This window comes from Sporosarcina sp. FSL K6-1508 (assembly GCF_038007465.1).
Taxonomy (GTDB): Bacteria; Bacillota; Bacilli; order Bacillales_A; family Planococcaceae; genus Sporosarcina; species Sporosarcina psychrophila_B.
This window is the reverse complement of record NZ_JBBOXF010000002.1, coordinates 1-57,671: the sequence shown is the minus strand read 5'-3', so window position 1 is coordinate 57,671 and position 57,671 is coordinate 1. Positions and strand designations below refer to the sequence as shown.

The 57,671-nt window shown below is 36.4% G+C and carries 47 protein-coding genes and 6 pseudogenes (1 of these 53 running past the window's edge); 43 read left to right on the top strand and 10 right to left on the bottom strand.

The features are described 5' to 3' along the window. The 4 genes in view from MKZ11_RS24280 to MKZ11_RS24265 are tightly spaced (at most 52 nt apart) and all read left to right on the top strand, a layout consistent with a single transcriptional unit that may run on beyond the window. Window positions 1–132: the end of a hypothetical protein gene (locus tag MKZ11_RS24280; RefSeq protein WP_340797157.1), read on the top strand. 387 nt of this gene lie to the left of the window's left edge; only the last 132 of its 519 coding nucleotides appear in the window; its start codon lies off the left edge, out of view; its stop codon occupies window positions 130–132. Further along, complete coding sequence (locus MKZ11_RS24275; protein WP_340797156.1) at window positions 116–835, top strand: hypothetical protein; 720 nt, start codon at window positions 116–118, stop codon at window positions 833–835. The genes MKZ11_RS24280 and MKZ11_RS24275 overlap by 17 nt, the downstream gene beginning before the upstream one ends. A 52-nt stretch (window positions 836–887) precedes the next feature. Continuing rightward, on the top strand, window positions 888–1,865 hold the full coding sequence (locus MKZ11_RS24270; protein ID WP_340797155.1) for a hypothetical protein: 978 nt from the start codon (window positions 888–890) through the stop codon (window positions 1,863–1,865). After that, complete coding sequence (locus MKZ11_RS24265; RefSeq protein WP_340797154.1) at window positions 1,862–2,740, top strand: ThiF family adenylyltransferase; 879 nt, start codon at window positions 1,862–1,864, stop codon at window positions 2,738–2,740. Before MKZ11_RS24270 ends, MKZ11_RS24265 begins: the two co-directional genes overlap by 4 nt. Before the next feature lie 16 nt (window positions 2,741–2,756). Here the strand turns inward: MKZ11_RS24265 and MKZ11_RS24260 are convergent, their stop codons facing one another. The 8 genes from MKZ11_RS24260 to MKZ11_RS24225 form a co-directional block, all read right to left on the bottom strand. Further along, window positions 2,757–3,614, bottom strand: coding sequence for a hypothetical protein (locus MKZ11_RS24260; protein ID WP_340797153.1), 858 nt, complete (start codon window positions 3,612–3,614; stop codon window positions 2,757–2,759). A gap of 15 nt (window positions 3,615–3,629) precedes the next feature. Then, window positions 3,630–4,364 (bottom strand): hypothetical protein, encoded by a 735-nt coding sequence (locus tag MKZ11_RS24255; protein ID WP_340797152.1) that lies wholly within the window; start codon window positions 4,362–4,364, stop codon window positions 3,630–3,632. After that, window positions 4,354–4,986 carry a hypothetical protein gene (locus MKZ11_RS24250; protein WP_340797151.1) on the bottom strand — a complete coding sequence of 211 codons (633 nt, stop codon included), beginning with the start codon at window positions 4,984–4,986 and terminating at the stop codon, window positions 4,354–4,356. The genes MKZ11_RS24255 and MKZ11_RS24250 overlap by 11 nt, the downstream gene beginning before the upstream one ends. A 102-nt stretch (window positions 4,987–5,088) precedes the next feature. Beyond that, complete coding sequence (locus MKZ11_RS24245) at window positions 5,089–5,985, bottom strand: recombinase XerC (RefSeq protein ID WP_340797150.1); 897 nt, start codon at window positions 5,983–5,985, stop codon at window positions 5,089–5,091. A gap of 479 nt (window positions 5,986–6,464) precedes the next feature. Next, complete coding sequence (locus tag MKZ11_RS24240) at window positions 6,465–8,009, bottom strand: hypothetical protein (RefSeq protein ID WP_340797149.1); 1,545 nt, start codon at window positions 8,007–8,009, stop codon at window positions 6,465–6,467. Window positions 8,010–8,961: 952 nt separating this feature from the next. Next, entirely contained in the window at window positions 8,962–9,912 is a 951-nt protein-coding gene (locus MKZ11_RS24235) for a hypothetical protein (RefSeq protein WP_340797148.1), read from the bottom strand. Window positions 9,913–10,795: 883 nt separating this feature from the next. Then, window positions 10,796–12,256 carry a cell division protein FtsZ gene (locus tag MKZ11_RS24230; RefSeq protein ID WP_340797147.1) on the bottom strand — a complete coding sequence of 487 codons (1,461 nt, stop codon included), beginning with the start codon at window positions 12,254–12,256 and terminating at the stop codon, window positions 10,796–10,798. Between the two features lie 3 nt (window positions 12,257–12,259). Beyond that, window positions 12,260–12,667 (bottom strand): hypothetical protein, encoded by a 408-nt coding sequence (locus MKZ11_RS24225; protein WP_340797146.1) that lies wholly within the window; start codon window positions 12,665–12,667, stop codon window positions 12,260–12,262. 1,107 nt (window positions 12,668–13,774) lie between these two features. Here MKZ11_RS24225 and MKZ11_RS24220 point away from each other — a divergent pair. The 24 genes and pseudogenes from MKZ11_RS24220 to MKZ11_RS24110 form a co-directional block, all read left to right on the top strand. After that, window positions 13,775–15,184, top strand: coding sequence for a replication-relaxation family protein (locus MKZ11_RS24220; protein WP_340797144.1), 1,410 nt, complete (start codon window positions 13,775–13,777; stop codon window positions 15,182–15,184). After that, window positions 15,177–17,906 (top strand): type IV secretory system conjugative DNA transfer family protein, encoded by a 2,730-nt coding sequence (locus tag MKZ11_RS24215; RefSeq protein WP_340797143.1) that lies wholly within the window; start codon window positions 15,177–15,179, stop codon window positions 17,904–17,906. Before MKZ11_RS24220 ends, MKZ11_RS24215 begins: the two co-directional genes overlap by 8 nt. A 26-nt stretch (window positions 17,907–17,932) precedes the next feature. Beyond that, complete coding sequence (locus tag MKZ11_RS24210) at window positions 17,933–18,160, top strand: hypothetical protein (protein ID WP_340797142.1); 228 nt, start codon at window positions 17,933–17,935, stop codon at window positions 18,158–18,160. A 44-nt stretch (window positions 18,161–18,204) separates the two neighbouring features. Further along, entirely contained in the window at window positions 18,205–19,476 is a 1,272-nt protein-coding gene (locus tag MKZ11_RS24205) for a hypothetical protein (RefSeq protein WP_340797141.1), read from the top strand. Between the two features lie 54 nt (window positions 19,477–19,530). After that, window positions 19,531–19,887 carry a hypothetical protein gene (locus MKZ11_RS24200; protein ID WP_340797140.1) on the top strand — a complete coding sequence of 119 codons (357 nt, stop codon included), beginning with the start codon at window positions 19,531–19,533 and terminating at the stop codon, window positions 19,885–19,887. A gap of 287 nt (window positions 19,888–20,174) precedes the next feature. After that, window positions 20,175–21,620, top strand: coding sequence for a type IV secretory system conjugative DNA transfer family protein (locus tag MKZ11_RS24195; protein ID WP_340797139.1), 1,446 nt, complete (start codon window positions 20,175–20,177; stop codon window positions 21,618–21,620). An 18-nt stretch (window positions 21,621–21,638) separates the two neighbouring features. Beyond that, window positions 21,639–22,229, top strand: coding sequence for a hypothetical protein (locus tag MKZ11_RS24190; RefSeq protein ID WP_340797138.1), 591 nt, complete (start codon window positions 21,639–21,641; stop codon window positions 22,227–22,229). Window positions 22,230–22,257: 28 nt separating this feature from the next. Then, complete coding sequence (locus tag MKZ11_RS24185; protein WP_340797137.1) at window positions 22,258–23,142, top strand: hypothetical protein; 885 nt, start codon at window positions 22,258–22,260, stop codon at window positions 23,140–23,142. Further along, window positions 23,142–24,110, top strand: coding sequence for a hypothetical protein (locus MKZ11_RS24180; RefSeq protein ID WP_340797136.1), 969 nt, complete (start codon window positions 23,142–23,144; stop codon window positions 24,108–24,110). The genes MKZ11_RS24185 and MKZ11_RS24180 overlap by 1 nt, the downstream gene beginning before the upstream one ends. Before the next feature lie 268 nt (window positions 24,111–24,378). Next, window positions 24,379–25,827: a hypothetical protein gene (locus MKZ11_RS24175; RefSeq protein WP_340797135.1), complete on the top strand. Its 1,449-nt coding sequence runs from the start codon at window positions 24,379–24,381 to the stop codon at window positions 25,825–25,827. Window positions 25,828–25,858: 31 nt separating this feature from the next. Then, a complete protein-coding gene (locus MKZ11_RS24170; protein WP_340797134.1) occupies window positions 25,859–26,803 on the top strand; it encodes a hypothetical protein in 945 nt (314 codons plus the stop codon). 26 nt (window positions 26,804–26,829) lie between these two features. Next, the gene (locus MKZ11_RS24165) at window positions 26,830–27,603 is read left to right on the top strand and encodes a hypothetical protein (protein ID WP_340797133.1); all 774 of its coding nucleotides are present in this window, start codon (window positions 26,830–26,832) and stop codon (window positions 27,601–27,603) included. Between the two features lie 44 nt (window positions 27,604–27,647). Beyond that, window positions 27,648–28,454 (top strand): hypothetical protein, encoded by an 807-nt coding sequence (locus MKZ11_RS24160; protein WP_340797132.1) that lies wholly within the window; start codon window positions 27,648–27,650, stop codon window positions 28,452–28,454. After that, on the top strand, window positions 28,451–30,304 hold the full coding sequence (locus MKZ11_RS24155; protein ID WP_340797131.1) for an ATPase, T2SS/T4P/T4SS family: 1,854 nt from the start codon (window positions 28,451–28,453) through the stop codon (window positions 30,302–30,304). The genes MKZ11_RS24160 and MKZ11_RS24155 overlap by 4 nt, the downstream gene beginning before the upstream one ends. Continuing rightward, window positions 30,301–32,364 carry a hypothetical protein gene (locus MKZ11_RS24150; RefSeq protein WP_340797130.1) on the top strand — a complete coding sequence of 688 codons (2,064 nt, stop codon included), beginning with the start codon at window positions 30,301–30,303 and terminating at the stop codon, window positions 32,362–32,364. Before MKZ11_RS24155 ends, MKZ11_RS24150 begins: the two co-directional genes overlap by 4 nt. 131 nt (window positions 32,365–32,495) lie before the next feature. Continuing rightward, window positions 32,496–32,957 carry a hypothetical protein gene (locus tag MKZ11_RS24145; protein WP_340797129.1) on the top strand — a complete coding sequence of 154 codons (462 nt, stop codon included), beginning with the start codon at window positions 32,496–32,498 and terminating at the stop codon, window positions 32,955–32,957. A gap of 64 nt (window positions 32,958–33,021) precedes the next feature. Continuing rightward, window positions 33,022–33,393 (top strand): hypothetical protein, encoded by a 372-nt coding sequence (locus MKZ11_RS24140; RefSeq protein WP_340797128.1) that lies wholly within the window; start codon window positions 33,022–33,024, stop codon window positions 33,391–33,393. A gap of 5 nt (window positions 33,394–33,398) precedes the next feature. Then, window positions 33,399–33,947, top strand: coding sequence for a hypothetical protein (locus MKZ11_RS24135; RefSeq protein WP_340797127.1), 549 nt, complete (start codon window positions 33,399–33,401; stop codon window positions 33,945–33,947). After that, the gene (locus MKZ11_RS24130) at window positions 33,934–34,917 is read left to right on the top strand and encodes a hypothetical protein (protein ID WP_340797126.1); all 984 of its coding nucleotides are present in this window, start codon (window positions 33,934–33,936) and stop codon (window positions 34,915–34,917) included. The genes MKZ11_RS24135 and MKZ11_RS24130 overlap by 14 nt, the downstream gene beginning before the upstream one ends. 30 nt (window positions 34,918–34,947) lie before the next feature. Further along, window positions 34,948–35,421: a hypothetical protein gene (locus tag MKZ11_RS24125; RefSeq protein WP_340797125.1), complete on the top strand. Its 474-nt coding sequence runs from the start codon at window positions 34,948–34,950 to the stop codon at window positions 35,419–35,421. Between the two features lie 93 nt (window positions 35,422–35,514). Then, window positions 35,515–36,465: a hypothetical protein gene (locus tag MKZ11_RS24120; RefSeq protein ID WP_340797124.1), complete on the top strand. Its 951-nt coding sequence runs from the start codon at window positions 35,515–35,517 to the stop codon at window positions 36,463–36,465. 278 nt (window positions 36,466–36,743) lie between these two features. Further along, a pseudogene (locus MKZ11_RS25125) lies at window positions 36,744–39,602 on the top strand (hypothetical protein); the annotation flags it as partial. A 912-nt stretch (window positions 39,603–40,514) separates the two neighbouring features. Continuing rightward, a pseudogene (locus MKZ11_RS24115) lies at window positions 40,515–41,183 on the top strand (transposase); the annotation flags it as partial. A gap of 522 nt (window positions 41,184–41,705) precedes the next feature. Next, a pseudogene (locus MKZ11_RS24110) lies at window positions 41,706–41,876 on the top strand (IS30 family transposase); the annotation flags it as partial. Window positions 41,877–41,903: 27 nt separating this feature from the next. Here the strand turns inward: MKZ11_RS24110 and MKZ11_RS24105 are convergent. Then, window positions 41,904–42,458: pseudogene (locus MKZ11_RS24105) on the bottom strand (uroporphyrinogen decarboxylase family protein); the annotation flags it as partial. A gap of 121 nt (window positions 42,459–42,579) precedes the next feature. Between MKZ11_RS24105 and MKZ11_RS24100 the strand changes: the two are divergent. Then, window positions 42,580–42,798, top strand: a complete 219-nt coding sequence (locus MKZ11_RS24100) for a hypothetical protein (protein ID WP_340797122.1) — start codon at window positions 42,580–42,582, stop codon at window positions 42,796–42,798. 192 nt (window positions 42,799–42,990) lie between these two features. Here MKZ11_RS24100 and MKZ11_RS24095 read toward each other — a convergent pair. Then, window positions 42,991–43,359: pseudogene (locus tag MKZ11_RS24095) on the bottom strand (amidohydrolase family protein); the annotation flags it as partial. Window positions 43,360–43,832: 473 nt separating this feature from the next. Here MKZ11_RS24095 and MKZ11_RS24090 point away from each other — a divergent pair. The 14 genes and pseudogenes from MKZ11_RS24090 to MKZ11_RS24025 form a co-directional block, all read left to right on the top strand. Then, window positions 43,833–45,206, top strand: coding sequence for a glucose-6-phosphate dehydrogenase (locus MKZ11_RS24090; protein ID WP_340797121.1), 1,374 nt, complete (start codon window positions 43,833–43,835; stop codon window positions 45,204–45,206). Beyond that, on the top strand, window positions 45,199–46,416 hold the full coding sequence (locus MKZ11_RS24085; RefSeq protein WP_340797120.1) for an MFS transporter: 1,218 nt from the start codon (window positions 45,199–45,201) through the stop codon (window positions 46,414–46,416). Before MKZ11_RS24090 ends, MKZ11_RS24085 begins: the two co-directional genes overlap by 8 nt. Window position 46,417: 1 nt before the next feature. Next, window positions 46,418–47,629 (top strand): ATP-grasp domain-containing protein, encoded by a 1,212-nt coding sequence (locus MKZ11_RS24080; protein ID WP_340797119.1) that lies wholly within the window; start codon window positions 46,418–46,420, stop codon window positions 47,627–47,629. After that, window positions 47,626–48,759, top strand: coding sequence for an ATP-grasp domain-containing protein (locus MKZ11_RS24075; protein WP_340797118.1), 1,134 nt, complete (start codon window positions 47,626–47,628; stop codon window positions 48,757–48,759). The genes MKZ11_RS24080 and MKZ11_RS24075 overlap by 4 nt, the downstream gene beginning before the upstream one ends. Beyond that, window positions 48,752–49,111, top strand: coding sequence for a cupin domain-containing protein (locus tag MKZ11_RS24070; RefSeq protein WP_340797117.1), 360 nt, complete (start codon window positions 48,752–48,754; stop codon window positions 49,109–49,111). Before MKZ11_RS24075 ends, MKZ11_RS24070 begins: the two co-directional genes overlap by 8 nt. A 28-nt stretch (window positions 49,112–49,139) precedes the next feature. Beyond that, entirely contained in the window at window positions 49,140–50,300 is a 1,161-nt protein-coding gene (locus tag MKZ11_RS24065; protein ID WP_340797116.1) for a sedoheptulose 7-phosphate cyclase, read from the top strand. Continuing rightward, a complete protein-coding gene (locus MKZ11_RS24060) occupies window positions 50,297–51,295 on the top strand; it encodes an ROK family protein (protein ID WP_340797115.1) in 999 nt (332 codons plus the stop codon). The genes MKZ11_RS24065 and MKZ11_RS24060 overlap by 4 nt, the downstream gene beginning before the upstream one ends. 24 nt (window positions 51,296–51,319) lie before the next feature. After that, window positions 51,320–52,561, top strand: a complete 1,242-nt coding sequence (locus MKZ11_RS24055) for a class-III pyridoxal-phosphate-dependent aminotransferase (RefSeq protein ID WP_340797114.1) — start codon at window positions 51,320–51,322, stop codon at window positions 52,559–52,561. A 1-nt stretch (window position 52,562) separates the two neighbouring features. Further along, window positions 52,563–53,306, top strand: a complete 744-nt coding sequence (locus tag MKZ11_RS24050; protein ID WP_340797113.1) for a hypothetical protein — start codon at window positions 52,563–52,565, stop codon at window positions 53,304–53,306. 9 nt (window positions 53,307–53,315) lie between these two features. Continuing rightward, window positions 53,316–54,365: a Gfo/Idh/MocA family protein gene (locus tag MKZ11_RS24045; protein WP_340797292.1), complete on the top strand. Its 1,050-nt coding sequence runs from the start codon at window positions 53,316–53,318 to the stop codon at window positions 54,363–54,365. Next, complete coding sequence (locus tag MKZ11_RS24040) at window positions 54,365–55,150, top strand: TIM barrel protein (RefSeq protein ID WP_340797112.1); 786 nt, start codon at window positions 54,365–54,367, stop codon at window positions 55,148–55,150. The genes MKZ11_RS24045 and MKZ11_RS24040 overlap by 1 nt, the downstream gene beginning before the upstream one ends. Continuing rightward, entirely contained in the window at window positions 55,138–55,782 is a 645-nt protein-coding gene (locus tag MKZ11_RS24035) for an HD domain-containing protein (RefSeq protein ID WP_340797111.1), read from the top strand. The genes MKZ11_RS24040 and MKZ11_RS24035 overlap by 13 nt, the downstream gene beginning before the upstream one ends. 490 nt (window positions 55,783–56,272) lie before the next feature. Next, window positions 56,273–57,466: an IS21 family transposase gene (gene istA, locus MKZ11_RS24030; RefSeq protein WP_340797110.1), complete on the top strand. Its 1,194-nt coding sequence runs from the start codon at window positions 56,273–56,275 to the stop codon at window positions 57,464–57,466. Beyond that, a pseudogene (locus tag MKZ11_RS24025) lies at window positions 57,439–57,671 on the top strand (IS21 family transposase); the annotation flags it as partial. The gene istA and the pseudogene MKZ11_RS24025, both read left to right, overlap by 28 nt.

Genomic DNA, 57,671 nt, shown 5'->3' with positions numbered 1-57,671 from the left:
AATGATGGCGTTGTTATATTATTTGATTCCGATTATGGTGAAATCGACTGGACAGAGACTATGTATGATTTATTGTGTAGTCGAAAATCAATGTTAAATAGGGAGGCAAAATTAAATGAAATGGCAATTTGAGATATCGGATACCCCAGTTAATCTAGCATTACCAATTACTGGCTATCAAATTTATTCGAGCGGCGCAAAGAAAGGTCCATATTATTACTCGATGGAAGATTTTCTTGATGCGATAAAGTGTCAACCAGATAACGAATATGATGCTGATGGTTTTCGTTTAAATGAAAAGAGTTCGCCAGTTTTGCCTTTTGGAACGATTCGATATTCAGTTAATGAAACTGAAACAAGGCAGCGCATCACTATGGAAATTCCACAGAAACAGTGGGATATCCGTTATGGCGACAGTGAGGACACATTCTATAATATTGGTTTCCCTCGTATGGTTCTACAATTCGTGCTTTCAACATCTGTTGGGGCCACTGAATCGAAAATCGTAGAGACAAGGATTTATGCCGTGTTGAACGATGCGAATCCTATTACTGACCAAACTTCCTTGTACATCTTCCCCTATCCAAACGTAGGGAAGTCGAATGGGATTGTTTGTTGGGGAAGTAATCAGCGATTAACAATTGCACAACTAGTTGAGTTAGAAAGGATGTTCCGTTGGTTTGTAGGTGCTCCTTTTAATGAAGATCATGGAGTACGGACAACAATTGGAATACCAAGATTTAAAAAGTTAATCGAGGTTATTCAGGATAAGCCTTTCGATGATGAATGGCTTATGCCATTGAATAAAACTTTCGGCGATCTATTTGAACAATAAAAAGTCTATAAGTCCTCACCATTTGGGAGGCAAGACATTGGAGGAAATTACTATGACTAAAAACAACAATTTTGAACAAACGGATATCTTCAAGGTATTTGGATTGATTGATGATCATGCGGAAAAGAAAAAACAAGAAGAAGCTGAACGTGCTGCCAAAGCAAGAGCGGATAAAGAAGAATACGAAGCGAAGGCGGCAGAAATTCGTAAGAAGACTTCAGTCACAACTCCAAGAGAGACCGTTAATAAAAAAGATGTAGAAACCTTTACACCGAACGAAGATACTATTATTAGGTATTATGGTGAAACTTTCGAGATTACTTCTTTTCTCACGTCAGAAGAACTTGCTGAAGGTTTCTTGGTTAAGAAAAATGACGAAACTGAACGCATACCATTAGAACCGGAAATGCTTCGTAAACGAATGGAAAAAGAATTCCCAGAGTTAGTAAAAGCTCACACTGAGATTATATTCTTGAAAGATAAGAACATCATCATTCCCACGATGAAGGCTAAAAAGAAAGGGAATTGTGAGAACGTGTTGTCATCAGACAGCACTTCTCCTTTTCTATCTAAAATACCCTTTTCAATACTTCAAGAATTTATTTCACTTTCAAAGATATACGGTGAATTAAGCTTGGAAGTACATGGGGATATTTATTATTGCATACAAAAGCATGAGTACTTCCTAGATATCCCTAAACAATCGGTACATCGTTTATGGGCAGAAGTAACAGAGGAATCTCTATCAATTGTAGAACGTGTACAGGATGCTATTAAGGTGCTTGAAATCCATTCACACCATTCTATGCGCCCCCTTCCTTCACCGCAAGACGATGAATCCGAAAGGGTCCCTGGCATGCATTACGCAATAGTTGGCTATATACATCATTACCTTCCGGAAGTCTTTTTAAGACAGTTCGTAAGTGAAGATGTTGGCCATATTCGTAAAGATGTAATAAGTTTATTTGAATGCCCATTTCAAACACTCCCCTCATTTGAAATCGAATCAATTGAGGTGAACAGTAAATGAGCATAAACATAATCGAATTAGGTAAAACAAATAATTCTCATAATTATATCTATCCTTATATCGTGCAAATTGGTACAGGCGGCACAGGTGGCTATCTTGTACAGCATATTGCTCAGATGTTAGGTATTACAAAAACTGCAGCATCATATATGATAGTTGATCCAGATATTATAGAAACGAAGAATTTAGGAAACCAATTGTTCTTGGAAGATGAAGTGGGATTAAAAAAAGCAGATGTATTAGCAAGTCGCTATTCAGTTGCTTACGACATTGATATTGCTTCATACAGTGATTCATTTATTGAATCCGTTGAGCAATTGAGACGTCTATTCTCCACTGAATATTTAAAGCTTCCACAGACTGTACAAGGTCAGGTCATTTTTTTACCGATCATAATTGGTGCAGTTGACAATCATTTTACTCGAAAAATTTTACATGAGTTTTTCGAACTTACAAAACCATGTATATACCTGGACGCTGGAAATGAGGCAACAACAGTCCCCGCTGACTGGCTACAACGCCCCAAAACGGAATGGACAGAGGATGAATTGAAAGCCTTTAATGATAGTGGTTGGAGTGGTCAAGTAGTGACTGGTGTTAAGCTGAATAAGTTTAAACAAGCACCGGTTGCAGAAATGTTCCCCGACATATTAGCGGACAATGATACGATTCGTCCAAGTGAGTTGTCGTGTACAGAGCTTTCCGCAAGTGAACCGCAAAGATTGATAGTAAACAAGTTTGCGGCGTTATCCATTGCGAGCATTTTGTCACAAATTGTCGAAGAGCAAACAATATCTACTCATGTCACCTTCTTTCACGCAAAGAAAGGGTATATACGAAGTACACCCATACAAATAGAAGAAGAGCCTACCTAGTAGGCTCTTCTTCTATTTATGATGCATTTTCCGATTGTACGAGTGCTTCTATATTTTCCACATGATATAGACGCGTTTGCAATACCCCCTGTATTTCTTTTGGCAACTTCATAATCAGTTGATTAGCAATTTCCAATTTTTCATCATTGGTTATTACATTAGCAAGTTGAATTTCCAATACATAAAGCGTTTGATCTTCAATCGGCATTATTGATAGATGAACTGAACCAACCATTAAGTCATTTTGAATCGCAGACCACATAAAAAGGTCACGTAATTCATGTTGCTCAGTAATGAATTGAGCTTGCATATAAACCTGGGGAGAAAGAAAGTCTAAATCAAATATATTTCCTAACAAAGCCTCTGTCGGCTCTTCTTGAACGTCACCTATATAACGTTCATCTTCTACAAATGCTTTATAAGCCCCGTAGTTTGCAATGTCAATTCTTATCTGTCTAAAGAGATCAAATGCAGGATCCATTATTTGTAACAAGTCGATACCAAAATGATGGCCTACTTCTGTATATGTCCAGTCGAATTCTTCATTACTAAATGCAGCTTTTATAAATTTTGGCACTTCATTTCTTGCGAACCCGCTTCCCATTTTCCATACTTTCTCTTCCAGTATAGTCTCTTTATCAACTAAGAGATTTTTCATTACATAATGGCCTTGAAAGTATTGACTAAATACTACGTCTTCTAATCCTTCCCTTATTAAGAGTAATGCACTTTCGGTCTTTGCGAACCCCATCAATTTCCGCTCATAATAGAAATATAGATATTGCAATTCAGACTTGAATTTTTCGTCGGTTTTAATTTGCTTTTTTAACTTTTGCCATACTTCTTCATGTATTATGTCTAATCCCTCTGTCATCGTTTATTCCTCTTTTCATTTTACATTATCAAGTTTTTCCTGTGCATCTTGAATCTTGTAAGGCGGTGCTGGCTTGTCGTCTAGTAGGAGCCATTGACCTTCAGCTGAGGGCTTTACAAAGGTCATATAATATATTTTAGTCTTATTTTGCAACTCATAGACTCTATAAAAAGTACCCTCTTTTGTACGAGCGTCTATCTCAATATTCGTGATTTTATAATTAATAATTGGAGATGGTAAATGAATTAAAAATTGTTCTTGAAGAATTTCAAAAGTACGTAACTGTTCTTTTTCCGATTCTGGTAACAAACTTTTAAATTTTTCATCGAAATGAGGTGATATTTCTTTATAAAAGTCCGCTGCTACGATTTGCTTTGTATGGTATTTGAAAAATAGATTACTGATAAATTGGCTAAACTCATTCTCATCTTTATATATTGAACGCTTTTTTGGTAGCTGAATATTTAGTTCACTTCTTATTTCAAGGTTATTTTCTGCCAACGCCTTTTCGGGAGTTATTTTCTCTAATTTATCCAAAACCTCTTTTTCTTCTTCGGATATCTTTATATCTTCTGGAACAGTATTTTCAGGTAATATCAGTTCAGAAGATTCTTCTTTAGTTATAACGTTAATCTTTTCAGTTTCTTCTATTTTCTCCTGAATTTTCGATGGCATACAAGCTGAGGTAGTAACCATTGCGGCTGTAAGTCCAAATAGTAATAAAGCTTTCTTTTTTTGATTAATAGCCATTTGTATTACATTCCTCCCACTCAGCCATTTTCTTTTTAAAACTTAGTTCTTCATTTTCTGGCAATAAGTAATTAAGTTCTACGTTTTCAATTGCTAGTATTTGAGTTTGGATAGAGCGAGTTACAACAGAATGGAAAGGTTTGATATAAAACGATGAACCTTTCGAATACATTTTTGTATCGAAATAATTACTGAAATGATATGGAATATCCTCACGTGTCAATTCTGGCAGATTCGTGTCTATGGCCACACTTGCTTTTGTTTTGCGTGCAAATAAACATATCCATAATAAAAACATGCTTGTTTTTACATACCTTGGGTCAACGGCATGTACTTCTCCATCTATAGTCCAATCCCGAAGCATTTTTTCTAACAATATCGATTGTTTTATACGACCTTCCAATTTTTCTGGATTAAATTTGATGTGATTTACTAAGCCGTTTCTTTGAATATAACTATTAAAAAGTTCATGTTTTCGTTTAGCTAAATTGAACTTGAGTTCTCTACCATTCGGTGTTTTTATAATTTCACTTTGAGCAAAAAATATTGCAACAATTAAATCTTCAAGTGGTTTTATTGAACGCCTTTCGGGTTGTGAGTTATTATTAAACATTTTTGACAATCTTTAACCTCCATTCGCAATATTTATAGGAAAAAAAGCACCTCACAGAAAGCGAAGATAAAAATCTTCACTAATATCTGCGGGGTGCTCCCGTTATATTATTTAATTAACCACTCGATTATCTGTTCTTTTCACATTATAGTCGACTTGACCAAGCCGTTCAAGAGATTCTTTCAATATTCTAGTTGTTGTTCCGATAGATGTTCCAAGTTCATCTTGTAAATCTTCAATCTTTAGATTCTTAACATTGTATAAATAATGGACATATGCAAATCGTACTTCTTCAGAGCGAAAAGGCAAGCCTATATACTCTGATAATGATTTTAAATAGCTTTTGATGGACCCTAATTGAAATATACCATATTCACCTTTAACTTTCGAGGAAAATAGAAAAGAAACGTTGCGAAATATAGCCCTTTCAATACCAGCTAAGAGAACGGCAATTTCATCTGCATCTATAAAATCAAATTCAACTATAATTCCAGACTGTTTTTCAACTTTTAAAGTTAGTTTATCTCCGTCGTCAGTAAAGTTATTAATAGAGATTTGAATAATATCGCGTACACGTAGACCTCTCATATAAAAAATAAATAATTGCTTGGCTATAAGATTTAGTTGTTGATCTTTTAACAACTGGGATTTGATTTGTAAAAGATATTGGTAATTAATATTTATAGGAGATGGTGCCAGATCTAGCTTCTCGGCGTATTTAAACTTAGGCATGAAATCAAGTTGTATTTTTCCTATTTGCCACATATAGTCAAACCATTGACGTATGAAGACCAATTTTCGATTTACTGTGGAGTCCTTGATACCCGTTGAACGTTCATGATCTAGATATTCTCTTATATCAATAGGTCGGATTTCGTGAGGTTCTAGATTCTTATTATATTTTTGGTTTATGAAAACTAACATGCTATGAAGCATTCTAGTTTCATGAATTACTGTATTTGGACTGATTTTATTGGATAAACGAAACTTTTCATATCCCTCAAGCACCTACATTTCACTCCTTCCCTATGCATTAAGCTTACCACAAGATTAATTAGCTTATACAAATTATTGAATGCAGCCTGTTTATTAAAAATTATATTTAATACGAAATTCCAAACTAAATAACAAACCAAATAAGCAACATAAAATATATTAATTCAGGTGACGACATACCGCTCTCTGTCTAGTTTTAATCACTATTTGGGATATTTTGGGTTTACTGATTAATTTTATATAGATTATAAGATATTCTATTAACCTAAAATTTATTTTTTAAATATTTATATTTTATCTATAGTAGATTTAATATGGGTTTTATTTGTAATTTACATGTAATATCAATTCGGGTCCTTGTAAAAAGAATAATCCAAGATGATAAATCTTTTTTAGTAAATAGTAAGAAACGCCAAATAAGCTACAACTTTTTATTTTAAAAAAGTTGTAGCTTAAATTATTTATAAGTTTGTTTAGTGTTAATGATGTAATTAATCTCGTTCCGTTAACCAATTATAAAATGGAACACGCTTAACAGGACGTTGATTTAGGCCCTGCAATTCAGCTTGTTTATTTTTGAGGAGATTATCAAAAGCTTGTTTTTTTACAAACAGCCCCTGCTCGGCACAATCAATCATGAACTGACGCCATGCAGAAGGACTTCTGTATAGCGGTAGTTGTTTCGAATCTGCTTCCAGGAATAAGGCACGTCGTGTTTCGTATTCATTTTCAACTGTATTTTTAAGGATTATCCAATCAGAATGATTGAAAGTGAGTTGCTTATAATCAATATTATGTTGCATTAGACTTCCATCCAATAATACTTTATGATTCATCGAACCCCTGTTTTGATAAAACACTAATAACGCTCCGATAGTATTAAAATCTATGCGATAATCATGGCAAACAATCAATTCAGTATCATTTTTTAGTAACCCATTCATTTGTTTCTGATGATATGCTGCACCAGTTAAAATATTCCTAATTTCTTTTAATAAATAAAAGTCCATAAAGTAGTTTGCAAGTTTACCTATTTCATCGTAATGTAATAGGCTATCAGAATGCTCTTTTAAATAGGCTTGAATAGACTTTCGATAAATTGTTAGTCCTATCTCTCCAGCGACCTTGAATAAGTCATTTTTATAACTTATTAAATGACTTGGTGTTTCTTTATTCAGTTCGTTCCATGCAATTGAATAACTTTCAGCAAATTGTATGAATTCTTGTTCAGAAGCAGCAAGTTTTAACTCGTCTTTCACCGTTGCAGAAGCTATTTTCACCTGGATAACATGATTTTTACTTTTATTAAGACTAGTCCGTATTTTCTTTTCACCTTTTGAAAACCCAAAAAATGAATAAAACTTTTCCTCTAAAAAAGGAGAATCTGCTTTAAGTAGAACTACTCGATCTTTATGTTCGGAACTTGCAAAGCCACTTTGCATACTTATTAAATCTGGTAATTTAATTTCGATAAGCCCATCTCGTACAAGTTGTAGTAGGGCCATTGAAACTTCTTTAAAAGATTCAAAGTAATCAACTCCGACTCCGTCTTTACGAACCTTATTACTATAAAGGTTTTCTATATGAAAACGTTGCCAAGACCCCATTCTCGTAACACTTATAAAGTAATAGAATAGACGTTTGTATCGCAGGGAGTAGTTAAGTACAGTAGGAGATGTATAAGCATTTATGAGTTTGATATAATTAAAACAATTATCTGAACCGTCAGTGTGGATATGGAAACGGGAATAGTATTTATTACCCTTTCGGATAATTAGTTGATGATATCTAGCTTCGCGTATCACACGAGAATATGTAATAGATTGCATTTTAAGATCGTAACGGGCTTGTTCTAAAGGGATTACAATTCTCCCGTCTAAATCTACAAAAGGACTAAGATACATTAAAAAGTCCATTGTGGAACGGGAAATATCGAGTTCACCCTTTCCAAACTGATAGACTAATTTACGATCAGGCTTAGCTAACCGCAAGCTATTGTTATGATTAGTTTCTTTATCTATTGTTGCAGCAACCATTTTCATTCCTCCATACTATGACAGCTTTTATGTTAATTATTCAAAAACTGAACTAGGTATAAATGCATTTTGAGTGCGGTCTTATTTTTTATGATTAGATACCCCATTGTAATTATTTACAATGGGGTATCATTATAAAATTCAAGAGCGAGCAATCAAGCAAATAGAAACCTATAAATTGAATAATTTATTGAACTGTAAATACCGTCAATTATGTATTGCATAAGGGCTTATGGTTTGCTATTATAGATATATCCACACACCACTATTTTAGGCAATAATAAAGACGACCTGTGCATCATATTTTCAAAAAAGATGCCAAGTTTATTTTGAAGCTTATTTAGTTAAAGTGCCTAGCTCTTAATTATCCTCTAATTGTTGGTAGCAAGCAGAGGATCGGTAAACTGTGATTGTGGTAAATCACATCTAGTAATAACAAAAACTATTAAAAACTTAAAACTAGGATTGTCCCATGGAACTTGTCTGGTAAACAAGTTCTTTTTTCTATTTATAAAAAGTAGAATAGAAAAAAGGTTCCAGAATGCTATTGTTTATATCCTTATATCCAAGCGCAGAAAAAATGCTTGAATAAACGACAACCCTCGTATGACAATCCGTGTAAAAAATACAAGGATAGGCATACGACGATCTTCGTTCGTGGGAATGGTCAATATTATGTTAGCAAATAAACGCATGTTTCGCAAACTCTTTTTTTATAGGCAAAATAGATTTGCATATTGATTTGTCTCGTGGTAATATATTTATACAATCATATAAAATCTTATCAAAGGTTGCTGAAGTCTATCTGATGCATATCCTGTGGTGAGTGGTCATAAAAACCCGCAGCTCTTCTAGCTGCGGGTTTTTATATTTCTTTATTTAAACCATTCACTTTATAAATTGAATTATGACGAATCCAATAAGACAAATTAACATACCAACAAATGAGAATTTAGTTAGTGTCAATGATTTTTGTTGAAAGACCATATTCTTTTACCCCCTTCTCAGTGCTTATTAACGAACTATTACTTAAATTACTAAGGGTTGCTGCTGTTTGTTTTAATTTGTCAAGTTCATCACTGATGTCGCGTATATTTAATAAAATCGTGTTTTTTTCATCTTTAGCAGTTTCAATTGCTTCATGTAATTTCTTCTTCTTTTCTTCGAAAGCGTTAAGTTCAATCTTCAATTTTTCTTGTTTTAATTCATAATTGGGATCTTTTGATTTAAACAACCAACCCAGTAGCCCACCTGGAGACGAATCTTCTTTTACCGTGTTAGATACTTGCATGAATGAAAGATAACCCTGCATGTCATCTAAGCGTCCTTGAATACTCCAAATTCGTTCCTCTCGTAATTTCAAGTCAATTGTATAATTATCACGTTTGGAAACTAACAAAGCTTGCTGTTCTTTATATGTTTCAAATGTTGACAATGTGTGTAGTAAGTTTTCCATACTTGTACCAGCATCTTGTTGACTCGCTCCAGCCTTCTTAAACTCGGATTCTTTATAATCACTGGATTCTTCAATAGAAGTTTCTACTCTTGTCCCAATAATTTCGGCGATATCCATGGGCGTGAAATCATTTTCATTTAATAGGAAGATCATTTTAAACTTAAATAATGAAATCCAATCGTATCTATAAAAACGGCCTCTTTTAGACACTGCTAAGTATTTTTTTAAATCGTTTCGTGTAACGTAATTTATAATTGTTTGATTACCTTCAATAGATAAGTGTTCTACAGCCTGAGTAGTTGAGTAACTATCCGAAAAAGAGATCTTTGAATAGTAATCTTCATTTGCAAACAATTTATCTTCTAACCCTTCATTACGAATTCTATTTAGTAAAGGATCCATTTTAAACCTAGCTTTGTATTCATTTATTATACTCTGAAGATTCATATCCTCACATCCCTTCTATAGTCTATACTATAAGGTTTTAGAAGTAGTTCTGACAAGAGTCACGACTTGTTTTATTGAGAAATATTTGAAGTGATTTGAAATGGTAGTTTAAATAAACCGGAATAAATATAAATTATTTAGAATTATGCTGAATAATTCCAGTAATGTTAAACGATTCTTTTTTGAGTTGTGAATTCTTCTATTTAGATTTAATTAAAGTGAATTTAAAGACTATGTCATATTTTAATACAGTTACAGTTGAAATTATTCAGCATAAACCAAAATTATTCTAAATTATTTTGGTTTATTGAGAGATGAAGGGTTAATTATTTCTATAATATATTGGTTCAGAGATTCAAATACTCCAAGGTTTATAGAGACTATTTTGGTTTATGCGAAGTGATTTGAATCTCTTTCACAAATAATTCTTAATTATGCTGAATTATTCATAGTGAACAAGATTCGTTGGAATATCTTACGAAGTTATACGTGAAAATTAATATATAACTACTATAATAAGTTCCATTCGAGAAATATAAAATAGTAGTGTTGAAATATTTCAGCATAAACTAAAATAATTAAGAATTATTTTATCTTAAGGAGTTTTAAAGGTAAATTTATTTTTATAAAACTTCACTTTAGAAACGTAGTCGTTACAATAGTTAATTATATTATTGCTGATTATGCGGAGTGATTTGAATTTTTTTTATATTAGTTCTTAATTATGCTGAATTATTTAGAATATTTTTTAGTGATTCGAACTTTCTACGCTCAAATAAATACATAATTACTATTACGAGGTCTATGGAACTTCATATATTAATTTTTAAATTGAAAGGGCCCAATTAATGAAAGGACCCTTACTAATATAGAAAAATATAATTTAATCGTTGTTTGAAAAATTCATACTTGCCAATAATTCATCTACGGAAGGCGCCGTATTTTCCTCAGCTTCCTTTATATCTTCTGGACCTGAAATATCCCCAAAAATATTATCTAAACCAAGATCGTTAAAGTCTAGTTTAATCTCATTATCATCTTTAGAATCTATTGATTGTATTTCCGTTTTTTCAAACTCGTAATTATTACTTCTTTCCATGAATTCTTTATATTCTTCGACTAATCCTTTCTCAAGGCGTTCTGGAAGACCGTCTACCTTATAAAATGTATACGCGGTTGCATTAAAATCATTTTTTGTATTTACATAGCCACTAAAGACCGTACCACTCATTGGTATCTCTTTATGTAAGTAGGAAATAGCGTCATCCAAAAATGCACCCCCTCCAAAATCATTATTACCATCTAATACCGATAAAATGCCGACATGATGTACTTTTTTTGTAGTTTTCTTTTCCTTAACTTGTTGGACGAGCTTTAAAGGGGTATGTAGATTATTTTGTTTGAAAGACTTCTTGACTAAATCTACAATAGCATCGTCACTTCTCACATCTTTGATTGGCATTTCTATTTTCGAGAGTACTAGACTTCCTGTGTGCTCCGTAATCGCTCTTCGAAAGTCCTGAGCATCGAGTATGACAGAAGCACCGCCTGAAGTAGTTGCGGTATTTAACTCGTGAAATATTTCTGAAATTTGTTTATTACCATAGTCACGATAGTTATTTATACCGTTTCTATTATTCACGGGTATTTTGTTGAATTCATCATAGAAGTGCTGGTTATCTGCGAATGTTACGAATGCAATACCCTTGGCAGGATTATTGGCAAGTTTCCATATTTTTTTCGCGAACTCATTGACCTGGCGTAATACATCTGGTCCATCATTACGGAGAGGTAAAGTAACAACAACGCCAATTTTAACAAATTTAGATTGGGCTCTTTTTAGAGCTTTATTGAGGTATTTTTGTTGATTATTTTTAAGTTCTTCTGGAGACTCTTCTATTCTAATTTTTTCTAATTCTTTAACTAGTAGAGGTTTATTCACAAAATCATAAAATTCTTCAATTGCTTTTACAATCGTTGCTGTTCCTGTACCACCGCCAAGACCGGCAAAAAAGAGGACAAGATCATCAGAAGGCCGGACTTTATCTCGAATGAAAGTCTTTAGTTTTTCCTTTGCATCTTTGTTTTCTTCTAAAATTTCCATAGCCATCTCTGGGTTTTTCCCAAGTCCGCCAAGATTTAATGATACCCTGTTTATTTCAGGAATGTTCTTAAGTCCTTCTAGATCACCATTGTTTGAGTTAAGAGCTAGGCAATTATAAGTAGGTTGGCCCTCTATGTTTTTGTATGCAGCAAATTCATCTGCCATTCTAGAACCGGCTTGTCCAAAGCCTACCATTGTCATATTTATTGCGGGCTTATTAGTAATGAAAGATTTAGCCATATATTATTCTCCCTCTTCCTCTAATATTTGTTGGTTTTGTTCTAATACTTGTAGCAGCTGTAAACCTCTGTGTGTGAGATACAAAAGTTTATATGGTGTCATGTACTTATAGTGAATTAATGACATACTTGCTAGTTTGTCTACGATTCGTTCTGCGGATTTTCGATCAATCAGTGTTTCTTGTTGTTCGTAGTGGAATCCTTTTTTATTTAGAATTTTTACTCGACGATTCGTTTTGATATTTTCTATCAGTTGTAATATAGATACGTTTTCCTTTTCTTGTCGTTTTCTTGCAATGAACTTTAATATCTGTCGGTGAACATCATCTCTTTTAAGTATAGCTTCAAACATTTGGACAACCTCTGGTGAAAATTTAATATGTTGAAATTCTTCGTTTAACTTCTCATCCACGTATTAACCTCCTATTCAAGAAACTACCTCTTCACGAGGTGTCTGTTATTAGATACTATATCAAAGAAAAAGCTTTTAATCAAGCATTAAATTTGTTTCTGAATAATGCCGTAAAGCGTTGATATGTTTGTATTTGTTAGTGGTATCTACTTATAGACACTATGTATTTTATTTAGCTTTATATTCTCTTTTTCATAGTTGGTTTTGTTTTAATATTGACTTGAATACTAAGTTTATCATTACTTTTCACTATTTATATAGCATTTTTGAAATACATTATTCTTATAGACACTATGAAAATACGTTGGTATCATTACTTTTCTATTGATCTTAAAAATATAATAATGTTATAGTCCTTTATTTTAGACACTATGATTTATAAGAAGGTTATTTTTCAATTTTAATATATGGACTTGCTTTTATATTCAGAAATAATAACAGAGTATTGGTTAACCAATTTGTAAATCCAAGACTACTTTCACTTTTTAATTATTGAAGTATTGAAATGCACCGCCCATGCTTTTTCAATATTGACTAGAGTACCTAAATTTTTCTATATAACAAACAGTACTTATCTTGTATTTTGCAGTGCTCTAATATGAGGAAATAAAATTGCAAAAGTCTTAATCAATTAGTGTTCTCCCTTAATTATTTTAGTTTATTCGATAGATATTCCTTAAAAATCATTACTGTTAATCCACACATTACTAAAAAGCATTATAACCACACACTACTTGATTAACTTGTTTTAGTAGTGTGTGGTTATAGTATCTTGCATACCACATTACTATAACTCTTGTTAAACCAGTGTTTTATGGTTTTAAATTAAGCGTGAGTAATTACCCTTTTGATAACTATAAAATTGATTTCCCCGGACTCCCCCAAATACAATAGCTATTTCTTGTTTTCGGCTTATCTAATTCCTGATTTTCTGAGTTTTTACAGGTTTATATTTCGATATTTATAGCAAGGGCATGTCATACCTGTTATACTGAGTTCGAAATTAATTAAATAGCAAACAGGAGTACCCTGGTCGTGAGCGAGAACAGTCCTATACTGTTTTCGTTTTTGACCAGGGTATTTTTTTGTTGGAAAGGATCATCAGATATGAGCAATAAAAGTGTCGTACTTCGGTTAAGAAAAGACAAGATGGGTAATCGGGGTGTTTTTCTATTCGATGAAGACATTCTACTTTTAAAACAGTTGTTGATTCATCAGTCCATGCGTGCAACGACCATTCATGAATTCTACCAAGCACTTGCCCAGTACTCGATGAATGAATCGAGAAATGTTAATGGAATAACCAATCGTCTTGGTAAATTAACGGCTGCAGGCGTCTTAGTACAAAGCAGAGTTAAGTTGAGGGGTTCCTATTTTCTTTATCATTACCGTTTGGGGACAAGAGGGGTGGATGTACTTGTAGAGTTGAAGATATTGGATGCGAGCGATAAAGAGCGAGTCGTAGATAGTTCTAGGAAGTTTGCTATACCTTCCGAACATACTGAAGCTATGTCTCACATCGCAAATCAGATTTATATCTCTCTATACACTAACGACACGATTTCTGAATTCACACAGACAAGGGGGAGTGCTCATAAGGATTTCGGTCATTCTAGGTCACAAATAGATAAGATTGAAGAAAATGTTGTTCCAGATTGGGTATTCACATGTGGCGATACAATAGTATGTGTGGAAGTAGATACAGGCTCACAGCGCCAACACATGATTAAACACAAGTATAAATCGTATATTAAGCACGCTCGGCGGTTTATCGAAGCTGGTAAGAAAGTAGTTGTAGTTTTCTCAGTCGTAGATGGAACAATCTTTAATCGCTTTTCGAAAAATAGAGATAAACGTGTTTCATCCATAAAACAATTGGCTCCGCCTTTCAATGAATGGGTAAGTTATTTGGATGAAAAAACTCAGATAATGGATAGCGAAGAAAAACCTTTAGATTTACAGTTTTACGCTGTAAGCGCCAAGCAAACTGCTAACCTCATTGAGCGTATTTTAATTGGGTCACAACCGTTTTCTTCCGTGGATCGATTCCAGTATGCAGAGGATTGGATGCGAAAGGCTCGATACGTAATGGGAAAAGACTACGTGTTGGAGTCCATAGAGAAAGAACAGGTTTACTTGCCAAGAAGAGATCCTATCATGGATTGCGATTTGGTGGTTTCTGTGAAACCAAAAGGGCGGGAAAGGGAGCGGTTGTTTTTAGTTATTTACGGAGAAGAAGGTTCCGTAATAACCTATCAACTTATCAGAACGAATGGTGCGAGATTGTCCAAACTAAACGAAGTAGAACGTCCGAATTATGGCCGTCTCTTAGTTTGCTATGACGAGATGATAAATATGAAGGAGGATGTTTATGGACAACAATTACCTTGTGAGATGTGGCAAACTGACTCCGATAGTTGGGTGAAAGCTATGAGTGAAGGGCAGAAGGCTGCCGCCCCAGAAATTATGCATGTAATATCCCCATTTAAAAAGGAATGGAGGCGGTTCAATGAATGAACAAGCGGTATGGAAACAGAAAGCACCGCTCTTGTTGAGTACATTCCTAATCCTGATCACAACGTATCTATTCGCCTGGAGTTGGTCAAAGGTTGCATCTATCGTCGTAAGCGAATATCGAGATGATTGGATAACCTACGCACAGTCTCTATTTCGGGGTGGACAGTCAATTCCTCTATTCATAGTCCTGCTGTTTAGTGTGTTTGCAAGCTTCGCTTGGCTACTAAGTACTCGGGTAACTTTCTATCAATCAAAGGTAATGCGAGTTACCGTCTTTTTCTTGGCAGTTATGACATTCTGGGGAAGTCTTGCTGCATATGGCATGGCGCAATCACGAAAGCGGTTCATTCCCTATTTTAAAGAGCGACTATCACAGGTAATTGAAACGAATGGTTTTTTTGAGTCAATCGTGTTTGAACATACCCATGGCTTTTTCTTGATGTTAACTATGCTTCCGGTATTTATTATGTTCTTTATTTCGTTGTTTATCTTAACGAAGTACGCTCGACATGATAAAGAACTGAATGATCCTTTCTTTGAATATACGTGGAATGGACAGTGGCTTCAGAAGTTTTCTAAGCTGGAGCAAAAAGAGAGATGGCCTGATATTCAACTCGGTCAAAATACCTCTACAAAAGAAATGGTTACTATGCCAGGACGTGACCGTACACTGAATACCATGATTGTTGGTTCCATAGGGACAGGGAAAACTGCAGCACTTGGATTACCGATGATTAACCAAGATTTACATCATATGGTGTCATACATTAATGCTTATCCGGGCTTATATGAACGCGAGGACTTTAAGACTGAAGATGTCGGAGGCCGTTATATGAGTGGAATTTCCGTCATTGACCCTTCGAACGATCTATGCCAGAAAACACTTGAACTTGTGAGGGCTCACGGTATCCCGGAAGATGCGATAACGTATATCAATCCACTTGATCCAAAAACACCAAGCATTAACCCAATGCGTGGACCAGTAGATAAAGTGGCGGAGGTTCTTGCACAAGTTATTGCAGGACTGAATGATTCAAAGGATGGCGGCAACTTTTTCTTCGAACAAGCTCAACGTAATCACTTGAAGCATTACATCTATTTATCGAAGTTGCATGATACTGAAAAAGAAGTAACGTTTGATACATTGCTAGACATGTATAACAATCCTCAATTAGTTCGAAGTATGCACCTACAATTAAAAAAGACGTTTCCTGATTACTATGAGGAATTTGAAGACCGTGACGAGCGGAACTACTGGAAGATTGTACAGGGCATTGATGAATGGTTCGATTTGAACTTGTTACCTAAGACAATCCGTTCTGGAAATATGATGATTCCTGAACTAAACGATGATGGTCAGCAAGTGTTCTTTGATGCTAAAGAGGAGCACGTACAAGGGCTTCGCAATATTTTAAATGACATCGGGGCCAACCCGTTGATTCGCCGTGTATTGTTTGGTAAGAGTGACTTTGACTTTGACCGCCATATGGAAATAGGCGGCGTCTTGCTTGTAAATACAGCAAAAGGGGAACTTGTGAACCTTGCAAGGGTGCTAGGCAAGATTGTGCTCATGAATCTACAGAATGCAACCTTCCGCCGCTTACCAAACGTGTCAACATTTCACCATATCTTGATTGATGAAGCGCCGGACTACTTGTATAACGCATTTCGTGAATTTCCTGCACAGTCACGTAAATATAAAGTAACAGTAACAACTCTCCAACAAACGATTGCACAGCTAGCGGATCAGTTTGGTGAGCACTATATGACTACTTTGATTGGTACAATGCGTAATCGTATGGTGTATGGGGACGTGCCGGCTTTTGATGCGAAATATTTCTCCGATATGTTCGGTGAGAAAACCGTATATGAAGAGGGACAAAGTGAAATGTCAGTTTCGCCACTTCAAGAAGACCCTATGTCACGTTCCGGTTCGTCCTATTCGAAGGTACGTGAACAATCAATGTCGGGCGGAGACATCATGTTCCAAGATGCATTCCAATGTGCTGTGAAGATTGTTATTAACAATAAGCCGATGCCAGTTGTTCAAATTGCTGCAAACTTTGTTCCAAAGGAAGATTTTAAAGTTGCGAAGATTGTAGCGGAAGACGAGGCGGTTGAGGTTTGGTTAAGAGAGCGGCGCCAGTACGGGATAAAACCTGCTGAAGTGATCAATCACAATATTATAAGTGTCGAGGAAGCAGAGAAACAGAATGAGGAACTCTTTATCGAGGAGAGGAAACATGCAGCAAAGTTGAATCAGGAAATGATTGAACAAGCAGTCCGGGCTACTGTTGAACCCAAGCCCCGTGATGAAGTTGATTACAAGGACGTTTCGGCTAGAACACCTAGACCTCATCCAGTCGAACTGGAGGATATGTTAATCCTTGCGCCGCCTTTTAAAGAAAAAACGGCAGCTGCATCAACTCAATTGGAAGAAGAAATTGTTAAAGTTACGCAGCCCTTACCTGTAACACCTATATCAGTCCCAGTTAGTGTAGCATCTACATCATTGGGGCTTTCGGACATTATTTCTGAATGGACTGAAGATGATGATGAAGATAAGCCGCCTCGGAATGATAGTACCCAAAGCAATTCAATACATTCAGCGCAAGAACAAATAATGTCGAATCGTTCTGGTTACACGGAAAGTCAGTTGAGTCAGGATAATGAAGACTTCATAAAGAAATTAGGCGTAAGCGTTGAGCATGACTCTGAATGATAATAGGAAAAGGAAGAATACCTCCTATGAAACAAGTAATTGAAAACGTTGGACTTAAAAAATTGTTTGCAATTCAGGTACTTATAATTCTCCTTGTGTATGATTTGTCTATCATATATTTATTTTGGGAATCAGGGTATTTGTTTAATCCGTTTGTAGTGCCAGTCTCAATAACTGGCCCAATAGGGCTGATGAATTTGTTATTAATATTTGGTTTTGTTTATTTAGCGAAAAAAATGCAAGGGCAGACCTGATGTACTTTCAGTAATAAAAGACAAAGAGAGGGAAGTGGTTGTTCATGTTAGATTACTTTAAGAAAAAAAGGTTTGAAAATGATTTACAACATGATTCACAGGATGAACTGATAGGTGCAGACGAAGGTGAATTGTCAGCAGAACCATTTAAATTCGATTTATTCAGTCATAAACACGTAAATCCAAACATTGCTGTGATAGGTGATACCGATAAGACCCATTTCTTACAAAAATTAATTAATGAAGAAGTCGATAGTGCTACATCCCTTGTATTTGTAGATACTTATCGAGCAGCTACCTATGAAGAGTTTTCTTTGTTCTACGAAGGCGGCGCCACCATAGAAAACGCTACATCATTTACAGTGAACCCGTTTGATTCTGTTTCTAATTTTGAAAGTTCTGTTAAAAATGTGTCAATGTTTTTAGCGAGTTTTTCTAGGAGCTTGGATATAAAATGGACTCAGAAGCATACAGCGTACTGTGAAACGATGATCCTACAAACGATTACCACCGTTAAAGAAAGGCAAAATACGATTCCAACTCTGAGTGATTTGTTTAACGTTTATTTGGAATATCAACACCAAGTCAATGTTGAATTAAACAACACTTTATCAACAAATAACGTTTCTATCTGCCAAATTTTAGTGCCAAGTAAACGAACCATTGGCGAGTATGCAAACATAAGTGCCGAATTGAGGAATGAACTAAGGAATGCATTACTAGTTAGCGATATTGGAGAGGTGTTAAAGCTTTTCATAGGTGGTTCCTCTTTACTCAAAAAAACATTCAATGGGCACACAAACCTACCAACATTGGAAACTGCACTTACTATTATAAATGTAGAAACGATTACCAAAACATTCCGTGGAGCTTATGTGGCACTTGCTACAAACTTTTATGAACAGCAACAGCGGAACATGGTAAACCCGTATCAAGAGGGGGTAGTATCCAACAGACCACTACGTAAATTAGCACTATATTATGACATACAAGAATTCATATATGAAGACGATTTATTCTTGTATCACATTGAACAAAGTCTTAGAAAAGGGAGAACTGTCAATCTATCGATAAGGTTATCTCCGCCTATCCAATTTTTAGAGGAATCGTTTGGTAGACAAAAACACATGTTGGAGAATTGCGCCAACATCTACATTCAAAGATTGCCCAACTCATTGAAAGAAACAATTGATTTACACTTTGATTTGCCTGAAAATATAACCTTTGACATCTTCAACCTTTTAGCGCAGGGTGAAGGTTATCTCCTGCAAGGTAACAAGACTACAGCTTTAAATGCCGAGTTAATGCTGTGTTAAATTAGTGCGATTACTAAAAAGGTGTAAATTCATATTGCATTTCACCCAAAAAGGATGGAACAGTTTGAATTCAATTTTGATATTAATCACCATAAAGCGAAGGATGTTGGAGATGAGGATGTATGGGCGGTCTTGACAATTTACTGTCAAATTGGGGGTTGTGAACAAGCAGATTACGCCTACAATAGCCAATTCAACGCTAATCGGAAAGCCGTACAAGGAAGAAGACGGGTCTCGCATGTAATGCTTGCTATTCTGAATACGTGTAGTCTTGTCAATAATGAAGACGTTCTACATGTCGAACTGACCATACATTACCAAATTAAGCTTGCACAATTGGAAAAGTATTTGTACAATGTGCATAACAAGAGAACTACAATTAAACAAATCAAAAGGGAGCACCCCTCTTAGCACTGACGATTAAGTATCGTTGGTCTAGGAGGGGTGTTTTGTTTTGTTTAATTCGTAGCAAACACAAGAATGGAGGAGTTATATATGACATTTATTAATGTTGTCCAATGATTGGTAAGACATAATCTTTTCGGTTATTGGTTCAATATTAAATCAGAGACATTTTTAGAATCATTTTCGTCTCGTTTTGACCACACGGTTTTATTTAGAAGTCAGGACGGTTTCAGTACATCTTCACTTACAAGTAATCACCTTATAAACAATCTTACCAAGAGAGGTAGATTTTGATGTTAACAAAGCTATTTAAGATGTATCAGAAGGCCGACAAGTCAGGCAATATTATATTAGGTTTTGATGTTAAAACAAAGAAGCCAGTGGCCATGTCTCTTGCGGACCGAATGATGAATACCATGATTATTAGTCCAATCGGGACAGGGAACACAACGGCAATCGTATTACCTACGATTAACCAAGATTTACATCATATGGTGTTGTACATTAATTCTTTTCGAGATTTTTTAAAAAGCAAGACGGAAATAGTCGGTGAGCGATATATGAGTGGAATTTCCGTCATTGACCCTTCGAACGACCTATGCCAGAAAACGCTTGAACTTGTGAAGGCTCACGGTATTCCTGAAGAAGTGATTACGTATATCAATCCACTTGATCCAAATACGGCAAGCATTAACCCAATGAATGGTCCCGTACAGGAAGTTGCGGATACAATGGCAGATGTCATTTTGGAAATTAACTCTCAAAAAGAAGTTCTCAGTACTTACGAGCAAGAACTTAGGCGCAATCATGTAAAACTCTATATATATTTGCTGAAACTACATGACCCAAATATAGATGTAACGTTGGAATTGTTGGTGAATATGTATAATAATCCCCAATTGGTAGAGGACATGCTTGAGCAGTTAAGGGGATTGCTGCCGCTCGATATTGAAGTTTCCGAAGAACAAGTTGATAGAGACTATTGGTTTAATGCTCTACATATTTCTGATTGGTTCACAGTGAAATTAAAGAATGATAGGGTTGGCTCCGATAAGGATGCAAACGCTATCCGGTCTATCCTTATGGAGTTATGGGAAAACCCGCTAATTCATGAAGTCTTATTTGGGGCAAGTAACTTCGACTTCGAGCGTCATATGCAGAGTGGCGGCGTCCTTTTGGTGAATACCGCAAAAGGTGACCTAGGCCCACTATCATCAGTCATCGGGAAATTAATTCTGAAGAAGTTACAACATGCGACATTCCGCCGTCAGCCTCACGAGATTTCGTCTTACCACCATATTCTTGTGAATGAAGCCCCTGACTATTTGTATAGAGAATTCCCGGAGCTCACGGCACAGACACGTAAATATAAAATGATAGTCACTACTCTTCATCAAACGATTGAGCAGCTTGTGGAACAGTTTGGAGAAAGCTACCTGACTACTTTAATCGGGACAATGAGGAATTTCATGGTATATGGGCATGTGTCAACCTATGAAGCAAAATATTTTTCTTCTTTTTGGGGCGAAGCTGAAGTATTCGCTAATCCATTTCTAGAACCATTTATCAGTACAGCCAAACTAGTGAATGGAAATCGGCCAATGCCAGCACAACAAATCAAACACAGCTTCATACCAATAGAGGAATTCATCCAATCAAAGTACGTAGTGAATAAAGAATCGGGCGCTTTTTGGTTACAGGAGAGAATGAATTTTGAGAAAAGAAACAATAAATTCTAACAGGAGAGGATGAAGAGCATGGTTGTTAGTTTACACAATGTATCTAAGCTGCAAATGGAAGGGCCTGTTGAACAGGTTGCTGAGAAAATCATAAAACAATTGTTAGGTGTGACTAGCGAGAACGGTTCTAAAGATTATTTCTTTGAACAAGCGCAAAAGAACCATCTGAAATCCTATATCTATTTACTGAAATTGCATCACCCTGAAAAAGAGGTGACATTCGATTTGTTAATGGAAATGTATAGGAATCCCCAGCTGGTACGGAAGATGCATCTCGAATTAAAAGCTATCTCGTCAACAGAAATGAAGGAATTTAAGCACGACAATTACCGGAAAATTATTAAAGTAATCGATGGTTGGTTTGATTCAAACTTGCTGCCTAAGAGAACACGCCAAGGGAATATGGAGGTACCAGAAGTAAATGAAAAGGGCGAGCAATTATTCTATGACGCAAAAGAAAAACACGTCCAAGGGCTCCGCCTACTTCTATTCGATATTGAATTACAACTGTTATCAAACGATATACCGCGCCAGGGGATAGGCATCAAACCTTTTGGGACGATGGACTCTGCTTCAGCTATTGATGGAGGTACTATACGTAGCAAATAATACAAAAAATGAGAGGGAGTGTCACTACATGGTGATAAAATCATGGGAGAGTAATGAAACATTAGAGGAACTATCAGCAAAACGCAGAAATGGTGAAATCGTCGAAGGTGTGGTCCGTAGTATCACATCAATGAAGTTTCCAACTGAAGTAGATGGCGTAATGAAGTCAATCGAACAAACGATGTTAAAAATTGCATTGCCAGGCGGCGTCACAGGATACTGTCCAGCATCAGAATTTCGAGAAAGAGACCACCGTTCGTACAATCAATTCGTAACACATAAAGAATCCTTTATCATAACGGATTTGGATTTGGATAATCAGATTGCGGTTTTGTCTGCAAATAAAGCGGCGGAACAGCTACGTGTTGGTTTTTGGGAACGTCTTGAAGATCTTAAATTGCAAAACAGACTTGATGATGAAGTGTTTGTAGGCACTGTCACGGGCTACAATCGGCAGTCTGGAGTCGTCTACGTCCGTATAAGTGGGCAAGACACGTACATGTTTCGGACTGAGTGGTCTTGGCGAGAACGTGAAGCTATCGATGCACAGCAAGGGGAGAAGGTTGAAGTAAAAATCCTCCTATTTGATAAAGAACAAAAGGTTGTTCGAGTGTCACGTAAACAAGCGCTACCAGATCCTTTCGCTTTTCTAGATACATTAAAAAAAGGTGAAATCATAGCCGGCCGTGTGGATGCAGTTCATCCGATTCACGGACTGTTTGTTGAAGTCGAGAATGGTGTAGTCCTTAAAGCAGGAAAAGTTCGTTCTCTAGAAGAGCCCGACGTTGGGGATAGGGTTACGTGCCGTGTCGGTGAAGTTGATCCTAAAAATCGTAGAGGACGGGTCACGATTCTGGAATATCCGCATGGGAAGCGTACGAAAAAAGACTTGGGCTCTTTTTTATTTGATTAATGCTAAAGCAAAATGAGTTGCTTGCAGCCATTCAACAATTCCCCCGTATGGATAACACAATCTCCATATGGGATCACCCTAACTTTAAGTCGAGCATTGCGCTTCCCGACGACTATAGACCGCTCACACGTACTGAAGACGGGTTGGAATTGATGAACCGGAGGCGTTTAAATGAAGAGCATATAACTGTCTTAAAAGTTGTAGGAGATGCGATATGTGCCAATGAAAATCAGTTGCGGCGCTACTTGTCCCAAAAGTTCTCTCCCTCTATTACCAGTCGTCATCTTAAACTACTGGGTAAGTTCGGGTTGGTGGAAAGACATAAATGCCGCCTTGCCTTTATTGAGGAAGATGGTAAAGAGGTGATCCGACCCCCTGGTCCTCATACACTAGGGATTGGTGGTTTCAAATTGATGAATCACCTATACGGTGAATGCACGTTTACCTCACCGGATATATGGCAGCAAAACTCTATGGCAGTTCAGCGACATGTCGCGATGAATGAAATACGTTGCTTAGCGGTAGAATCTGGAAATGTACGTGGCTGGTCATGGTACCCGTATGTGGGAGGTAACGCAAAATTCAAAAAGCCTTTTGCCACCATGCGGCTTGAAACAGGTATTGGAGAACTACAAATGCTGATTGATCGGGCGCAGATGTCCCAGAACTTTATCGGTTATTTTCGAATGCGGTTGGAAGAGTATCGTTATTTGTATGAACGGGATCAAGTGATCATTATTGATGGTTTCGAAAAGACTTCCTTACAACAGATAGTGGCCTTATCTGTGTCGTCAGTCAGTATGGCAAGTTTCATTCAGGAGCAGTTACGATTACACACGTACCCATTCGATATTTGGTTTATTATTGACGAATGGTTCAGCGAGGAAAAGGGTTTAGAAGGTGCATGTGCGCAGGTGACGAAAGAAGGGATACACCGTAGAAAGGTTGCAGTTCTTCGTAAGAAGTAAATCGTGCCGCCTAACTATTTCAAGGTGTTGACATCGGTCCATAACCGTGCTAAATTATGAACATAACACCTTTTCCCAAGGTTTTTTACTTGGAGAAAAGAAGCCAAGGCGGGGTGCGGAAAACACTTCGTCTTGGTTCCCAACTAAAACTAATTGCATACAATATAATGGGACTACCCCAATCTTTAAAAAAATAACGCTTCGACGTTATTTTTTTAAAGATTGGGGTTTTTTTGTTTTGTACGCATCTTTACTAAGGGGGAGCGACGTGTCTATATTGCTGGCGGTCGGAGATCCGGATTTCACAGAAATCCTAAGGGGTAACTTTGTTTCAGCAGGTTTTGATGTTATTGACAATGATGTTTACCACCGAAAGTATTTGGATGAAGTTATTCAAATAGAAAACCCATCAATTCTTGTTTTACACGATGCGTATTTACCCAGTGATACGACTACCGCCCAAGACAATGAAGAAGAAATGCTTCGGTTAATAGGTCAGTGGCGAGCTACCTATGACAATGATTTACGAATTGTGTACTTATGTGAGCGTGAGCGTCGAGATCCTTTCCTTGGAAGCCTCGTAGCACGTAATGTTTTGGACATTTTTAACGAGCGACAGATTGCTACTTCATTGTTCATTGAACAACTAGCAAATGATGCACGTTTTGCGAATGTTGCAAAGTTTGGTGTCGGTCAACTTGAAGTCGAGTTCGATGAAGAACCTGAAGTAGAAGGTACTACTGAAACACTAGTACCTACCGAAGTAGAGGCACCTTCTACAGCATCATCGCAGAAGGTTGAGCGTGCCAAACAACTCTTATCACAGTTTTCGGATAAGGCGAAGTCAGTGGTCGATTCCAGTAACGAGTGGAATCAACAAAGATTGAAAGAAAAACAGGAACGGACTCCGCGTTCTCCTAAAAATATTGATATTCCGGATGGTCGTTCAGCCGGTAGGGGAGCAAACGACGCGAACTTTACAGATTACCTAGATTTAATGCCTATACCAAAAGAAATCTATGCCAGAACTCAGGTCATGGGTACAGTTGTCGTGGCTGTTGCAGGGGCGAAACCTCACTTAGGGTCGACTCATACTGCAATGTCAATTGCAGCGTTTCTACAAAAGGGGCGGCATAGTGTTGCACTCATAGAAGCGAATTACTCTGAGGATTTTGATCGTATCCATGCTCTTTATGAAGGGGAGCAGCAATACATCCGAAAGCAAGCAATGTTTGATTATCAGGGAATTGATCATTACAAGTTTCGAGAAGATCTTCGCTTAGGCGAAATCATGGCTACCTATGAGTATGTCGTTCTTGATATCGGAGCTATTGATGATAGCCCGCATTATGATGAATTTCTACGTGCGCACGTGCGGGTCCTTCATGTATCTCCCTATGAGTGGAAACAACATTGGACGGACCGGTTTTGCGAGCAGGTTAAAGATGAAGAATACTTTACATTCGTTGTCCCGTTTGCAGGAAAAGCGAATGTGAAAGATATGAAAGAACGTTTACCGAAGCTAAATATTGTTCCATTTCCAGCAAATCCCAACCCGTATTCAGTAAATGAAGAGGAAGAAGAAGCAATTCGGTCCATCATGCATGGATATATCAAGGAAAGTAAACAAGTGTTTTCTAAGAAGGCATTAATTGGAGCAGTGGTCGTAAGTGCCGTTATTACAACCGGAGTAATTAGTGCTTTTGTTTTGTTGTAAGCGATTGAACGAATAAAGGAGGAAAGTGTACGTGAACATACGATTACGAACTAAAAAGCTAATATGGGCAGGTATTATTGGGGCGAGTATCACGCTGGTTCTTGCAGTTATTGGTGGTTACTTCTATTATACAAAAACCCAAGAACGAGAACTTGCGTTAAAAGAGCAGTACAGGGCGGAGCTAGCAGTCCTTAATGAAACAGCCTTACTGAATGAAGAAGGATATGCCTTGAAGCAAGAAGTGGAGCGTGGCGATCCCATAACCGAAGATATGCTTGAAAAAGTAACTTTGGTAGCTGCAGCTAAATCAGAAGATACATTGGACATTATTGAAGTGAAAACCTTAGATTATTATGCAAAAACGGATATGCAGGCCAAGACTGTCCTGGTTGAATCAATGGTATATGAAGAAGAAGCACTCGGCGGCGATATACGGGAAGTAGAATATTCGTTTATCGATCTCCCGACAAAATTGAAAAAGGAAGACTATGTTGATGTGCGAATCCAATTTCCTAACGGTGATGATTATGTTTTGCTGTCTAAGAAAAAAGTGAAAGACACACTCGGATTAACACTATGGGCGAACCTAGATGAAGGTGAACTCTTAACAATGAGTTCGGCAATTGTTGATGCCTTTATCGAAGAAGCAAAAATATATGCACTCCCTTATGTAGATGGTCCAATGCAACCAGCAAGTCAAATGACTTACCCAGTTAAGAAAAACGTCATGGAGTTGATTACAGATTCACCAAACCTAGTGAATATTGCAAAACTGAATTTGGAAAAACAGAATCGTGACCGCTTGGAAGCAAGCTTAGTTGAAATGAACCAAGAACAGAGACAGAAACTTCGCCAACGTGAAGCGGAGTCAGATACACAAAGAAAACAGAATGATCAAGAACGTGAGTTAAATGCGATGAACCAGTACTTAGAACCGGAACAAGCAGATTTGATCGAAGAACAGTTTAAAGAGTAATCAATGTTGAAAAGGAGCGAGTGAAATTGAAAGTAAAATTAATGCAGTTTGTCGGAACGCGTAATAAATCAGACATGTTAATGTATTTAGCTCACGTTCTGACCAAAATAAACAAACGCGTGCTGATTATCGATAGTACGCAAAATCAGTGGTATCGAAATGGATATACACGAATGAGCAAGGGTCAGCATGTATACGACTTCCAAGGTATCGACATTTTAAGCGATGTTACCAATTGGTTAGACATTGAAGAAAGCCTCAAGAAGACGGGTGAAACTCATGTTAATTACGATGTGATCCTTGTCGATATTGATTCAGCAGAAATACTTGAACAAGAATGGCCAGAATTTCATGAACGCTTTTACGTAGGGGATTTTGATCGGGCTCATCAATTACGAGATGTTAATTTAATTGATACTCTAATTCATACAACATTAAACACTGCAATCAAGCGAATTACACTTGCATCAAAATACAAATTGAATGCTGAGTACTTCGATACTATTCTCTCTGCAAGGTTAGGTAAGGATATTCAGTGGCGCTCAATGAATTACATTTTCGAACCAGATGAGATTGGTGAGGAATTACGAAACTACATGCAGCACGAACAAGACATCCCTTATAAGCGCTTGAACAAACAATATAAAGATTTGCTATGTGAAATGATAAGTGCCCTGTATGGACTACACATTAATGATGTCAAAGATGCCATGAAACCAAACTTCTTTCGAAGGTCCTCTAATCCAAAGAAGGCAAAAACATTGAAAATTTTTGAGAGCACGGAAAGTGCGAAAGCCTAAAATGAGCGAACCTGATTTAATGATCGGTTGAAAGGAGAAAGAAGATGGGGAAAACAATAGTTAGTTGGTCACCGGTCGAAGGACAAGGAGCCACGACATCACACACAATCGCATTAGCTTCCATACTGTCATTAAATGTAGGGCATCGCTCATTGCTAACACATACGCAATTGGCTCCCTCTGCAATGGAGGAGATGTACCGACAAAAGAAAACGGACGATTTTGATGACGGTGGTATCGATGGACTAGAGCGTCTTGTCAAAAGTAAATTACTCAAATCGGATGATGTTCCGGCGTATACCAATACCATATACAAATCACACCTTGATTTCCTAGCAGGAAAAAACTCCAACCAACAAAGTGAAGGAAACTCACAGATTTTAAACACAATTTTGCGAGCTGCAAGTGAACAGTATGATTTTATTTGGATTGATGCGGAGACTGGGGTAAACAGTCTGAAAACACGTGATTTACTTGAAAAAGCTGACCTCGTGTTGGTTAATTTGCCGCAGAACAAACACATTATCAAACAGTTTATGGAGGCTTTACCGACTGAGCTCCAAGACAAGCCGTATTTTATTCTTCTAAGTCAGTATGACGAGAAGGCCAGTTATACTTTGCGAAATATTAAAAGACAACATCACGTTAAGGTTCCAATATTCGCGATACCCTATGCAACAGGTTATCGCGATGCGGTAAACCAAGATATGGTTGCAGAATTTTTTGTCAGGACGATGAAAGTGGAAAAAAGGGATGTACTTTACCCATTTGTTCATTCTCTCAGTGTAGTTAATAGCGAAATCATGAAACAACTCGGTTTTGCGAAAGTGGCGGAGGAGGATTGGGAATGACACCCTTGCTTAACACTATCATCATTATCACAATGATTTGTATTGTAATCATCGCTTTTGGATGGCGTATCCTGCAAGGCAACAGACAGAAAGGTACCGTTCCAAAATATAATCATGAACGGTACACCCTCCCAAAGATAACTGAATATGTGAGTGAGGTACTAACTGAACTATCAACAAGAGACCTCTATCGTCTTGGCTATTCTAAAGAAAGATTTGACCGCGAAGCAAGACGCCAAAAAGAATTATTTGAAGCGCTCAAAAAGTGTAACACTGGAGATTTTGGTTCAAAAACGTTTGTTCGAGGATTTATGTTTGACCTCTTACTGAAAACCTATAAATTTGATGAAAAGAATATCAACTTGGCGATACCATTCCAAACACCAGAAAAACTAAGTGATCGTGATGTATTTGACATTATCCTCTATCAGCAATACAAAGAACATCAAGAGCATGGATTAGGTCGATTACTGGATGATTATAACTTAATCAAGCTAAAACCGAAGGGCTATCGCATAGAAATTGAAGACTTACGCAAAATTTTAATTAGCCGTATCCATCAGCTTACATTTGAAGATAAATTACGCATAGTTGTTCAAAGGATTTACAGCCAATATAAAGGCTTCGGAGTTATTGATGACATTCGTGATATGGCGATAGACGGTGTATCAGGTGGTGTATCAGGTGGTATGCCCAAGCATATGGAGAATATCGATGATGATGAACTGCTGCTTGAAACCTTTCAAACTGCTCAACGGGGATTAAACAGTATATGGGTAATGTACGCTGGTAAAACTATTCATTTTTCATTCTTGGAATTTAAAAGTGACGCGGAATTGAGACGCGTTATTACGCTCATCTATAAGTACAAGTTTCCTGGCCAATTATCAGAATCAAAACCTTACATGTTAAATGAAATGCATGATGGCTCACGAGTGACTGTATTTAGGGAAGGTTTGACGGAATCCTCGGCTTTCTTCATTCGTAAGAAATATGACTTAACTAAATTGGAATTGGAAGAGTTGTTTACACATGAAAATGCGATATTGCCTATCACGCTTTTAAAGTATTTAGTAAAGGGAAATCGTTCCGTAGCATTCACAGGTCCGACGGGAAGTGGTAAGACTACAGCAATGCTTGCTATTTTTAAATATATCAATGCGGTATTGAATATCCGTATCCATGAATCGAAATTCGAGTTGAATGCACGCTCTTTACTACCCGAACGAAATATTTTAACCATTCAAGAAACCGATAGTGTGAGCGGGCAAGAAGGACTCGACCTTACCAAGAAAATGGATGGAGATGTGACAATCATCGGGGAAGTAGATACTCCACGGGTGGCTTCTCGAATGATTCAGAATTCACAAGTAGCCAGTAAAATGATGTATTTCTCGCACCATGCGGAGACATTTCCTGACCTTGTTGACGATTTAACGAACTCGATTGACAAAGAAGGCAACCTGCAAAATGCTGAGCGCCAAGTTGTTAAAGCTTTGCAGTTTGATGCGCATCTTGAAAAAGGCTATGACGGAGAACGCTATTTTGGGCGCATCACAGAGTGTATAAAAAAAGAAACACATGTTGATGAAGTTGAGATTCCAGGTGTGAACGGTACTAAAGAGGAAAAGATGGATGGTTTTCTTATGGTTGCGACACAGTTTTTCAGTCAGAAACTACAAACCCGCATGTATATCGACAAAAATCTCATTGAATTTGTGGACGGTGCTTATGTTGCCCGTGAAAGGATCAGCGCAAAGCGCCAACTAGAAATTGAAAAAAACCTATCTCCTGAAGAACGAAAAGAATTTCAATTGTTTATTGAAAAACACTGGGGGCCTGCTGCATGAGTCTAATTCAATGGCTTGCAATCATTTCGATAAGCGGGCTAATTGTTTCTATCAGTATCGCAATTTACTACGTTCTCCGTGGGAAAAAAAACAACGAACTTTCATTCAATTACGATGTTAAGCGTGCCACGTGGAAAAGTGTAGTTGATTCCTATTCGCAAAAAATGTACTTATATGCAATTCGAATACCACTGTTGAGATCATTTGTTAGACATGTCCGAAGTCGGATTGAAACATTATCCATATACGACGAATATGCGCTACGCCGTCAAATCATGTTCACGTTGTACAACGTATTCGCGTTACTGCTGTCCTTGGTAGTTGTTCTTCTGTTAGTTCGACCGAGTTGGCTCATTGTTTTCTGGTTTTTCCTTGGTTGTTTATTCATTTCAAGTCTCCTGGTAGATTTCTTTGTTCACAGAGTTGAAATGCGTCTACTTAAACAGTTAAAGGAGTTTATTAATCGAATTCGAATCTTCTTTCACGAAACAAAAATGGTAGAAGAAGCCGTTTATGCAGCTATCCCCTATGCCGGACCAGAAATGAAAGTACAAGCGAATCGAATCTATCAGATATTGACCAGCGAGGATCCAGAAGAAGAATTTGCGAAGTATGAACAAGTTGTTCCGTCTCGCTTTTTGAAAGGTGTCACGGGATTGCTACTAATGGTTAAAGAACAGGGAGATGTAGTAACAAATGAAGGAAGCTCCTTGACAAATGGTTTATCTAGAATTAATGAAGAATTGAACTCTGAATTTATGTTTCGTTCGGTGTTGTACTACCAAACGAAGGGATTTCCTTTGCTTGCTATTGTCCCGGTTTTCGTTGCACAGCCGCTAAAAGTATGGGCACTCAACCATTTTTCCTTTATGAATACGTTTTACGAATCACAACTAGGATTAATTGTAGAGGTCTCGAGCTATGCCTTAGCAGTGATGATGTATATGTTGTTCCGCAAAATGGGGGAAGTGAAAGAATCAAAGTATCAAGCTAGTATGAAAAACTTGAAATGGGAAAAGTGGATGCTTGAAAAGAGTTCACTCTTGCAAAATATCGTCACTAGAATCACACCTGGTCCTCATACGAAAAAATATCTACTGCTATCCAAGTTGTTGAAGGATGCAAATTCAGGTCTGAAAATGGATTGGCTAACACTTCAGCGAATGGTAATTACAATCTCTGTCTTGGTTTTATTGACTGGAGGTTTATATTTTTCACATGAAAGGGATAAACGGTCCGTCTTGTACAATGTTGTTCCTTACTCTATGTTAGCAGGAAATGTTTCTGCAGAAGAATTTGAGGTTTACCAAGAAGCCACAACCTTTGATAGAGAAATAATTCATAAACTTAAAAAACTAGACAAAGTTACACCCGAAATAATGGAAGTGTACATTGCGAAATCTCTCGGAGTCGATGATTTGAGGGATCCGAAATTGAAAATGATTCACGATCGGATTGCAGATAAATACGAAAAATTCCAAAATGCGTATTTGAAATGGTACGAATTTTTGTTTGTGTTACTTATGGCGGTAGGGGCATGGTACTTTCCGGTACTTCTCCTTAAATTCCAAAGACATTTACGGTTTAAAGATATGGAAAAAGAAATTCATCAACTTCTAGTTTGGATAAGTATTTTACGGAAATTTGATCGAATAAGTGTATACACAATGTTGATTTGGCTTGAACGCATGGCGACTGTATTTAAAGATCCTATACGATATGCATTGCAAGATTATGATGCCGGTCCCGAAGAAGCACTTGAGAAATTGGGTGATACCGTAAATTTTGAACCCTTTAATCAATTGGTGGATCGGTTACAACTATCAATTACAAGGATTTCTATTCAAGAAGCGTTCGATGATGTTGAGATAGAACGAGCCTTTTATCTTGAACAACTTCAGGAGAATAATCGGAGATCACTTAATTTAAAAGATGAATGGTCATCTATGCTCTGTTATCTCCCTGTTCTCTTTTTGATTACTGCAAACCTTCTAATACCATTGTTGTATCTAAGCGTTGTTGATATGCAAGAGATGGTAAATAATATTAGGAATATTTAGTGTTAATTGGTTTGTACTGAGAGGGGGGATGCGATGGGAAGTTGTAACTGTTGTAAATAGTCACTAGAAAAATGGAATAGCAATGAACTATTTTTCATGAAAAATTTAAAAGAATAGGAGAGATATTACTTATGGGACAAATTCCTGGGTTTATTAAATGGGGTGCATCATTATTTTTCGTGATGGCAATGATTACGATCGGATTTCTTGTCTTTACTCCCTCGACTGAAGCAGGGAAGATAGCAAGTTCAGAATTTTCTACAGTTACATCGGAACTAAAAGATCAGAAGTTTTTAATTTATGACAATGCAACAGCTTCTGGCTCATCAGTGGTCAACGCACTTCGTAACTATAAAGCTGCTGGAGAAGAAGGTTCGATTGCGGTACAAGTTAAGACTGGAAAAAATCCGGGAGGGACTTGGTATTACAACATATTCAACTCCTCTACCGGTATCACAACGGGAGGTGGAGACACTACTAATGTAAATGAATCTACACACGTTGAATATATCAACCCGAGCGGTAACTTTAAAGCAAAAGTCGAACGTGATAAAAACAGTGTGATTCGTGCATTAATCTTTACTCAAATGTGATTCATGCAAAACACGGAGAAGGAGGGAAGGGAGTGCTTTTTGAAAGAACACTCCCGCAATTCCTATGAAAATTGGTAACATTATGGAATTTGTTTTTGCGCTCTCAATCACTTTGATTACCTTGGCTCATACATTTTGGACGATGACTACTTGGCCGGACTATTTTGAACTTATACCTTCTGCCGCCACAGTATTTGTAGAGCAGACTGCAATACCAGAAGAAGTCCCGTGGACAGGTGCACAAGTCGTCGCTAAACTATATCAGCTAAGCGATGACGAAATACCGATAGTTGTAGATGTTTTCTTGTTCCAATCAGAGGAAGACGTCAGGTTGAATCAGCATGTGGTTTTGTTAACAGATAGCTATACAAGAGAAATATTGATTAATGGAAGTGGTCAGGTCACTAAAATCATCTTTAAACGGAAAGGAGTATAGCGAGCGTGCCCACAATGATTAGCAAGATAATACTCATTATATTATTTACACTCATGGTTTTCAACGGAGTATACAACCAATACAAAATGCAGGATGATATTGCAAAACAAAATGCGTTTCAAGTTGTATCAAATTTCGTTAACAACGTACGTACAAAAGGCTACATCTCGCCAACAATGATAGAGGATTTTGAAAGAGACTTGCAACTTGGCTCTTATTTGTTTAAGACGGAGTTTAAACATCAAAAAAAAGTATACACACCCGTCTATACAGACCCAACCAATCCGGCTTCTTTTACTGGCGAGTATGTCGTTGATATGGATGAATACTATAAAACGCAAATCATGGATTATTTATTTGAGGAACCTAATAGCATTCCAAAAGCCGAACGGAAATACCTAATGACTGAAGGTGATTTCTTCTACGTTGAAGTACAAAATATGACACGAAGTAACGCGATGATGTTGTTTGATGCGTTTACGAATAATACTGAGGGCGATGGTGTCTTCATCTTTATTCCGAATGGAGGAATGATTTTAAATGAAGATTTCTGATTTCATATTATTCTATCTAATCATCACTTATCCGTTAAATGTTTTTACTGAATGGAGATCAGAAGACGCAAATACATTTGCACAATTGAATTATCAATATAACAGTGCGATGACTGTTGCTAGCCAAGATGCAGCCAATCAACTGCGATTGAACGTAAAGCCTAACTATGAGTCGGGTTATGACTCAAAAAAGTTTTCCCGAATCAATAAGGAACCTGCTTATGACACTTTTATGCATTCGTTATCCTTGAATTTTGGAACAGAAGATGATGTGACAAAAGATTTAATGGCTCGCTATGTACCCGTTTTCGGCATCTTGGAATATGACGGCTTTTCAATGAATGTCTATGAGACGTATAAGAACGGGCAAGAAAATCTTGTGGATCGTGTATGGCTACCAAAAATACCGTTCGCCCATCAAGATGGCTATGGAAATATTATTAAGTTTACCCTCGATGAATTTGTAACGGTCTACGATGCAGCACTGAGGGAGTGGATATCCGGTGAAAGAAAGGAATTGTTACGTGATCCCGAAATCACTATTGAACTATTGAAAGATGCCGACTTGTTTGATCAAATCCGTAGGGACACCATTGTAAACGTGTTACAAGAAAACCTGGCATATCAGATCAATGAACATAATGTCTATGCAAGACAACTCGGAATTACATATACATTCGCTTTACCCCTCATACCGCAAGAGGACTGGTATAACACGGTAGATGATGTCAGCATCTTTGCATTCCTTCAAGGTTACCCATATCACCGTGCGGGCGGTACATTCAATCAGTTCGCTTTGGCAGGAAGTCGTTTAATAAAACAGGATTCTTTTCATGCGACAACCCTCAATAGCAAGAAGGTATTTTATGCGGAGTCATGTGGGTTCGATTATCCAGTCTTAGAAGTCTATCCATCAAAGAAAGCTGCAGCAAAGGCCGGCTACTTCGAATTGTCATGTCTGAATCAGTAAACGAATGATTTCAGTGCCTATTTTACAAGATTGATAAACAGCAAATTCGGGTTTTTCTTAGTACTAGTTGCAATTCTAGTAATCAAAGGTCTTCGCAGATATTTTACTACAAATGAAGAAGCCAGTGAATTGGTAAATTCCCTGTTTGCTGGTACGTCCGAACAAGCACCTGAGCATTTCATCGTACTTATAGCGATCATTGTAATGTTTTCTTGTTTGACTTTTTGGACGACTGGTTTGTTCATATACGGTAAAAGGATATTGAAAATGAATTTCTTTAACACAATTTTGATTCTCGGACTGGCAGATACGGTCATGATGTTAGTTTTTCCGGAAGTTACAGTAGCTGTGCTACGTGCAGTTATGTTGAAGGAGAAACCAAAATTAAGATGTTTGCCTATTAATTCGCTGAACTTCATACGCCGCCCCACACAATTAAATATAAAGGAGGTGATGCAAGAGAGAGAGAACGTCACATCTCACGAACCAGGCGTACATGACTAGAAAATATCGTCTGAAGTCAGTAATGCATGCTCCAAAGTCTTACATAGGTTCCTGGCTAAAAGGTCAGAAAACAAATCATAGGAGGAATTACACATGAATAACACTGAAAAACTGAAAGCAGAAAGCATCTTGAAGAAAATGAAAAAAGTCGCGTTAACAGGTACCGCACTTGCGATGATGGCCGGTGTTTTCGCTACAGGCGGCACACAAGCATTTGCCAATGAAAGTACAGATGAAACACCAGTCCTCATTTCCTCACCACTCGAAACAGCTGAAGTACAAGAAGATTCGAAAGAAGAGGCTGTAATCACGCTTGATTCCTTCCATACAAACAATGATGAAGTTCGCCGCTCCGCTATTGAAAAGGCATTTGGCATTGAATTAGATGTGAAAGATGTATGGGCTGATAAGTATAACGAAGATCAAACTTACACGTCCCATGATGCATTGAAAGTTCTCGATTCTTATGCGATGAATGCTACCCGCCAAGAACTAATCCAATTCGGAATACGCACGAATATTTGGGAGCCTTATGATGCTCTATCTGCAATGGAAAGCCCCGCATTCTATGAATTCATAGACGGCAAATTCGTAAAAAACAAATTTTATTACGGTGCACGAATTGAATCTCAGATTCGTAACGGAAACGCTATACGGACAAAAGACCTTAAAACTGAAGACCAAGAAGTTGTCAATTCTGAAGCCGATAGTTCAGAAGTTATGGAAGTTACAAGAACATTCTTTGAAGAACTAATCGAAGACTTCAAGAATGCGCCTGGGGTTACTCCGTACGTTATTGGGTTCAATAGCAATCCATCTTCTGCAATCGAATTTGGAGTTGAACAACCAGGACTCGAATTCTACAACAGTAAATGGAACCATTCAGACGTAATGATGCATGGCAGATTTAGTCCTGAAGGACAACAAAAACAAGCAGAAAAAGCACTTGAAGCTCAGAAAGCAGAAGCTGAAAAGGAAGCTCAACATGAAGCAAATACGGAAACTCCAGAACAACCGACAGATGCAGACAAACCAACAGCTTAATTATCATTGGTGAGAAATGATGCCCTGCATGTCTTATATGGAACAAGCAGGGTATCGGTTCATCCCGTATCCTGTTTTTAAAATCAAGAGTTAGCTCTTACATTTTGGTGATGATTCTCTTCTTTTAGATTGGAGATAATCGTGTATCTTTCCGAATAATAATTATTAAAAATCGTATAAGATTTTCTTGCCTCGTCGCTAAAATGTAACAGCTATGCGAGGAAACGACGAATGAAATTGAAAAATAATAAGTAACAGTAAAAAGGAGCCTATTATCCATGCCAAAACAAGAAAAGCCAAAAACGAAACACCCTATTAATGTGTTGAGCAAGCAAGCACTTTCAAAAGTTGCGCTTGCCGCCTCTATCGTCTTACCAATTTCAACATATGCACCAATGATCAGTTCTGCAATGGAAAGCCAGGATCCTAATTTGTTATCTGATGACACAAACGATAAAAATTTCAATGAAAAAGAACCGATATTCCATGTATCTACAGAAGAAGCAACTACTGAACCGGTCCTTGTTACCATTGAATATCCTGAAGATTCCGTAACGAATGAAGTTCGAATCAATAAGGGGGATTGGTTCGTTTACGATGGCCCGTTGACATTTGAAGAAAATGGGACGCTTGAAGCACGAGGAACGGATGTAGAGGAAAATGAAACAGTGATTGCTTTCCTTGATATTACGAATGTAGAGCTTGAAGTAAAAGAGGATATCGAAGAGGTTGATGCGCCGCCCGTACAACAGGAAATTGTTACTGCAGAAGGGATTGATATAACACCTGAAGACGAACTGGTTGCTCCTGAAGTAATTGAACCTCCTGAAGACAATGAGGATGACACAGAAGTCAAAGAACCCGTAGTCGAGGAGGATAGAAAACCAGTTGGACCTTTTATTGAAGAAGAGGATAAGCCGACCATAGAAGAAGGTACGGATCCGTCAGATGAAGAGCAGCTAAAACCGACGCCTCCGATTGCGAAGCCTGTTCTAAATGTTGATACAGGGGATGACTCGGTAGAAGTTGAAATCGACTATCCGGAAGCTGCTGATATCCGTCAGTACCGCTTTACACTTGTGAATGGTAAAACTGAAGGATGGCTGAAATATGAAGGACTCCTGTCGTTTACGGTAAATGGTCTATTAGAAGCTCAATCCATTGATGCAGCTGGAATTGAATCTGAAATTTCATCGCATGCCATTACCAATATGGTCCATGCTGAAGAAACGGTTGAAGAAAAGCCACTTATCACATTGGATACTGAAGAAGCGACAAAGGAACCGGTACTTGTCACGATTAACTATCCTGAATCGTCGGTTACCCGTGAATACCGCATCAATGGAGGAGAATGGATAGCCTATGTGGATCCATTCACAGTGAAAGAAAACTGCGTAATTGAAGCACGCGGGTTTGATGTGGAGGGCAAAGAAACATTAATTGCTACTCAATCTATTACAAACATTGAAGCCGTTACAGAAGAACAGCCGGTAATCAGTATAGGTGAAGAAGATTCTGAAAGCCATACAATACTTGTTACTATCGAATACCCGGAATCATCTATTACCCGTGAGTACCGCATCGATGGGGGAGAATGGGAAACATATGATGCTCCGTTTACCGTTAAAGAAAACTGCTTAATTGAAGCACGCGGAATAGATAATGATGGAAATGAAACATTAATTGCTTCTCATGCTATTACTACTATTGAGGCGGTTTTTGATGAACAACCAGTAATCAGTGTTAGTGAAGAAGATCCTAAAACTCACACTGTTCTTGTTGCGATTGAATACCCGGAATCGTCCGTTATTCGTGAATATCGTATTAACGGCGGAGAATGGGAACCATATGAATCGCCCTTTACTGTTAAAGAGAACTGCCTTATAGAGGCACGGGGGATAGATAATGATGGAAATGAAACTCTAATTGCTGAGCTACCAATTACGACTATTACAGTGTCAGAAAACACAGCACCTGAACTCAATTTATTTAACTCCCAGGCCCACATGATGATGTTCATGAGCATGATGTCGTCGACTACACAATCGGTAAATTTTAGTACACCCGAAACTACCGAACAAACGCAAATCTTTAAGACCAATTTAGCTGGAATGTCAAAATTAATTAGTGTCATTGCAAATACAGGGACTGTCGAAATTCTTAGTGTGAATGGCGAAGAAGTAACTGTAAAACTATCGGGCGGGGTTAGTACGAAACAGGTACAAACAGGTGGAACATTCACTCCTGCTAGTACACAAACCGAGACAGACTCTCAAACTAATACCACAAATAGTTTCCCAGCTACAGTAGTTAAAAATGGGGTGACAATGGTTAAAGATGGAGCCCCAGTACAAGCTGTGATCAGCGGTACATATACACCGGCTGAATCTAAAACTGTAACAGATACCGTAACATACTTGGCCAAGCAGGAAGTACTTCCTTCCCAGTATAGTGGTAATCCCTCAGTATATGAAGGGGTAACAACATATTACTCTTGGAACCAAACGGCGGCAGTAAAAACGACTCTAGCTAATCCTACCCCTTCAAAAGCTTATAATTCAGGCGGCTTTTCAGCAACATTACCTTTAGTCAGTGACGCTTATGCTTATATGCAAACGGCAGCATATTCGACATCAGGTCGTTGGTTTGCTACTGGTCCGAATCAATTCGTAACTGACCATATATACCACACATCAACTTATAGAGGAACAGCTACCAAACCTGCAGTTGACACACGTAAATACAGCTACACTCAAAAATATAAAGGTACAAAAGTGATTCCTGAATCCGATACACGCACTTATGCAGACTACTACAAATATGACTTAACATTTGACTATGATACAAACACTGCACCAGATGTTTCATTACCAACAGGAATGCAAGTAACCTCACTAATAACGCCTTACAATACAATTAAGTTTTTAGGGACAGCGTTCGATGAAGAGGGCGATGAGATGAAACTAGTCGTGTCTGTCGTCGGTGTACCTGAACTACAAAACATTGAAATTCCCGTAGATGGTGATTTCGATGAAGAAATTGAATTACCATCAACACTAACGGAAGGAACATATACGGTTAGTGTCTATGTAGAAGACGAGTGGGGAGACAAATCACCAACCCAAACATTTGAAATTTATGTTGATACAACGCCGCCAGTTATTTCCATTGGGGGAGTTGACGAAGGTCAAAGCTATCAAGACTCAGTAACACCGAGCGTTCATGTTCGCGATGATGTTTCAGATAATGTATTGAAAGAAATTACACTGAATGGGGAGCCGTATACACCCGGTTCAGCAATTGATACCCAGGGTGATTATACATTAGTTGTTATCGCCACAGACCAGGTAGGGAACAGTTCGACTGAAACCCGAACATTTACGGTAAATACCAAACCAGAAATCATCGGTTCTATTCAGGATACAAGTCTTGCTAAATTTGAAGAAACAATAATTGACCTTGCAACTTTGTTCAATAACCCGCAGAACGGAGAAATGACCTTTGAGGCGGAAGTTGCTGATTCTAGTGTAGCAACGGCAACAATTAGTGGTTCCATCTTGACTGTCACTGGAATGAAACAAGGTAGCACAACAATTAATATTAAAGCAAAAAATGCGACATCTTATTCTGTAGTATTGCCGATGATGCTTACTGTTGATAATGCTGCACCAGCCATTACCCTTGACGAAGACACTTGGTCGCTTGTCGGTGATGGTGATAGCTTAGTCGTAACAGGAAAAGTCACGGACGTTGATAAGGATGCTCAATCAATCACAGGAACGCTGGATAATCTTAGCGCAACCACATCTATTCCTGCGACGTCTGACGAAACTGATCCATGGCAGCTCACTTTCGAAACATTTAATTTAGCAGTAGGGGTACATGGACCACTATCTGTACAAACAACGGATGAATTTGGTTCAACTCATACGGTTGCACGCACGAAACCAGTTGTCCGAGTGAATGGGGATGCTGCTGGATACCAACCGATTATCAATGATTATGAAAACGATATTGGCAACAATGCAAATGACTGGACTGAATCGACACATAAGACACTTTTGGACGCGTACTCCGCTATGCAAGACTTGACATCATCAAACACGACATCGGGTAATCTAAGCGATGGAAAAGCAGCGATTCCCTTATTAAAAAAGATTGAACAGGATCTTCCAGCCTTATTCACGGGCAGCCTGTTCGATGCTGGTTATGATTATAAAGCGATTTATCAACAGGTAATGAACCAAAGTTTACAAGCTGTCATTCCTTACAATCCTCGTGCTGAAGGGGAAGTGATTGGATACGATACTCATTTCGCGCCAACGTGCGTCCTGGAACATTCCTATCACTACGATAGTTATGATGCAAAATATAGCACGTTGAAATATACCCGTCCAAAAGAATGTGCAACCTGTCCGTTACAACATGATTCACTTTGTCAAAAAACGTATAAAATCAGACAGTCAGTGGACGTACGAAAGTATACTTTCCCAGCGAGAGGGTCAAAACAGTGGACTGAACTGTATAAAGAACGTACAGCTGTCGAACGCGTCAATGCGTACTTAAAAGAGTACTTCGGCCTTAACAATGTGCGTCATCGGACTGGAAAGAAAGCAAAGCTTCATTTTCAGTTGGTGACGCTTGTTTATAATGCCTCGAAAGTAGCCGCGGATCGGATTAAGCTGAAATTGAAACACCAGTTATTACAGGTAGCTTAAATAAATCAGTATTCAATTAAAAAATTCGAAAAAATATCAAGGGGATACCCCGCGAATTTTTAAAAACGTTAATTATGAAATTAACTCATATAGGTTAATGCTAAATATATACATAGAAAGTAGTGAACTTTGGATGAAGAACCGACAACATTATAAGGGGTTAATAAGGAAAAATAATATAGCAGGAGGAGTGAAGCCTTCTGACGGTAAAAACGTTCCGGATATACCTGATTTGGTAATTGAATACGCCGATTATATAATTAAGCGAGACACAAAAAAGACATGTCATGATACACTCCATTTATAACCGACAAAAGTTAATAAGGAGAGTGTATCAGACATGTCCTACATCCATCTAACTTTCATAGAAGAATATCATTTCTTTGATCTTTCTGGACGACACATATCTAAAAAAATAAAGCGTGGTCACGAAGCCATCTATCGAGTTCTTAGACAGCTTAAAAAGGGCTTTACTGCACTTGATATTTACCTTCGATATAAAAATAATAAATCAAATTGCGGCTACCTAAAGAAATGGATTTCCGTCCTGTCTTACAGGATTATATCTCTAGTGTTGCTTTACGTAGAAACTATATACCTAGAAAATCATTGGATTATCAGACACCTATTGAGTGTTTCATGAGTCACATGGACGAACATGTTGATAAGGATATTCTGTCTCGCTTAATTTGACAAACCAAGTTTTAATTTTCATTTCATTTATTTATTTGCCGAATAATTATGGACAAATGCTGTTAATCTATTCAGCGTATCCGGATTTACTTCCGGGTAAACACCATGACCAAGATTAAAGATAAATCCTGGGTCAATCATCCCTTGGTCTAATATCATTTTTGTCTGTTCTTCAATTACATTCCAAGGTGCAAGTAGGATAGAGGGGTCTAAGTTTCCTTGTATAGTCTTCGTTATGCCTAACTCTCTCGCCTCTTTTATTTGTATACGCCAATCAAGGCCTATAACATCTAATGGTAAATCATGCCACTCCTTCACTAAATGACTCGCCCCGACTCCAAACATCATAAGAGGTACTTTTTCTTCTTTTAAAGAAAGAAAGATTTTTTCCATTGTTGGTTTTGTGAAAATACGGTAGTCAGCCGCACTAAGTTGACCTACCCATGAGTCAAATATTATTATTGCCTTTGCTCCAGCTCGAATCTGAGATTTTGCATATGTAATTGTCATATCCGCTAGTTTATCCATTAAGGCAAACCATGCTTTATTTTCACTATACATAAATGCTTTAGTCTTATAATACTAAGATAACCTTAGTTTCTTCTACAAGTATTGTTGAGGGTAGTGCACACGATGTTCTACTTAAAGATAGTCGTCAGATATTGTAACAAATGGGCACTGCTTGTTTATAATTTCCACCTTGTTGTTAACAGGGTGCGTAGGTGTAGAAAAAGAAAAATCTTCACCACCAAAGTGTATAGTAGAGGATATTGTGAAAAATGCAATTGAAATTGAAGACGAAAGGGAAGCCCTTTTGGACCCACTGGAGAAAAGAATGAGTGACACGATAGAAATGTGTAATCGATTATTAACGCAACAACTGCGTACAGCGATAGACGAAAGTCAAAAACAACTTAAGTAGATTTGCGAATATTTTTTTGTGAATATTTGTCTATTATTAATGTTAACATAACAGTAGCCCTCAGAAGCCGGAACATTGAACTGGGCATCGTTCCTGAAATGAGGATTTGAATAAATAGATTAAAGTCGAAGAGGGGTTGCATTCTGCAGTCCCTCTTCTTGGTAATTTTACATAGCTAATAATCTACTAGTTTCATCCTAATTGTTGCGAACCATTGAACCACACGGATTTGATTGACAAGGTATCAGAAATATTAGTGATTGGATCACCGTTTATGAGAATAAGATCAGCACGTGCACCTTCGGTGATTCGGCCGCGATCATGTAGACGAAAGCAACGGGCCGGTTTGGTAGTAGTCGACTGAAGAGCTTCGATTGGAGTGAACCCGGCCTTCACCAGTAGCTGCATTTCATGGTGGACACTTGCACCATGAGCAAGGCCACCAAGGTTCGGAACGGGAACCGGTGCGACATCCGTCCCTACCAGGATATCAACTCCGGCACGGTGAAGATCCATCACATTCATAAAGCTGTTCTCCATATTGCCTTGTGGGAAGCTGCTTTCGATGAAAAAGCCGTTAAGACGTGGGCGATGACCAATCATGATCTTAATATAGTCGGATCCATTCTCCACTCCAGGTGGTCACCCAGATGAATTACTGCCAGATGGAGATGAAATACCGAACCCTTAGATTACAGTACTTAGAAGCCCTTTTAAACATGTTTTCGGTGAACTATAAAGAGGGGAGTCTAGTCCCAAGTGCAAAAACACTTCGACTGGACTCTTTTTCTTTTTATTTACAGTAGATACCACAGCCCACGATCATTCAATTCCAGTACCGTGCGAAAACAATAGCAACGAATGGTAAGTCATTTAATTAACTCAAACAATTCACTTTACTAATATAATTGACAAAAAAATAATTATTATGTATCATTTGAATTATATAGTAAAGTCTGACTATAAAACTACAAAAAGGACTATTTTCTAACAGAATATGTTCTTTATTGTCACGATTGGAGGCAATTATTAAATTGGCTGAGAATGGGCAAGTAATAGTATTATTCGGAAGTACTGGGGACCTTGCAAGAAGGAAATTGTTTCCTGCAATATTTGAACTTTTTAGAGAAAATAAGTTATCAATTAATACTGGTGTATTATGTTTAGGTCGAAGTGATTTAAGTGCTGAACAGTTCAATCGTATGTTACTACAATCACTATTACAGCAAATTGAAGAAGAAGAAGAAAAAATAATAAAGTTATATGAATCTTTTATTGAACATTTCACCTATTTCTCTATAGACATTGTTACTGAACGAAATTTTAGTAAGTTAAACAAAATAATATTTGAAATGGAAGAGAAATTCAAATCCAATGGAAATAGATTATTTTATTTATCAGTTTTCCCTGAGCATTTTAAAAAAGCTAGCGCTAATATTAAGAATTATGGACTCTTAACAGATAAAGGATGGAACCGTTTAATTATTGAGAAACCTTTTGGTTATAATTTAACTTCAGCAATAGAACTAAACAGCTATTTAGAAACAATATTTAATTCGAAAGATATATTTAGGATTGACCATTTTCTTACTAAAAATATCATAAATCAACTATTAACAGTAAGGTTTAACCCAGATATAGATCCCTTTTGGAATAATGATTATATAGAGAAAATAACAATCAATTTAAGTGAGAGCATAGGAATCGAAGATAGGGGACGATATTTTGATTCAAGTGGAACTTTAAGGGATATGGTACAAAATCATATTCTTCAAACCATTGCTCTCTTGACAATTGACGTACCAAGCGAGAATGAAGATATAAGTGAAAAGAAATTAAAAGTTATCAAATCACTGCAACCATTTACTCCAGAAGAAGTAAATAAATATATTATTAGAGGGCAATATGTTGCTGGTAACATGGATGGAAGTGATTTAATTCCTTATGAAAAAGAATGCCATGTTAAAAATTCTTCTATGACGGAAACTTTCGTGGCTGGAACTTTATTCGTTAATAACAGTAGGTGGTCTGGAGTGCCCCTAAGGTTTAGAACAGGGAAAAGACTACAAACAAAAACTTCTCGCATTGAAGTTAGTTTTAAAAGACCAACCAAGTTATCTATCTCCGAGGATTCATGTATATCTATAGTATTTGATGAAAATAAAAAGATTCTAATAGAACATGAAAATAAGATTGTTTATCACACATTTCCTGAAAATTCTTACGCAAACTCACTGTTAAATGCATTGTCAGGGAACCTACAATTTTTTGTAACATGGGAAGAGACAGCCGCATCTTGGAAATTCATTGACCAGATTACTAATGCTTGGGAATTAGATATAGACAACCTTATTTATTATGAAAGTGGAACGAATGGCCCGACTATTAAGGGGAATTTTATTGAATAATAAAACAACTGAAAAATTACCATTTAGAAAATTAGGATTGTTTGAAGGTTTTACTATATTTAGTGCAATTTCTAAATTTGGGAACCAACTTTACTACTTTGTAATTCCGCTTTATATCTATGAAATTACTGGTTCTGGTTTTGCTATGGGATTAGGATGGGTATTTCAAACTATTCCTTATCTGTTCACGCCATACATAGGTAAATTGATTGACACCCTGGATAAAAAAACAATATATATAGTCGCTGGATTATTACAGTTTATACTAGTCTTATTAATACCAATAATTATCACATTAACTGGTATTGAAAGTGTTTTGATTATATATACATTTAGTTCGCTAGTCCAAACTGCAGGCGTTGCCTCTAATATAGTTAGCGATTATTCATTTGTGCCAGACTTCAAGAGAACCGAAGATACGGCGATTTGGAACAGCTATTATATTACGATTAATAATATAGGTCGTGTTGCTGGTCCAGCTCTAGCAAGTGTTTCTGCTGCATTGCTTGGTTACCTATCCACATTATATATAAATAGCTTAACTTACTTATTATCAATTGTTTTTGTGCTAATATTTGTGCCTAAAATGAATCCTATAGTCGCTCCCAAAATAAAAATCTCTGATGGTCTAAAGGTTGTTATAAGTAATAAGATTCTAAAGAATATAGTTATATCTTCTATATTTTTGAATCTAGCAACTGGCGGAATGATTGTAATGTATCTCTTCTTAATGAAGAGTTATTGGAACCTGAATGAAACAACCATAGGTATTATCATGAGTTCTTCTATTCTTACAGGCATAATTGGATCAATTTTAGGTGCCAAATTATTTAAGTTTAAAGCAATTAAAACAAAACTCTCTTTTTGGACACTTTTACTCTTAATACTCATGGCACCTTTAATAAGTCTAAATCCATATGCTGCTATCATAGGTTTTATATTTAGTTCTCTATGTATTAATGCGATAAATGTAATCTTTATGTCTTTTAGACAAGAAGTAATTCCCTCTGAACTTATTGGGAGAACCAATGCCTTTATTAGAATGATATTACTAGGAGTAGTTCCTATATCTTCAATAATATTAATGTCGCTTGGAGAATCGGACTTTAAGAGACTCCTCGGCTTTTATATAACAATCTTAATCAGTCTATCTTTTATTACTCTAATTGTAGGAAATAAAGAAGAAAATAAAATTCCAAAGGGTGAATAATGTGAGTATATTAATTCTAAATCGTTTTTCAGATAATAGTGCTAAATATTATGAGTGGCTAAAGGACCTTAATGAACCAATCGTAATGTTGTGCGATGAAGTTAGGAGAGACCTTATAGATACTAGGTATGATGAGCAATACTACTTTAGTAATTGGAGGACAAATGGAAACTTAGAGAGTATAGCTATTGAATTGCATAGTAAATATAATTTTAAAAGAATAATCTCATTTTCTGAAACAGATTTAATTAGGGCAGCAATGCTTCGAGAATTATTAGGAGTACATGGACAAAACGTTAAAAGTGCAAAAGCTTTTAGGGATAAAGTATTCATGAAGCAAATACTAAAAGAAAAGGGAATAAGGGTTCCAAAGTTTAAAAAGGTAGAACATCCAGCAGATTTGTTGAATTTCTGTACAGAGAACGGATTTCCAGTTGTTTATAAACCAGTTGATGGGGCTGGGTCAGAAAATACAGAGATTTTGTATACTTGGGAAGATGTAAAACACGCATTAATAAGCACTGCATTCAAACCATTTCAAGTAGAAGAATTTATTGAGGGAGATATGTACCATATAGATGGACTATGGAATAACGAAAAAATCGAATTTCTAGTAGCCTCTAAATACATAAATGGATGTTTAGCTTATAAAGAAGACAAGTATTTAGGTAGCTTTATTTTAGATGAAGATAACATTTTACATAATAGGCTATTAAAATATACATCAGAAGTCATGGAAGCTTTACCATCACCACCCGCATGCCCTATTCATGCAGAAGTATTCGTAACTCCAGAGGGGAAATTATACCTTTGCGAAATAGCTAGTAGAGCAGGGGGAGCAAGAGTAGTAGAAACAATTAATAGACTCTTTAACTTTCACATATTAAAAGAGGCTACCCTGGCGCAATGCAGTATAAATTATATTCAAAAAGAAAAAAAGAGAAGTCATTTAAATTCTGCTGGATGGGCTTTGGTTCCTCCTAAGAATGGCATGCTAAAAAAGATGCCAGCCAGTATAGAACATGAAAAAGTAATTGAGTTTTTGTGCAATGCTAAAGTAGGTGATAGGTTTAATAATGCATCCAAATCAGTTGATCATATATTGTCAGTTATAGTATGTGGACAAAATGAAAACGAAGTAGAAAAAAATATTAATGAATCTGTTTCGTGGTTAAATGAAAATACACTGTGGGAAAGCGTGGAAAATATATGAGAATTTTATTTAGCCATTCTTACAGAACAGGCTTAATTTCCAAACAAAACAAATTCCTAATTGAGATAATGTGTTACGAAGATGCTTCTAATGATGATATCCAAAGTGCTGATAAAATATATTATACGACTAGAAAAAATCGAATGAAAGATCTATTAAATATTATTGAGTTAGATCCACCTGATATTGTTATTTTAAATGGTGCTATGGATAACGAATGTCTAGAAGAGGTTTCATATAGAGAATCAATTATTAAAAAAGGCATTAAAGTTTTTGGTCATTCAGAGGAAGCTACAAAGCTTTGTTTCAATAAAAAAGATACAATAAATTTCTTGAAAAAGATTCATATTCCTACCATACCTTCTCCAAATTTAAAAGAGGGTGATAAAATATTACCCGTAGTTGCAAAGCCACCTGAATCCTGGGAGGGTTATGGTATAAAAATCCTTACCACCATGAATGAGGTCCAATTAATAACTGATGATTATGTACTTGAGAAGTTTATTAAAGGCGTTGAGTTATCTGTACAGGCTATATGCAATAAGGATTCGATTGTAATATGTCCACCTGTTTATAAAGGGGTTACTAGTCTAAAAATGGTGCACCCACTTAAAAAACTTAGAGTGTTCCCAAATCCATGGAACGAAGAGATTAATAATTCAATAATTGAAGCTTCAAGTAGAATAGCTAGGGAATTGAACACCGAAGGTATTATTGATATAGATTTTATAATTCAAGAAGACACTTTTTTTGTAACTGAAATTAATTGTAGAGCATCAGGAGTAACAAGAATGGTAAGCCTCGGCGGAATAAATGCTTATGACATAATACTACAAATACTAAATGGTAAAAAATTTGATTTATTACCGTTAGTTAGTTTCGCAGTAGAAGTACCTATAAGATATCAATTAAACGATAATGAAGTTGAGTTGTTAATGAATTTGGATTTTGTTGATTATATTTTTATTCGACCCGATGGAAATGGTTTAAGACAAAGAGTTTTATTAAAAGGGGAGACTTTGGATGAAATTGGAATGCACGTAAAAGAAATTTTCTCTTTAATAGCTATAGATGAACCGGAATTAGAAGAAATATTAACCTTATGTGAAATGAGGGAATCTTATGAGTGATAACAAAGTTATTAACGTTTACGAATCTGAAAAAGAATTAGAAATTTGCCATGAAGGTGAAGGGTTTATTAAAAAGAAAAGAGCATTTTCTTTTGAAGATTTCGAATCCTCATTAGACTTTATTGATTACATAGAAATACCACCGAAAGCAAAAATCGGTATACATCAACATGATTTAAATGAGGAAGTATATTTTATTGTTTCTGGTACAGGTATGATGCACTTGAACAATGGCCAAGAAAGAATAATAAAATCAGGAGATGTAATCGTTAATCCCGTATACGGCACACACGGATTAGTTAATAACTCAGAAGACGAAATGAAGGTCTTTATTTTTCAGGCCTCCCTTTAATAATTCAAAAGAAAGAGGTATATATGATTTGAAAGCTTTAAAAACTATATTAGTCAAAGATAGCTCAGTCTTAGAATATGATGTTATTCTTACAAATAAAATTTTCGATATTGAGAATAAAACCATTAAAAATTATTGTTACGGAAAAAAAATTCTTGTCGTCCTAAGCGAAACGGTAAATAAATTATACTCAAAATATGTAATAGAATATTTTGAGTATAATTTTAAACAACAATACAAAATAATAGTTATCCCAACAACTGAATATAATAAAAATATTGAGAGTGTAAGCAACATTTGCAAAGCGGGTAAGGAATTCTGCCTGGATAGAAATTCATTGATGGTAGCAATAGGGGGAGGAATTTTATTAGATATGGTAGGATTCTCTGCTTCAATGTATAAGCGCAGAATGGATTACATAAAGATTCCTACTACTCTCCTAGGTCAGATTGATGCAGGAATCGGAATAAAAACAGGCGTAAATTTTGAAGACTCGAAAAATTTCTTGGGTTCTTACCATCCTCCCATTGCAACAATTAATGATATCAAACTTCTTGAAACATTACAGAAAAAAGAAGTATTATTCGGATTAGCGGAAATAATAAAAATGGCAATTGTAAAGGACTCTATTCTATTTGAACTCATTGAAAGTAACTCTCAAAGTTTAATTAAGTATAATTTTCAAGAAAAAAATGATATTCCACATAAAATAAATGAGCGTTCAATTTTAAGAATGTTAGAGGAACTAACGGGAAATTTTCTTGAACATAACTTAGAAAGACTTGTTGATTTTGGACATACTTTCAGTCCATTTATAGAAGGTTTCACCAATTATAAAGTTTCTCATGGAGCGGCCGTAGCTTTAGATATAGCAATTTCTACTGAACTTAACTATATAAAAAATGGGATTAGCAAAATCGATCGTGATAGAATTTTAAATTTGATTTTAGATATCGGTTTACAAATTTATGACGAAAAAACTTTCATTCCCGATTTAATGTGGGAATCATTACAGAATATTCTATTACACCGTGGTATGAATCTAAACCTTGTTGTTCCAATAAATATTGGAGAAGCAACATTTATAAAAAATATTAAAGAAATAAGTCCTCAATTGTTAAATCAAACCTTTACGAGTTTAAATAAAATTCAATCACTTTTTTATGAAAAGGAGGTTGTAATGGTTTGAGTGACTTTATTGTTATGGATATTGGCGGTACCTCTTTTAGAACCGCTATATACACTAAAGATGGAGAAATTAGAAATATATCAAATGAACCATCAGACAACTATATAATTTCCACAGATATAAGAAATATTAGAAATAACTTTGTGAACAGGATTGTTTCAATTGTTAAAAGTTATATGAAAATCGACGGTTATACAATTAAAGGTTTAGGTATTTCTTTTCCGGGTGTTGTCGACACAGAAGGAGTAGTTACTAGCGCGGCTACTTTATGGGGATCGACTAATGATAAATTCCCTCTTTTACAAATTCTCAAAGAAAAGTTAGATGGGATTAATATTGAAATAATTAATGATATTACGGCTGCAGGTTGGAGATATATAAATCGTATAAATGATAACTTCTGCATAATAACAGTTAGTTCAGGCATCGGAAATAAGGTTTTTTGGAATAGGGAAGTACTTTTGGACAAAGAAAATATGGGTGGAGAAATTGGCCATTTCTACTATGGTGGTAAATACAAAAAGATGCTATGTGATTGTGGACATGAAGGTCATATAGGATCAATTTCTTCCGGTCGAGGTGTAGAAAATTTAGCCAAATTGTTAAGTATAGATAACTATGACCTTTATAGTAAGTCAATCTTCTATCTTCAAAAAAATATAACAACACATGATGTTATTCTCGGTCTCACTAAAAACGATCAGTTTTCGTTATTAGTTTTAAATGAAAGCATAAAACCCTTAGCTAAAGTAATTTCTTTTTTATATTCAAGTATTGGTTTATCTAAATTTATTATTATCGGTGGGTTTTCCCAAGCTGTAGGACCAATATATATTAAGCTTCTCAGAGACTATTTTATAAAATATCAGAACTTTAATATTCGTGAAGAAGAAGTTGCAAAAATGATTGTTTTTGGTGAAAATGATGATTTTCACGGTCTTATTGGTATAGGTCTGTATTTAACTCACAAGAATACAAGTATATCTATTAGTTAGTTAATGGGAAGGAATGTGTATAAATTGATTAAGAATGCTAATTACGTTGACTATTTAACAAGTAATGTTCATCCTAGCCTTGATGCTTCACCTGTTGAAAAGGGTGAAGGTATGTATTTTTGGGATATTTCCGGAAAAAAATTCTTGGATTTTTCAAGTCAAACTTTAAATCTATTATTGGGTCAATGTCACCCGGCAGTTGTGGATGCTGTAGTCAAACAAGCTAAGTCACTAACGTACGTTTCAAGTCGGTTCGGTTCGACATCATATTATGAAGCATGTAAGTTACTAGTGGAATTAGCACCACCTTTGCACACTAGAGTTAATATTAAAATGTGTGATGGTTCTGATGCCAATGAAACTGGAATTAAAATTGCCAAGAAGTTTACTGGAAAAAGTGGAATTATATCATTTTATAAAGGACACACAGGACAAACTACTCAAACACTTAATATCAGAGGATATGGTAGAGATCCAAAAACTTTAAGGGGTTCAAATGAAGATGTAATATTTGTAAATCCACCAAAGTGTGAGCAAGACGGAGATTGGAAGGATACCATTAAAGAAATACGTGATGCAGTTACTTTCAACAAAAATATTGCATGTATTTTGTTGGATCCGATTATGACTAATGCCGGACTTTTGGTAAATCAGCAAACAAAGGAATATCTTCAAGAAGTACAACAAATTTGTTCTGAAGAAGGCATAGTATTTATACTAGATGAGAACCAAAGCTTTGGTTGGGTTCCAAGTTACTTTGCTACAACTTATTTTGATATATCACCAGATGTAATTACATTAGGGAAAGGTTTATCAGGTGGACACCCTCTAGCTGGTGTGCTTGTAAAAGAACATCTGAAGGATGTATTGTCATATAATGAAGCCGATTTTACAAATGGGGGACATCCCATTTCCTGTGCTGCCACAAAAGCAACATTAACTACATTAAAAAATGAAGATTTTGATATTTCTGGTAAAGAAAATTATATTTTTAAAAAGATGAATTATTTAATATCGAAGACTGCCATTAATATTAAACACAGAGGCGTAGGGCTAATCCATTCATTAGAAATTATAAATACTACCGATCAGCAGGTAAATGAGGAATTAGCAAAATCTATATATGATGACTGTCTATTAAATGGTATATTTTTAAGACTTTATAATAACTGTTTAATTATCAAACCTCCGATTATAGTAAATTATGAGCAAATTGATGAGTTGTTTGGAGTGTTAGAGACAGCTCTTAATAAATGGAGGAATTAATATGAAAATAGAAAAATTCATAGATTATAAGGGGTTTTTCCTTCCAGAAATTTTTGATATCAATACTACACCCTGGGAAGTATTAGAATATGTAAAAACATTTTTTCTGCATGATATAAAAAATTACGAACATTTTTTCTTGAAAAATAATTTTATTCGAAATGCAGACGGATTTGAAAATATAGCAGAACCTGGAGCTTATATTAATGAAAATAACTTAATTATAATAGGAAAAGGTAGCAAGGTAGAATCCGGTGCTTATATCAAGGGACCAGCAATTATAGGTAGAAATGTAATTATTCGCAGTGGAGCATATATAAGAGAAAATGTGATTATTGGTGATAACTGTGTTATAGGTCATGCTACTGAAGTCAAACATAGTATTTTATTAAATAATGCAAAAGCACCTCATTTTAATTATGTTGGAAATTCAATAATAGGAAATAATGTAAATCTCGGAGCTGGTGCAATATGTTCTAATATGAAGTATCTACCTTATGGTGGAGACATTGATGTAAAAATAGACAATATTAAAGTATCAACAAATTCAAGGTATTTTGGTTGTTTAATAGGTGATAATTCAAAAATCGGTTGTAATGTTGTCATTAATCCTGGATCGTTAATTGGTAAAGGGGTAATCACATATCCCACTATTCTTATTAGGGGAAATATTGAGGAAAATTCCTTAATAAAAGATACTCAAAACATAGTAAAGATTTCAGCAAAACACAATTATTCATTCTAGGAAGGATAGATTGTTATCAAAAAAAAATTAAACGTAATCCTAGTTGGATTAGGTAAAATGGGTTTAATATGGATTGACACTATAAAAAGGAGTAACCAAGTCATTTGTGTTGGTTACGTGGAAAGTAATAATGAGTTACTAAACCGTATAGGAAAAGAATACGGAATCCCAAGAGAACTCTTATTTAGTGATTTAAGGGTTGCAGCACAAAATAATAGTGCTGATTTTATTATTAATGTTACTCCTCCTGCGACTCACAAAGCTGTAAGTTTTACAGCTTTTGAATATGGCCTACATGTGCTAAGTGAAAAGCCTGTGGCAGAGTCACTTGAATCTGCAATAGAGATTCTTAATTATGTTAATACAACAAATCTTAAATATATGATAAGCCAAGACTATAGATTTACTAACGGTTCACGAACAGTTTCTAACCATCTGAGAAATAAACAAATAGGTTCGATAGGACATATTGATTTAAGATTTAATCGAAACCCTTCATTTGAAAAAGGTAATTTTAGGTTAACTGAATTAGATTATCCTATGATTATCGATATGAGCATACACCATTTTGATTTAATGAGGTATTTTATGCAAAAAAACCCCAAGAGTATAACAACACGAAGTTACAATCCGAATTGGAGTAAGTATAAAGGGGATGCAGCACATTCTATGATTATTGAATGTGAAAATTTTCATATTAACTATAGCGGTTCTTGGTGTGCAATTGGTCCACAAACCCATAGAGCAGGCACATGGCAAATTGATGGCAGCAGTGGGAGTATGACTTGGGATGGAATGAATTCTATTTATGTTAATAAAACAAATACAACAACAAAAAGAGACGTAATACCCTTGATAGATTTAAAATGCCAAGCACAAGATTATTCTCTTACTGAATTTGTGGAGGCAATTACAAAAGACAGAAATCCTGAATGCAGTATACACGACAATATTGTTTCATTTGCAATGGTCTTTTGTGCTGTTGAATCTGCTAAAAGAGGAGAAGAGGTTTTTCTGGAAGAGATATTGACTAATTTTATGGAAAGGAGTTCATTATAATGCAATTTTCAATTTGCTATGGTGCTTATCCCACTAAAGATGTTTTCTATCATCTCGAAAAAGTTAAAGAGCACAAACTTGATGGGTTAGAATTTTACAGATGGTGGAACTTGGACGTTGTGAAAGTTGAAAAGGAAATTAATAGGATTGGGGTTGGTTTTAACTCCATATGTACTAATTATATTAGCTTAGTAAATAAATCAAATAGAGAAGAATACAAAAGTTGTCTCTTAAAGACAATAGAGACCGCTAAGAGGTTAGGAGTTAGATCAATAATTTCTCAGACTGGCGATTTCCTTCCAGGCGTCCCTAGGGAGATACAATTGAGTACAATGATTGAAACTCTAAAGCAATGCTCTTCTTTTTGTGAAGAGTCGGGTATAGTCCTTGAAATTGAGCCACTAAATTCTTTAATAGATCATAAAAATTACTTTCTAACAAAATCATCTGAAGCTGTTGAAGTAATAAAAAATGTAGATAGTCCAAACATTAAAATTTGTTTTGATATATATCACCAACAAATTTCAGAAGGAAATATCATTAACAATATAACGGAATACTTTAATTACATAAATCATTTTCACTTTGCAGATAATCCCGGTAGAACAGAACCGGGAGTAGGCGAGTTAAACTATTCAAATATTTTAACAACAATAAAAAATAATAATTTTAATGGGTTTATCGGATTAGAATGTAAGTACACTAAAAATACAGATAAGTGCATTGATGATTTTAAACAAAAATATATTAATAAAATATTAAAGGAGAAAATATGCATTATATAACTGACCGTGAATACGCAGTTAGTATATTGGAATGGGCAAGTCTTCAGAATCCTGGGCGATGGGTAGACCATTCACATTATGTTGCACAAGCAGCAGAAACCATTTCTATTGCAATGAAACAAACTGGATTTGATATTGACCCAAATAAAGCTTATATATGTGGCATACTTCATGATATTGGGAGGTATAAGGGATTTACAGAATCCGTTCTTCACTCTTACGATGGTTACTTACTGTTAAAGAAAAAGGGGTATGAAGGAAATGCGAATATATGTATTTCCCACTCATTTCCAATAAAAACAGAACTTATTGAAGCAGTAAATGGATGGGCTACAATACCTGATCCTATAAAGAATGAAATGATCGAAATAATGAATAATATTGAATGGACTATATATGATAAATTATTGACACTATGTGACGCCTTAGCGGAAGCAAACGGATTTACTATCATTGAAAGGAGACTTGTGTCAGTTGCAATAAGAAATGGAACAACTGAAGATGTCCCGAAACATTGGAAAGGATTTTTTGAAAATATGCAAGAAATAGAAGCGATTATTGGTTGTCCTGTTTATTCTCTTTTCCCTGGTATAGAGAAATCTATTTATAAACCAATTAATTTGTCAAACTAATTTTAAAAGTTACAAGCGCGTTAGGACGTTGGTTTCGTTGACATCTTATTCACTTTCTTCACGGCTTGAGGACATTGTTTTATGTTCAATGCCATGAAACTCTCAACTGTTTAAACGAACTCTCTTTCAATGTCACACGATCACATTAAAACGGAGTAGTTCTTAGATTTTCTTTCTCCGGTTCAATATAATATACATTCGTGTCTCTACTGTAGGACACGAATGTATATTATATTTTGTACTTCTAATTTGAGCATTAATTGGATTAAATCAGTTTACACTTTCATTTCTGCCATCTTATATTTCATCAGCGGGTGCGCCATTCTTTAACTGATTACAGCCACGAGAATGTACCACTCATGCCATGTTTTTTACCACCAAGTGACAAGGATTGTACCAGTGAGTGACAAAGCCTTTACCACTTCATACCTTTTGTATAATTAATGAGCACACCTATGGTGTGACATTGCTTATACAGGAGGTTTTTTGCATGATTCATTATCGAAAGATATTGGAATTACATGCCGAGGGGATCAGTTTGAGGGGCATTACCGCAAGCACGGGGCACTCTCGGCAAAAGGTGACGGAGGTCATCAATCTAGCTGAAAAGAAAGGACTAGTCTGCCCTTTAGAGGAGGTAATGACGAGTCAGTGGATTGAAGAGTTTTTATTTCCAGAGAAAACTTTAGAATCTTCGGGACGACAGCCACTGAAATTTGACTATATTCATAAAGAGCTAGCGAGGCCAAATGTAACACTTTCGCTTCTCCATCATGAATATGAAGTTGAGTGCCGAACGAATAATAAGATTCCCTACTCGTATCGCAGTTTTGTATGTCATTACAGTAAGTATGCAGACAAGTACAAAGCCACCCTGCGCATACGTAGAAAACCAGGCGAGATTATGGAAGTCGATTGGGCAGGATCCACAGCTTTCATCATTGATAGGGATACCGGTGAAAAGGTAAAAGCATACGTTTACGTTGCGACACTGCCGTGCAGCCAGTTAGCGTATGCAGAAGCTACCTTATCTATGGACTTACATTCATGGATTACAGCCCATAATCATGCGTATGAGTATTTTGGTGGCGTTACACAAATCGTAGTTCCAGACAACCTTAAAACAGGCGTGACAAAGCATACATCGCGCGAATTAGTCTTGAATCCTACGTACAAGGAAATGGCAGACCACTACGGCACCGTTGTCATGCCCGCACGTGTTCGGACACCGAAAGATAAGGCAAGTGTAGAAGGCTCAGTAGGTGTTATTTCTACATGGATTATTGCGGCATTAAGAAATTCACACTGCTTCAGCCTTGATGAATTGAATAAAGAAGTTCGGGTAAAGTTGGATGAGTTTAATCAACGACCTTTTACTCGTAAAGAAGGGTGCCGTTTTTCGGCATTTGAAGAAGAGGAGAAATTTGCGCTTTCTCCTCTTCCGTTAACACCTTACAAAATATCAGAATGGAAAACAGCGAAAGTACGTCCAGATTATCACATCTCTGTTGAAAGCATGTTTTATTCTGTCCCATACGAGTATATCAATCAGCAAGTCGAAATTAAACTATCAAATGACTTCGTTGAGATCCTTTTCAACCATATGAGAGTGGCTTCTCATAAACGATTGTATGGGAAGTTTGGTCAAGTGACCATATGCCAGACAATCACAAATTATTCGTAGACCAAACATCTGAAGCAGGAATAGAGTGGGCTGAAGGTATCGGTCCATCAACCTTGAAAGTCGTTCGCTATATTTTAGATACTTATCAAACTGAAAAGCAGGCATTACAATCTATCTTTTCATTAAAAAAATCAGAACATCGTTACACAAAATATGAAATTGAACGTGCTTGTAAAAATGTGTTTTCAATTACAAAAAGACCTAC

What these genes read in the sequence shown, in the direction of transcription:
- MKZ11_RS24075 (WP_340797118.1), top strand. Translation starts at nt 47,626, where the DNA reads ATGAGAATTTTATTTAGCCATTCTTACAGAACAGGCTTAATTTCCAAA.
- istA (WP_340797110.1), top strand. Translation starts at nt 56,273, where the DNA reads ATGATTCATTATCGAAAGATATTGGAATTACATGCCGAGGGGATCAGT.
- MKZ11_RS24195 (WP_340797139.1), top strand. Translation starts at nt 20,175, where the DNA reads ATGTTAACAAAGCTATTTAAGATGTATCAGAAGGCCGACAAGTCAGGC.
- MKZ11_RS24130 (WP_340797126.1), top strand. Translation starts at nt 33,934, where the DNA reads ATGAAGATTTCTGATTTCATATTATTCTATCTAATCATCACTTATCCG.
- MKZ11_RS24205 (WP_340797141.1), top strand. Translation starts at nt 18,205, where the DNA reads ATGTTAGATTACTTTAAGAAAAAAAGGTTTGAAAATGATTTACAACAT.
- MKZ11_RS24190 (WP_340797138.1), top strand. Translation starts at nt 21,639, where the DNA reads ATGGTTGTTAGTTTACACAATGTATCTAAGCTGCAAATGGAAGGGCCT.
- MKZ11_RS24140 (WP_340797128.1), top strand. Translation starts at nt 33,022, where the DNA reads ATGAAAATTGGTAACATTATGGAATTTGTTTTTGCGCTCTCAATCACT.
- MKZ11_RS24265 (WP_340797154.1), top strand. Translation starts at nt 1,862, where the DNA reads ATGAGCATAAACATAATCGAATTAGGTAAAACAAATAATTCTCATAAT.
- MKZ11_RS24230 (WP_340797147.1), bottom strand. Translation starts at nt 12,256, where the DNA reads ATGGCTAAATCTTTCATTACTAATAAGCCCGCAATAAATATGACAATG.
- MKZ11_RS24255 (WP_340797152.1), bottom strand. Translation starts at nt 4,364, where the DNA reads ATGGCTATTAATCAAAAAAAGAAAGCTTTATTACTATTTGGACTTACA.
- MKZ11_RS24210 (WP_340797142.1), top strand. Translation starts at nt 17,933, where the DNA reads ATGAAACAAGTAATTGAAAACGTTGGACTTAAAAAATTGTTTGCAATT.
- MKZ11_RS24180 (WP_340797136.1), top strand. Translation starts at nt 23,142, where the DNA reads ATGCTAAAGCAAAATGAGTTGCTTGCAGCCATTCAACAATTCCCCCGT.
- MKZ11_RS24200 (WP_340797140.1), top strand. Translation starts at nt 19,531, where the DNA reads ATGGAACAGTTTGAATTCAATTTTGATATTAATCACCATAAAGCGAAG.
- MKZ11_RS24185 (WP_340797137.1), top strand. Translation starts at nt 22,258, where the DNA reads ATGGTGATAAAATCATGGGAGAGTAATGAAACATTAGAGGAACTATCA.
- MKZ11_RS24040 (WP_340797112.1), top strand. Translation starts at nt 54,365, where the DNA reads ATGCAATTTTCAATTTGCTATGGTGCTTATCCCACTAAAGATGTTTTC.
- MKZ11_RS24145 (WP_340797129.1), top strand. Translation starts at nt 32,496, where the DNA reads ATGGGACAAATTCCTGGGTTTATTAAATGGGGTGCATCATTATTTTTC.
- MKZ11_RS24220 (WP_340797144.1), top strand. Translation starts at nt 13,775, where the DNA reads ATGAGCAATAAAAGTGTCGTACTTCGGTTAAGAAAAGACAAGATGGGT.
- MKZ11_RS24235 (WP_340797148.1), bottom strand. Translation starts at nt 9,912, where the DNA reads ATGAATCTTCAGAGTATAATAAATGAATACAAAGCTAGGTTTAAAATG.
- MKZ11_RS24275 (WP_340797156.1), top strand. Translation starts at nt 116, where the DNA reads ATGAAATGGCAATTTGAGATATCGGATACCCCAGTTAATCTAGCATTA.
- MKZ11_RS24160 (WP_340797132.1), top strand. Translation starts at nt 27,648, where the DNA reads ATGGGGAAAACAATAGTTAGTTGGTCACCGGTCGAAGGACAAGGAGCC.
- MKZ11_RS24215 (WP_340797143.1), top strand. Translation starts at nt 15,177, where the DNA reads ATGAATGAACAAGCGGTATGGAAACAGAAAGCACCGCTCTTGTTGAGT.
- MKZ11_RS24035 (WP_340797111.1), top strand. Translation starts at nt 55,138, where the DNA reads ATGCATTATATAACTGACCGTGAATACGCAGTTAGTATATTGGAATGG.
- MKZ11_RS24070 (WP_340797117.1), top strand. Translation starts at nt 48,752, where the DNA reads ATGAGTGATAACAAAGTTATTAACGTTTACGAATCTGAAAAAGAATTA.
- MKZ11_RS24050 (WP_340797113.1), top strand. Translation starts at nt 52,563, where the DNA reads ATGAAAATAGAAAAATTCATAGATTATAAGGGGTTTTTCCTTCCAGAA.
- MKZ11_RS24120 (WP_340797124.1), top strand. Translation starts at nt 35,515, where the DNA reads ATGAATAACACTGAAAAACTGAAAGCAGAAAGCATCTTGAAGAAAATG.
- MKZ11_RS24260 (WP_340797153.1), bottom strand. Translation starts at nt 3,614, where the DNA reads ATGACAGAGGGATTAGACATAATACATGAAGAAGTATGGCAAAAGTTA.
- MKZ11_RS24270 (WP_340797155.1), top strand. Translation starts at nt 888, where the DNA reads ATGACTAAAAACAACAATTTTGAACAAACGGATATCTTCAAGGTATTT.
- MKZ11_RS24240 (WP_340797149.1), bottom strand. Translation starts at nt 8,009, where the DNA reads ATGGTTGCTGCAACAATAGATAAAGAAACTAATCATAACAATAGCTTG.
- MKZ11_RS24155 (WP_340797131.1), top strand. Translation starts at nt 28,451, where the DNA reads ATGACACCCTTGCTTAACACTATCATCATTATCACAATGATTTGTATT.
- MKZ11_RS24150 (WP_340797130.1), top strand. Translation starts at nt 30,301, where the DNA reads ATGAGTCTAATTCAATGGCTTGCAATCATTTCGATAAGCGGGCTAATT.